Below are 57,671 nucleotides of genomic sequence, written 5' to 3' on the forward strand. Positions count from 1 at the left end.
GCCTGAGTCCGATACAATATCGACATCAGGCCTTGGTTGCCGCTTAGAAATGAGTCCAACTTTATGGGGTCACTTCATTTTGCTAACGGCTTTTTTAATGATTCAAATAATGCCCAATAATGATTAAGTTAATGACACCTGAATATTATCAATCAAACGGGTACGTCCTAAAAACGCAGCTGCTAAGATGACTACTTTAGTCTCTTCATGGCCTGGTTGTAAAAGTGTATCTGCCGAGCGAATTTCGATGTAATCAATGCTAAATCCTGCTTGCGCCAGTTGCTCACAACATTCACTGGTAATGCGCGAAAAGTCTCGTCTGCCGGATTCAATTTTTTGCTGCATCTCTTGTAGACGTTGGTACAAGGTAGGCGCTAAAACTCTCTGCTGGGCATTAAGATACTGATTACGTGAACTCATCGCTAACCCATTATCTTCGCGGGTCGTGATCACACCATGAACCGTTAAATTCATTGATAGGTCAGTGACCATGGCTTTGATAACTTGTAATTGCTGAAAGTCTTTTTCACCAAAAAAAGCCATGTTCGGCTGCACCATATTGAACAGTTTACAGACAATGGTGGCCACACCGCGAAAATGACCTGGCCTGCTGGCACCGCAAATCATATATGAAATACCTGGCACTTCGACAAACGTTTGCTGCTCAAGGCCCCGGGAATAGATATCTTTTACTTGCGGGGTAAACAAAACGTCTACACCCATTTCACTTAATATTTTGCGGTCATTTTCTAATGTGCGTGGATATGCTTCTAAATCTTCGTCAGGACCAAACTGCAGCGGATTCACAAAGATAGACACCACCACAACATCAGCCTTCAATTTAGCTTCTCTAACTAAATTAAGGTGACCTTGATGTAAATTCCCCATGGTCGGAACAAACGCAATAACCTTAGACTCAGCCTGCCAGCTGCGACGTACGTCGCGTAAACTAGCAATGTTACTAATCACTCGCATAATTAACTCACTTACTAAAACTGTGGGCATCAGACGGAAAGCTACCGTCCTTCACTTCTTCAATATATTGGCTAACTGCGGTACGCATATCACCCGTTTCCTGCAGATAATTTTTGGAGAATTTAGGCATGTAGTTAGCGCTGATACCAAACATATCGTGCATAACAAGGATTTGTCCATCCGTATCAGGCCCCGCGCCAATGCCAATAACCGGAATATCGATTGCTTGGGAAATCGCCCCAGCTAACTCTGTCGGTACACACTCGAGTACCAGCAATTGTATACCCGCAGCGGCCATTTCTTTGGCTTGTTCAAGCATTTGTTCAGCTTGGAAGTCGTCACGACCTTGGATTTTAAAGCCACCAAAAACATGAACCGATTGTGGGGTTAACCCTAGGTGTCCACACACAGGTACGCCACGCTCGTTCAAACCCTTGATACTTTCTAGCAACCAGCGTCCGCCTTCAACCTTAACCATACTCGCGCCAGCAGACATTAACTTTGCTGCATTGAGGTAAGTTTGTTGTGGAGTGGAATACGACATAAAAGGCATGTCAGCTATTACAAACGCACGGTCAACACCTTTACGCACAGCACGTGTGTGATAAGCCACATCATCAATACTTACGCCTAGTGTGTCGTCACAGCCTTGTAGGACCATCCCCAACGAATCACCAATCAGAAGTACGTCTATCCCTTGCTCATCAAACAACTTTGAGAAGCTCGCATCATAGGCGGTAAGCGCACTAATTTTTTCGCTTTGTTGCTTCATTTTCAACAACGTGGAAGTTGTGACTTTTTTCATTTTGAATCACTCCAGTACGATGAACACTAAATAGAGCTTGAGTAAATCAGGCACTATACGGATTTTTTAACGGATTTCTATCACACTCATTTATACGGTAATTTTTGCAACCCATTTAACGGGCAATTTTTAAGCACAGAGGTCAATTTTGTACCACAAGGCAGGGTTAGATCTGAAGCGATTTCATGTAAGGGATACAAAACAAATTCTCTTTGCTTCATTCCATAATGTGGAACAGTAAGTTCTTGTGAATCAATAACTTGATCTGAAAAAAGTAGGATGTCAAGATCCAAAGTTCGGGGTCCCCAACGTTCAGCTTTACGCTCTCGCCCGTGATCTAATTCAATTTTTTGTAAGCAATGAAGAAATTCTATAGGTGGTAAGTCAGTTTGCACGGCAACCACGGCATTAACATAGCTAGGCTGATCCTGCGGACCCATAGGACGGCTAACATACAAACTCGATGTTGCCGAAATATGCGTATCAATAATTGCCTCTATTGCTTGCAAAGCGTTAGATATTTGTTGTTCGGGCTCGGCTAGGTTACTGCCTAGCCCAACGAATACACGGCTCATTCTGTAGCTTTCTTCTTGCCTCGATAACGACTTCTGCGTTTAGGACCGCCACCTTCTTTTTCACGTAAAGCTTTCATCATAGTTTGACGCTCTTCAGGGTCAACATTTTGAAAATCAGTCCACCACTGAGCAAGCGTTAATAACTCCCCACCTTCTATCTGCGCGCGGATCAACAAGAAGTCGTAGGCCGCTCTAAACTTCGGGTGCTCAAGCATTTGTAATGCTCTACGTCCATAACGCTTAGGTAGGCGCTGTTGAAGCTGCCAAATCTCACGTACGGTAATAGTAAAGCGTTTAGGGATCATAATACGCTGAATTTGGCGGTGTAGCACATCGCTTAAGGCTAAATTAAAGGCATCAAAATGGTTTAAGCCGCCTTCAACCATATGTTGCTGACAACGCTCTTCAAGTGGATACCACAGTAAAGCTGCAAAAATGAAAGCGGGCGTCACTTTCATATCTGAATTGATTCGGTTGTCGGTATTCATTAGCACTTGTTCAATAAAGGCTAATTCACGGCTGTTTTGTGTTTTCAGCAAAGGCCCTAATTGGGGGAACAATTGTTCAAACAAATTAAACTCGTTTAACAACTTGTATGTTTCTAATCCTTGTCCTGATAATAATAATTTCAATACTTCTTCGAACAAACGAGCAGGCGGAATATTTGCCATCAAAGGTGCAAGTTCGTACATTGGTTTAGCTGTCTCAGGACTGATCTTCATGCCTAGCTTCACGGCAAAACGCACGGCCCGTAACATACGAACGGGATCTTCACGGTAGCGTGTAGCTGGATCGCCGATCATACTTATTTCGCGGTTTTTGACAGCTTGCATGCCTTGGGCAAAATCGTGGATACTGAAATCTGCAATATTGTAGTACATAGCATTGACGGTAAAATCTCGACGCTCAGCATCTTCTTCAATACTGCCAAAGACGTTATCGCGTAATAACTGACCATGATCGCTTTGTTTACTTAAATTTTGCTCTTCAGCGTTATCATCTTGACTAGGATGATGACCACGAAAAGTTGCCACCTCAATGATCTCACGCCCGAAAACGACGTGAGCAAGCCTGAATCTGCGCCCAATGAGTCTGCAATTCCTGAATAACTCCTTGACCTGCTCAGGCGTTGCGTTGGTTGTTACATCAAAGTCTTTAGGTTTCTTACCCAATAAGATGTCACGTACACATCCGCCAACCAAATAAGCTTGATAGCCATTGTTATGCAGACGATATAGAACCTTTAGCGCATTATCACTGATGTCACTGCGTGATACCGGATGTTCTGCACGAGGGATAATATTGGCAACAAGAGTGGTTTTAGCCGTGCTCGGCGTGCTTTTAAACGCCTCTTTGACCTTGTTGATTACGCGAGAAATAATAAGTTCAGCTCCATGATTAAGGAATACCCATAAAGGGGATTTTGACGCGTACGATCATATACTGTCTGGCGCGTCAATTCTATTGTCAAACGCATTCGCTTTATTGCCAATTAGCGCTTCGTTCCAGTTACTCTGTGCCCAGCACAATATTTCTTCTACAGTGGCATTAGTCATACCCAGCGGTACATTTAAACCAAGAATACCCAAAGCGGAACATAAATTACTCGCAGCACGTTCATTTATCAATGCCGGTGCGTGATTCTGCTTACTTAATTTTTGGCCATTCTCGCCTAATACCAAAGGAAGGTGCATATAAACTGGCGCAGGTAGCTTGAAAAGCCTATACAGCGCCAACTGAAAGGCGGTAGCAGGCAAAATGTCTGCACCCCGCACCACTTCGGTTATCCCTGAGTGAATATCGTCCACCACAACGGCAAGTTGATATGCATATAAACCGTCTTTTCGACGCAAAATGAAGTCATCGTTCATTTCGCTATTAAAAACAATTGCCCCTAGAGCAATATCAGTCATTTCCCTAATACCGACGGTATTGCGCAAAACGGTTGCGCTGCCCTGAGAAGCAAGTGTTAATTCTGAACATGGACAGGGTTGCCCCTTAGGGTTAGCTAAACGCTGCTTTCGCGTACATTGGCAATAGTAACTATGGCCATGGTTAAATAATGCGCTCAATGCTTGTTCATAGTACTGGTGGCTATCGTGCTGGTAAATAACCTTATCATCCCAGCAAAGTCCATGCTGCTCCAACGTACGTTTAATCAGCGTGTCCGCGCCCTTTTGTTCCCGGGGCGGGTCAATATTTTCAATACGCAATAACCACTTGCCACTCATTTGACGCGCCCGCAAATAGCTGCCTAGTGCGGCCACTAAAGAACCTAAATGCAAAGGTCCGGAGGGAGACGGTGCAAACCGGCCCACATAGCGCTCATTTTGATTGGTACTATTTTCAGCGAAAGGTAGTTTCATTGATTCATATGCACAAAAAAAGCTGCATTTAGCAGCTTTTTTAACAATTCAAGGAGTTACCCTTGAAGTTGCTTCTCTTTAATTTCAGCTAATGTTTTGCAATCGATACATAAATCAGCTGTGGGGCGCGCTTCTAAGCGTCTTACACCAATTTCAATCCCACAAGTATCACAAAAGCCGAAATCATCGTCTTCAATACGCTTTAGGGTTTTTTCGATTTTCTTAATCAGTTTACGTTCCCGGTCACGTGTTCGAAGTTCAATACTGAACTCCTCTTCCTGAGCAGCCCTGTCAACAGGATCGGGAAAGTTAGCCGCTTCATCTTGCATATGATGAACTGTGCGATCTACTTCTTGACGTAACTGGTCGCGCCATGCTTTTAACAACAAACGGAAATGCTCCATTTGTTTGTCATTCATGTATTCCTCGCCTGCTTTCTCCTGATAAGGAGTAAGTCCAGCTAAGGCTAATAATCCGAGTGTTTTCATGGTGTTTCCTGTTGGCATCAGCCAATTCTCCTTAACTACGAGCACAGGACGGTTTTGTGCAAGCGGATATGTATAACAGAAAGAAATACCGCTGGCAATTTTGCGCACTGACCTACTGTACTTGCTAAAAACCAATTTCCGACGGGCAATATGGCGATGTCGGCGAAAAAATCAACTTTTATTTTCAGTCGATTACACTGAGCCGTTGATTTAGCGTAATATTTTGTTCATCGATAATACACGAGTATGCCAAAATTTCGACTCCAACAGCCATTGCGTGTTTAAAGCATTCTGCGTATATAGGATCAATATGCTCCGCTACTTTGACACTATCGATACCCGTGTGCTGAACACAAAAAAGTAAAACTGCACGATTTCCTTGTTCAACCATCGCAGCTAATTCACGCAAATGTTTCTGCCCGCGCACTGTCTTGGCATCAGGAAAATATCCTTGGCCCGATTCAAGTAACGTCACTGACTTAACCTCAAGATAACAATTTTTTTGTCCTGCTGCGGTAAGTAAGAAGTCGACACGACTGTTTTCGTGACCAAAACGAACTTCAGGTTGAATGGAATCATAACCAACAAGTTCGATGACCCGTTCATGCTGCAAAGCTTCACCAACGATTTTATTGGCGTTATTAGTATTAATACCAATCCAGTGACCTTTTGCCGTTACCCCTATCTCCCAAGTATAGTTGAGTTTTCGTTTGGGATTGTTACTTGGTGATAACCATACTTGCATATTTTGTTCGGCGCAGCTGGTCATAGCTCCCGTGTTGGGACAGTGCGCTATAACTTCTTCACCATTTAATAATGTCACGTCTGTTAAGAACCGTTTGTAACGTTTTATTAATACGCCTTCAATCAAACTGTTATTAAAATGCATTTATCACCATACTGTTTATCGTCACAAAATTGCTATGATATTGGCTTACTTTCTCTTAGGAGTGTTTTATGTCTCGACTTTCTATTCAACTGTCTACTTCAGCCGCACCTGCTCATTGGGGCAAGAATGCTTTGCTGTCGTTTGACAATGAAAGCGCTACAATCCACCTGTTATCTGATGATCATCAACATCGAATCATTCGTCGCGCAGCACGCATTCTAGACGGTTTGACGCTAGATTTCGTTACTTTATGCGGCAAATGGCATATCGAACAACAATGGGCATTTGCCTGCAGTTTCACCAACACTAAAAAACAGCACCGTATTCAATGGGCTGACGACGATAATAGCAATACGCTAACCCAACGTTATCAAGCATTAGTGTTCACCCGCAATCAAACTAACGCCACACCGGAGGATTTGTCCCCCGAAAAGTTGGCCAGCAGCAGCACAGAATGGTTGACCAGCTTAAGTCCAAGCCACGTCAGTGCTAAGCAATGGACCGGTGAAGAATTAATTGAACAGCAGTGGCACGGTCTTTACAACGTGGGGCGTGGCAGTGAGCGGCCACCTGTAATGTTGGAGGTAGACTACAATCCAACGGGCGACCCTTTAGCGCCAGTGAGTGCGGCATTAGTGGGTAAAGGTATTACGTTCGATAGTGGTGGTTATAGCATCAAAAGTAGTGAAGGCATGTTACATATGAAATGTGATATGGGCGGTGCTGCTATGGTGACAGGCGGTCTTGGTTTGGCGATCATGCAAGGTTTGAACAAGCGTGTGAAACTCTATTTATGCTGTGCTGAGAATTTAATAAGCGGTCACGCATACAAACTAGGGGATATTATCACCTATAAAAATGGCACCACGGTAGAGATAGTTAATACTGATGCTGAAGGCCGTTTAGTATTAGCCGATGGTTTAATTGCAGCAACTGAAACCCAGGCACCTTTGATCATCAATGCAGCTACGTTGACTGGTGCTGCAAGCGTGGCGTTAGGTCGAGATTACAACGCATTTTTTGCCTTAGACAAAAACCTAATGCAACGCATGCTAGGTTACGCCTCCGACGAAAATGAGCCAGCTTGGCCTTTACCACTAGAAACATGGCATCAAGAAAAATGTCCTTCCAATTACGCGGATACGGCGAACAGTCGAGTACAAAAAGGTGGTGGCGCAGGTGGGGCATCGAATGCTGCTGGTTTCTTATCACGTTTTGTGGGAAATGATGGTCAAGGTTGGTTACATATGGATCTTGCGGCAGCATTTAATGACAGTGCTGACGCTTATTCTCCTGCTGGCGCGTCCGCCATGGGGATTCGCACCATCGCTAAAGCGTTGTTAGAAGAGTAAGGCTTTAGGGAATGCCCCTAAAAAATAAACCTTATTATGCATTACCTAGGTGCCATTGAAAGTGGCCCTAGGTTTTTAAATTGCATAGTGTATGTAGTGTAGAGCAAGGTATTCGTGCTTATTATAAGCCACCTAAACGCTCTGGGAGTACTTTGTATTTATTAACATCTGCAGAATTAAAAAATAGGTTTTCCTTGTTCATTTTTGTCAGTGGCAATCAGCAGGCTTTCACGCTCTAATCCCTCAACTCTAATGGCTCCTATACCTAAAAATGTAGTGACCTCGTCAACTATCATCACACTCATTTTTAGCTCCTTGTTTAATTAAAATTCCAAAAATGGCAAACACATTGTTGTTCAGTAAATAACCCTCAATCAACCATGATAAAAAATTTACCTGAATATTTTTAAAGCCATAAAATAAAAAATAGATAAATGTTTCAATCAGATGGGTTGTGCCTACCAGATGTTATACACTGACCAGCGGATTATCCTCAACATTAACCCACTATCAGAGTAACACTATGGATATTTGGTCAGCGGCCATTACATTATTTTTGATCATGGACCCCTTAGGTAACTTGCCTGTATTCATGTCAGTATTGAAATCCATTGAACCAAAGCGTCGTCGTGTCGTATTGATTCGAGAGTTATTATTTTCGCTGATCATCATGATGGGATTTTTGTTTAGTGGTCAAGCGGTACTAGATTTTCTGAGTGTTAAGCAAGAAACGGTAAGCATTGCTGGCGGCATTATTTTATTTTTGATTGCACTTAAAATGATTTTTCCGCAACCTGGTGGTGTGACTGGTTTACCTGCGGGTGAAGAGCCCTTTATTGTTCCTTTAGCTATTCCTATGATTGCTGGACCATCAATTCTCGCTGCGCTAATTTTATTAGCTAACCAAGACCATAGCCGCATGCTTGATTGGTCTCTTGCACTTCTCGCGGCTTGGTTTGTGACGGCCATTATTTTGATGTTTTCCAACTTATTCCATCGTGTGCTTGGCGAACGAGGACTCATCGCCATCGAACGGTTAATGGGTATGATCCTAATCATGATTTCAATTCAAATGCTGTTAGACGGCATTGGAAAATTTTATTCGCTTGTGTAGATTGCGAAACAATGAGGCTACAATGAAAGACAACAAACTAACTATTTTTCAACAGGTTAGAGAGCTAGAAAGCTGGCAAGCAGTGGCTTTTTCAGCCGCATTACTTGAGCGTATGCTGCCTAATTACCAACTATTTTGCGAAGCTACAGAGTTTGCCGATCCGAGTCAGTATCGTAATAGTTTGAACGTTATTTGGGAGTGGTTAGCACACCCTAAAACGAAAATTAACTTGGCAGCTCAATTAGAAAAAGTTGAATCAACCGTGCCTGACCCAAACGATTTCGACAGTATTGGCGTTTATCCGGCTATTGATACGGCCATGTCTATGTCCGCAATTATATTATTACTAATGGAAGAGGACTTACAAGGTGCTGTTGTGGTTAGTAAACTTGCACAAGGTACAGTTGAAGCGTTTATTGAAGCAACCTCAGAAATTGAACTAAGCGATGAAGAAATAAAGCAACATCCACTGATGCAATGGGAAATCGAAACCCAACGGGAGCTATTAACGCTCTTAGCAAGCAGTCCTAAAAATGCCCAAACCTGTAAAGATCTGCGTGAAATTGCCATCGGTGAAGGCATGAGCAATATCGGTATTGATATCGCTCACACAGAATAAACCTCTGGTGTTAAGTGCGCCGCCAATCCCTTTGATAAACTAAACTTCAGAGGGATTATACTTAGCCACTAATCGGCTTGATATAAATTCGCGGTAACTTGACTGCTTTGATTCTGTTTCAATAATCGCCAATTTGACGGCACTAAATATTGCGCACTTTGCGTTTCACACTCAATATAAATCAGACCATTTTCGTTTAATAAACCTTGCTGTTGGATTTGTTCTATAGCCCTTGGTAACAAATTTTTGTGAAATGGAGGGTCGAGAAAAATCAAATCAAATGAGTCGTTAAGTTGAGCCAAATAACGTAGCGAGTCACCACAGATAACTTCGGCGCTCTGCGCTGACACATTTAAGTTGGCGAGATTACTGCGTAAGTTAGCCGCAACTTTTTTGTCCAATTCAATAAACGTCACATGGTTGGCGTAGCGAGATAGCGCTTCAAACCCTAAACCACCACTTCCGGCGAATGCATCTAGGCAACGGCTATTTTGGGTATATGCCATAAGCCAATTAAATAAAGTCTCTTTATTACGGTCTGTCGTGGGACGCAGTCCTTGTACGTCCATAACCGGTAATTTACGCCCACGCCACTGGCCGCTGATGATACGAATTGCGCCATTGGCGGCTTGAGTCTTTTTTACGTCTCGCTTCATTTATCTTAGAAATGTTATCATTGCTACAAACATACGTAAGTGTACTCAATTAACTCAACGATTTTCCAAGGATTTCTAGTCAATATGTCCAAGTTTTTCGGTTGGCTCAAAAAAGACAAGCCCAAGTCAGAGCAGCAAGATCCCCCCAAGAGCGCACCAGAAGAAACCCAAGTCGAGAATCAATCGACCATAATCCAAGGTGCTCAGCATCAGGGAAATGAAGAGGGTACTGTTGTTCAAGATGTGGTTGCTACTGAGGTAGACACATCATCACCCCCCCATTCACCTGTCGAGGTGGAAATTGCACTAGATGAAGAAAATACACCTGAAGACAAAATGCGCAGCCTGGAGGTTAGCGAAACCCCATTAGAGTTTGCGCAAGATACTGTTGCATTAATACCTGAGGATAAATCCCCAGCTCCTACCAATGATGCTCCTGAGCTTCAGAACGAAGCGATTCAGCCTGAGCCTGAAAAAAGCCAAGATAAACCGGCAAAAATAGGCTTGTTTGCCAAATTAAAACAAAGTCTGTCGCGCACGAAAGAAAGCTTGGGAAGTGGTCTTGTTGGTTTGTTTCGTGGCAAAGCCATTGACGATGAATTATTTGAAGAATTGGAAACGCAATTGCTCGTTGCCGATGTCGGAATCGATACCACCAGTAAAATTATTGCCAAGCTCACCGACGGCGCTAAGCGTAATCAATTGAAAGATGGTGATGCCCTATACCAGTTGCTTAAACAACAAATGAGTAATATTTTACAAGAAGTGAGCCAACCACTGGTGCCTCAAAGTGAAGATGGCCCGTTTGTTATCTTAATGGTAGGGGTCAATGGGGTCGGTAAAACGACCACAATAGGTAAAATGGCGAAGCAATTTCAGGCACAAGGAAAAAAAGTAATGCTTGCTGCAGGTGATACTTTTAGAGCCGCAGCCGTCGAACAACTGCAAGTGTGGGGCGAACGCAACAATATTCCGGTGATAGCACAAAAGACAGGCTCAGACAGTGCTTCGGTTATTTACGATGCGCTAGAATCTGCCAAAGCCCGTAATGTCGATGTACTTATTGCGGATACCGCTGGTCGCCTTCAGAATAAAGATCATTTGATGGAAGAACTTAAAAAAGTAGTGCGCGTGATGCGCAAGATCAATCCAGCTTCCCCACATGAGATAATGCTAACGTTAGATGCTGCGACTGGCCAAAATGCAATAAGTCAAACTAAGCTATTCAACCAAGCGGTAGGCCTAACGGGTATCACCTTAACTAAGCTTGATGGTACAGCTAAAGGCGGAGTCATTTTCGCACTAGCCGATCAGTTTAAAATTCCTATTCGTTATATCGGTGTGGGAGAAGGTATTGATGACCTTCGTCCTTTTGTTAGTGATGAATTCGTCGAGGCCTTATTTTCTGAAAATAACACTGAAGCGAATACATCCAAAAGTATGGCCGTTGATAATAATCGGTTAAGCGAATAGTTATCCTATGATTAAATTTCAACAAGTCAGTAAAACCTATCCAGGTGGACAGCAAGCTCTGCGCAAGGTCGATTTTCATATCGAACCCGCAGAGATGGCATTCTTAACCGGTCACTCTGGCGCAGGGAAAAGCACCCTGTTGAAATTAATCAGCTTGATGGAACGCCCGACGGTAGGACGAGTTTTAATTAATGGTCATGATTTAAATGAAATTAGTCGTCGACAGATAGCCTATATTCGTCGTGACATCGGCATGATATTTCAAAGTCATCAATTATTAATGGATAAAAGCGTGTTCGATAATGTCGCCCTCCCCTTAATAATCGAAGGATATTCTCACAAAGAAACCAGTAAGCGAGTCCATGCTGCTCTTGAAATGGTTGGCCTGCGGGATAAAGTTAAAAACCTGCCCATTATGCTATCGGGGGGTGAACAACAACGGGTGGGTATCGCTCGAGCTGTTGTTAACAAACCGCCATTACTTTTAGCTGATGAGCCTACCGGAAATTTAGATCCTAAGTTATCGATGGAAATCATCCGCTTATTTGAAGATTTCAACCAAGCTGGGGTATCTGTATTTATCGCTACTCATGACCTTGGCTTAATCGCTCGAATGAAGTATCGCACTCTCACTTTAAAAAGTGGGCAAATGATCACTGATGGTCTATCACAAGATTTTTAATCCAGTCCTAGCCTATACAGAGTCTTATAGCGCCGGTCGCACAATGGTAAGTGAGTTTGAAAAATGAGTTTATTATTTAAGGGACGGGCTCAAGGCGCACAGCTAAGTCAAATCTCTGTCGTTCAGCGCATTCAAATGTTTTTTCTTAGTCATGTTCGTCAAGCCCTCGGTAGTTTAGGGGAAATGTGGCGAGCTGGAGCTGCCTCGCTCATGACTATAGGCGTTTTAGGCTTGAGCATTACATTGCCAAGCACTTTATATATTCTGCTAAAAAATGTGGAACAGGTCAGTTCGGGTTGGGAGCAAGCGTCAGAAATTTCATTGTTTCTAAAGACCGACGCATCCAAACAACATATTGATCAGTTACTCACGCGCATTAATTCATGGCCAGAGATAGCCAAGGTGACTTATATCCCTGCAGATGACGCTCTAGAAGAGTTTAAGACACTTTCTGGCTTTGGGGATGCCATTGCCTATCTTGATAAGAACCCTTTGCCGTCGGTGGTACTGGTGTCACCCAGCGAGAAATATTCGGGTCCGACAGCCGCGAGTCAACTGCTTGAAAAATTACGTAAAGAACGAGAAGTGGATATAGGAAAGCTTGATGTCCAATGGTTAAAGCGCCTAGACGCTATGCTCACGGTAGCCAAAGAATTAGTGACCGTTATTGCGCTGTTATTATTTCTGGCGGTGGTATTGATTATTGGCAACACAATACGGTTGAATATTTTAAGCAAGAAAGATGAAATTTTGGTTATGAAACTTGTCGGAGCAACAGACGCATTTATTCAAAGGCCATTTATGTATACAGGCTTTTGGTATGGCTTACTTGGTGGCTTACTCGCCTGGTTCGCAGTTATCTGCTTGCTATGGTGGATGAGCGCCAGTGTGACAGCGGTAAGTGAGTTGTATCAAAAGCAGTTCAATTTAACCGGCGTCGATTTCAACACCTTGCTGATAATGCTTTCTACGTCGGTGTTGTTAGGGTTAGCAGGGTCCATTATATCGGTTAAGCGTCATGTGAGCGCCATTGAACCTAAGTAACATAATTAAGTTTGCTGGGGCGAATCCCCCCCCCCCAGCGTTATTAAATTTAGTCGTACCAACCACTAAGGCTGTGTCTCAGGAAAATGGGCAGACACAGACTGACGTAAACCATTGCCCCAAACAATCGCTTGGTTAAACATACTGTGCAGGCGTTTTTGGTCAATTTTTAGTAATCCTGCTATCCGGATAACCTTCAACCAGTTCGCGCTTTCAAACGCTCTCGCTAAAACTAAATAAATAGACAAATCGTTTTGTCCACCACTTAGCGCAAACTTCACCTCATCATCAATGGGTAATTGATTCAGCAGCGTGTCCATTTGCTGATCAAGAACGGCGTCAAGCAATGAAAATAAACCAACCAAAAAACCTACCGGTGGATTGTCACCTTTTTTTGCTTCACAGGCGACTAAATCACAAAATTTGGCTCTAACAAGAGATAAATGTAATAGCTCGACGGGCTTGTCATCATTTAAATTTGCCAATGCCAACAGCGCAACAAACTTCTTTAACTCCACTTCACCCATATAAGTAATAGCATGACGTAACGAAGTAATTTTATAACGTTTATTCACCATTGGATTATTTACGAACCGCAGCAGCATGTATGATAAACCAACATCGTGCTCAATAACTGAATTGACCCGTTCAATATCGAACGTTTCACTTGAACTGGCGCCCATCAATTCGATTAAGGTTAATTTAGAGGTGGGTAAGTTTTGCTGTTTTATCGCCTCAGGTTTAGCGAAAAAGTATCCTTGAAAATAATCGAAGCCCATATCCCGATAAACCTCGAAGTCTTGTTGGGTATCAATTTGCTCTGCTACGAGTTTTACATTGGCATCCAGCAATCGAGGCATGCTTCTCGCTACACCATCGTAATCACTTTGCATCACATTGACTTTAACAATATCCACAAATGGTAAAAATTCATTCCATTTAGGATCGAGATTATGGTCGTCTAGGGCGATTGTAAAGCCAGAATTCTTAACCTGACGGCACACGTCCAACAACGTATCGTGGGGCAATAAAGCATCTGATAACTCAACCACAACGTTTGAAGGGTCTAAAACAGAGGGAAGACCTTTAACCAAGGTTTCCTTCTGAAAATTAATAAATGACTTCTTGTTACACGAAATATCATCTAAGCCCAATGTAAGATAGTGCTTAGCGATTAAGCTTTCAGTACGTTCATCTCTTACTTCGTCTGGATAACAGTTATTTTTGCCATCGCGAAATAGTAATTCATAGGCAAACACATCACGTTGACGATCTAAAATAGGCTGGCGAGCAATAAAGGCGAACATTTACATCCCTTTGAAATCATTTTATTTAAACTATTAAACCTAAAAATATAGCACTTGAGCGGTGCTTACGAACTGAAAATGGCCCGAGCTATACCATCGTTTAATTTTCAAACAAAGTGCAGACTAGCAGACTAATTTAGACTTTGTAAATGATGCCCACTGTTGTTTTTACATCTATAAAACAACATGGATCAATTTATAAGGCAAAACGTTATGAAGTACCATCATATGTAATAGGATATTAATATTGCTAAGATAGTGCTTGCGAACATTAGCTTCTGTTATTATGGTGGCATCATTCGTTGTTCGATATATTTAAAATAGATTGAACAGGCCCCAAATGTAGCGCTTTAATAACTTTTCAATTGATCTTGATCATTTAAATATTATTTTCGTATATTATCGTACCAATATATTGACCGCTACATGAAATTTTTTCGTCTTTGAGTGGTCTATTACAGCAAGCTAAACTCAAAGCAGTTCTTGGATGGCAGAGTCATTGCATAGATCCTAGGACACATTGTTACACGAGGTGATTATGACAACAGATATGCGTGCATTAACGTTAACCGTTCCACAGACCGGTAGCATCGAAACTTACGTTCAGGCCGTTAGCAGTATTAATATGCTTACCGCCGAGGAAGAACGTGGTCTAGCAGAACGTTTACAACAGGACGACGACTTATTAGCAGCAAGAAAGCTAATCATGTCGCACCTACGTTTTGTGGTGCATATTGCTAGATCTTATTCAGGTTATGGCCTTCCTCAAGCAGATTTAATCCAGGAAGGTAATATTGGCCTTATGAAAGCGGTAAGACGCTTCGACCCCACTGTAGGCGTGAGATTGGTTTCTTTCGCAGTACATTGGATCAAAGCAGAAATTCATGAGTTCGTTCTACGTAACTGGCGTATCGTGAAGGTTGCAACAACTAAGGCGCAACGTAAGCTTTTCTTCAACTTGCGTAAAAATAAAAAACGCTTAGGTTGGTTTACCCATGCAGAAGTGCAAAATGTGGCAAGCGTTTTAGGGGTAAGTGAAAAAGAAGTATTACAGATGGAAGCTCGTATGAGCAGTCATGATCAGTCTTTTGATTTATCAGCTGATGACGACGAAAGCGGCAGCTTTGCTCCGGTGCAATTCTTAGAGGATAAGAGTGCAGACGTTGAAACCGACGTGGTTAATGCTGATTGGGATGCGCTTGCTTCACAAAAATTGTATTCGGCCATCAAGACTCTTGACGAACGTAGCCAGCACATCATTCAGACCCGTTGGTTAAGTGATGACAAGACGACGCTGCAAGATTTAGCGGATAAGTACCAAGTTTCTGCGGAGCGTGTTCGTCAAATAGAAAAAAATGCTATGAAAAAATTACAGAGTGCAATGGTATAACTCGGTAATTTAGAACAAAAAAGCGCGTTTATAACGCGCTTTTTTATTGTCTGAAACTGGCTAGAAGGCAAGTTTTACTTTATTTAAGAATGGATGAAAAATCATCTCTTACGCAATATCATCCTGTATTTCTGGCTCTGCCGGTAAAATCCAATAGACACCACTAAATTCGGCTACGGCAGTGTCGCCATCTAGAATATCCACCTTAAGCTTAATCTGACATTTCTTATCTTTGGACAATCCATCAAATTTACCATTTAGGCTTTCTATATGACACAAGGCTCTAGGTTGCATGGTGATAGGCTTATGGTAATGAATGTTGCCATCACCCAATACAATTTCCCCCATTAAGTTCTTTTCTTTGAGCTGTAAAAAAATCATTCCCCAACCAGTTAAGGTTGCCAGTGAAAAAATGCTGCCAGCAAACATCGTCCCATGAAGATTAATATTTTTGTTTAACGAGGCTCGATTCTCTAAAGTTTTACCCGAATATTGGTAGAGTTTAATGCCCATTTGCTCACTAATAGGTATCGAATCATGCCAAGTATCTTGAAGCTCTTTACACCACTTGGGATGCAGCAAAATAGTATTATGCTCCAGCAGGCGCTTTACCATTTGTTGACGTTTTAGTTTACCTAATTCAGCGGATGCTTCTTTCTCGACTTCAAAACCACAGCTTTCAAAGAAGGGGGTAGACAACTCTCGACTGTTTGTCACCATACGTACGGCACCTTCTTGACGCGCCACAGCCTCCAGAGAAGACATAATCATTTTTGCTAAGCCTCTGCCTTGGGCTTCATTTGCTACGGCAATATGACGGATCTGTGCTTCTTCTGAGTTGTTCATATGAACACGACCAATGGCGATCACTTCGCCTTTATTGTTACGGATCATGCGATGTTCACTGACCTGTTCGTACTCATCTTTCTCTGAGCCTTGAGGATAGTTCCAAGGCTTACGAAGCATTTCCCAACGAAAATCGAAGTAAACGTCAAAATCGGCTTCAGTTTCAGGGGTTTCAATTTTATACATTACGATGCATTTATCCTTGTGGAAATATCGCTAACCTGCGGCCATAGTAATTCAGCCAGCACACCATTAAATATCATTACCAGCTCTTGAGCAAATTGCGATTAGACCTGCAAACTAAAAGTAACGGGACCATCATTTATCAAACTAACTTGCATATTAGCGCCAAACTCACCAGTTTGGCAGGATACTTCACTGCATTCGCCTAATTTTACAAAATAATTATAAAGTGTTTCACCCAACGCTGGGGATGCCCCTTGGGAAAAACCAGGCCGATTGCCTTTATTCGTTTGTGCCACCAAAGTGAACTGGGATACCACTAATAGCCCCCCGCTAACTTGCTTGAGATTAAGGTTCATTTTACCGTCTTGATCATTGAAAATCCGATAATTCAACACCCGTTCAAACAATTTTTTTGCTTTCGTTTCGTCGTCATCTTTTTCAACACCAAGGAGTAGCAATATACCCTTATCAATTTTTCCTACCACCTCGGTGTCGATCATCACCTTCGCTTCAGCGACCCGTTGTATCAAGCCAATCATTCATTTTCCTTGATAAAATTCGCCATGGCGTTGGCAGCCAAACACAGCGCCGCACTTATCTTTGGCTCATTCGCGCTGTGACCAGACTCTGGAACGATAGTTAACTGACTGGCAGGCCATGCCTGATTAAGTGCATAGGCCCCTTGTATTTTACATACACAATCGTATCGACCATGAATAATAGTAGCTGGTATGTGGTTGATTTTATGAATATTATCTAAAATGTAATTCGGCTCAATAAAACACTGGTGTTTAATATAATGGCATTCTAAAACCGCCAAGCTAATACCGCGATGCACATTAGGAACCAGTTCATCATCTTGCATTTTACAATGCAGACGACTAATTCTCGCTTCCCAAAGACACCACGCTTTAATTGCCGCCATTTTATGAACCTCGTCGCTACCCGTGAAAAGGTCGTAATACCCATCCACCAGCGCATCAGTGGTTAAGGCACCGTCTGCGGGCTGAGTAAATTCTTCATAGTAATCAGGGAATAGCTGCGCAGCGCCACCCTTGTTATCGAGGTACCAATCAAAATCCTCACGACGAGCCAAAAAGCTGCCTCTAAGCACTAAGCCCTTTACCGTTTCAGGATGATCGATTGCAGCTAACAGCGCTAAAGTTGCCCCCCAAGAACCGCCAAAAAGGACCCACTGCTGAACTCCCAAATACTCTCTTATCTGGTTGATGTCTCTCAGTAAATCTTGGGTGGTATTACTCTCTATACTACCAAATGGCGTTGATTGACCGCTGCCCCTTTGGTCAAAGCCAATGATCCAATACTTCTGAGGATCGAAAAAACGCCTATAATGGCTAAAAAGTCCTGCTCCCGGACCTCCATGTAAAAACAGCACAGGTATCCCTTTAGGATTGCCGCACTGCTCTATATATAACGAATGACCGTTATCCACGGGTAACATCTCGCTAGAAAAAGGCTTAATTGCAGGATAGAGCTCACTCATAAGAACCACCACTTTGACATTGTTTCTTCCACCCGATTGCAATAATTTGATAAAGTGTAACTACAATAATGAATTAATAACTTAGGGGCAACAGATGGCAGGACAAGGTTCAGGCGGAAATGTAATTGCAGCAATATGTAACCTATTCATTCCAGGATTAGGACAGTTGGTCCAAGGACGTATTTTAGCTGCATTGATTTTTTTCGTTTTAGTGTGGACAAACTACGCTTTAGCAGCCACCGGCATTTTATTTTTTATGGCGGTTTTCGGTTTTATATTTCAAGTATGGTCAATTATCGATGCGGCAAAATACCGCGGATAAAAATTTCAAAAGAGGATTTCATGAAGAAAATTATTTCTACAATATTTCTGTTCACACTATTGACCGGTTGTCAGAGTGCTTACTATGCAGCGTGGGAAAAAGTCGGTGTTGAAAAACGCGATATTATGGTTGACCGTGTTGAGGATGCTAAAGAATCGCAAGAAGATGCCCAACAACAATTTAGTGACGCATTAGAGCAATTTACCCATTTAATGAATTACGATGGTGGCGAATTACAAGATGTATATGAAGAGCTAAAAAATCAATATGAAGAAAGTAATCAAGCTGCTGCTGAGGTTACAAAGCGTATCAATAAAGTTGAAAGTGTAGCTGATGCATTGTTTGATGAATGGGAGTCTGAATTAGATAAATACACAAACCCTGGCCTGCGCCGTGAAAGCGCGAGTAAGTTGAAAGACACCCAACGTCGCTATCAAAGCTTGGTAAAAAGTATGCGTAAAGCAGAAGCCAAAATGGATCCTGTTTTATCTGCATTACAAGATAACGTATTGTATTTAAAACACAATTTGAACGCGACGGCCATCGGGGCGCTACAAAGTGAATTTAACGGTGTTAAAAATGACATTAATCAGCTAATTGCTGAAATGAATAATGCTATTAAAGAATCAAATGCGTTTATATCCAGCATGCGGGACTAACGCCGAAATATACAAAAAGTGAATACGCTGTCGACTAGGATTTATCCTCGTCGACTGGCGTAAAGCTTTCTTCAGACTCTTCATGAAAAAAGATTTCAATCACGTGGGTTAATTCAGCCCCAAGCAGCACCACTATCCACGATAAATAAACCCATACAAATAAAATCGGTATTACTGCCATAGCACCGTAAATCATTTGGTAAGACGGGAAGTGGGTAATGTAGAACGAGAATCCCTTCTTCGACAACTCAAATAATAAGGCCCCTACGAATGCTCCTACGATAGCGTGACGAGGATTTATACGCTTATTAGGTACAATCATATACAAAATGAAGAAAGCGCATACAGAAGCTATAAACGGCACGATTTTAAGCATAGCCGTAGTTGCCCCCATAGTATAAGCCTCAGCTGAATTGGCAAACGCCACTAAATAAGAGCTCATAATCACACTTAGGCCAATTAGCAAAGGCCCCAATGTCAGGATCATCCAATACACCGCGAGCGTAAATATGATGGGGCGCTCACTTTTTGCCTGCCAGATACGATTTAACGTTTTATCTATGTTTGAAATCAGCAGTAAGGCGACGACCACCAAAGACAAAATACCGATAGCGCCCATTTTCGAGGCATTGCCCACAAACTGTGCGACATAGCCTTGAATCAAATCACCAGAAGTTGGAATGAAATTACCGAAAATCAGTGCTTCTATTTCACCCCTTACCTCTGAAAATGCCGGGAATGCCGACAAAATAGTGAAAAACACCATAATAAAGGGTACGAGGGATAATAAAGAGACATAGGCCAAATGCCCTGCAGACACGGTAATCCCGTCGTCCTGACAGCCACGAATAAACATGCGCGCAAAAATGTTTGCTTTAGGCAACCAGCGCTCAAATAGACCCGACAAGATAACTTTGGGCTGCATTTTCTTCCTTTAGTAATAAGCTAAGCGTAAGTGCCCTAGTCTGCTCTAACACCTAACATATGGCAAATAGCATAACTTAATTCACAGCGATTCAATGTGTAAAAATGAAAATCTCGAATCCCTTCTTTAGCTAAGACTTTGACCATATCCATGGCGATACTCGCCCCCATCAAATTACGCGTAGTTTGATCATCTGAATCTAAGCCGTCATACATTTTATGAAGCCAACTTGGCACATGCACATTGGTAAAACCAGCAAAACGCTGCAGAGTGTTATAGTTAGTAACAGGCAAAATACCAGGCACTATATCCATGTCGATACCCGCTGCTGCTGCTCTGTCTCTAAAACGTAAAAACACCTCAGCGTCAAAAAAGAATTGGCTAATCGCCTGATTCGCTCCTGCTTCTGCTTTGCGCTTTAAATTTAGCAGATCGAACTGGCTGTTTGGTGCTTCCGGATGTTTTTCTGGATAAGCTGCAACAGCAATATCAAAATCAGCCACATCGCGGAGCAAGGCCACTAAATCGGATGCATAGGAAACATGTTCGGTATATCCTTCTGGCAAATCGCCGCGTAAGGCTACAATTTTACGAATGCCGCTAGCCCAATAATCTTTGGCGATTTGTTTCAATTCTTCACGACTCGCATCAACGCAGGTTAAATGCGGAGCTGCTGCAATGCCGGTTTCACTTTGAATGCGCTTAACAATTTCATGGGTTCGATCACGTTCACCGCTATTCGCACCGTAAGTGACCGACATATATTTGGGTTTTAGTGGAGCTAATCGTTCAACCGATTTCCACAACGTTTGTTCCATCGCTTCAGTTTTCGGCGGAAAAAATTCAAATGATACATTGATCCCTTTCACTTCTGACAGTGATTGGTTGAGGGCATCGATACCTTGTGCATAAGAGACCATGGAAAGCTCCGTAATTATCTGGACGTTTAGACGTCTAAACTAAACTTTGTACGTAAAGCCGTCAAGATGTTTAGCAGTCTATCGTTGACCTTTATCGGTTAATGGTTAGAATTTCCCCTTATAAGAAAGAAAAAAGCGAGTAAACGATGGCTAAAACGACTAAATGGAACGGGAAATACATTCATCCCTACGCTGAACATGGAAAAAAGAGTGAGCAAGTGAAGAAAGTCACTGTCTCGATCCCCCTTAAAGTGCTTAAAGTATTAACGGATGAACGTACCCGCAGACAAGTAAATAATCTTCGTCACGCGACGAATTCAGAATTATTGTGTGAAGCGTTTTTACATGCTTTCACTGGGCAGCCTTTGCCAAACGATAATGACCTGCAAAAAGACAACGACAATCGTATTCCTAGCGATGCCTTGCGTATCATGCAAGAAATGGGAATAGATATTGATTCAGAAGAATAGCCCTATTAACAGGGCTATTGTATTACGTGTAACACAAACAAGCATCGCGTATTAAGCGTAGTCGTATTGCCCACCACGTGTTAACCCCTGTTGATAAGCAGGACGGGCATGAATACGTTTTACATAGGCAGCAATATTTGGATATTCTCCAGAAATATTGCGAGATGCCATCGCTTCTAATGGGAAACTCATTTGAATATCAGCACCTGATAACGCTTCACCAGCAAACCATTCATTATCAGCTAAGTGCTGCTCAACGTATTTAAGGTTAGCGACTAAGTTTAAACCAAAGTAACCATCCATTACCTTATCAGCAATTTTATTAGCCACCATTTTGACAAAGAATGGTTTAGCATTTTGACGCACTTTATCAAACACCAACTTTGCTACCATGGGCGGCATCAGTGTTCCTTCGGCAAAATGTAACCAATAAGTATATTGGCGATAAGCTTCAGTATCTGCTTGGGGGATCAATGATTTATCACTGTATTTACGCGCTAAATAATCAATGATTGCTCCGGATTCAGCAACCGTTACCTCGCCATCTGTGATCACTGGAGATTTCCCCAGTTGGTGAATTTTTTTCAACGACTCAGGGGCCAAATTTGTTTGTCCATCGCGTTGATAGCGCTGTATTTCATAATCGACCCCCAACTCTTCTAACATCCATAGAATGCGCTGAGAACGAGAATTATTTAGATGGTGAAGTATGATCATGAAAAAGCCTTAATTTAACGAGTTATATAATTAAGTAAACTACGTGCAAAACATCAAACTGGCTCATCAAATTTATGAATATGTGATCATATAGAGCTATCTTAGCCAATACCTTAAAAGAAAAGGGCTGGAGATATTGCATCATCCAGCCCTTTAATAATTCACTTTAAAAACAAAAGCTTGTACTATTTACCAGATGGGTTCAAGCTAGAAAAATAAGCCGCTAAGTTTTCAACATCGGTGTCACTTAAACCTGCAACCATGGGCGCCATTATCATATTTTTACGTTCGCCTGAGCGAAATGCTTTAAGCTGAATCAATAAATATTGCTCTTTTTGTCCCGCTAGATTTGGATACATAGGGATTTGCGATATTCCATTAGCGCCATGACATGCTACACACGTGGCCGCTTTAGATTTACCAGCTGCAATGTCGCCAGCGAAAACGTTAGTTGATAAGATGGCGGTCATTGACAGACTCACCACTACACATGTTTTTGAGATTAGATTCATAATTGGTCCTTAAAATAACGTCAGTTTTACAATAACCCATTTTACGCGTAATAAAATAGAGGCAGAAGATGAATTTAGATCATTTATATGCAACGCAATTAGGTGATCTAGGTGCATATACTCAACCTCTAGAAGTTGCTAACCCTGAACTTATCGAGGTCAACCACACTTTACGCGAAGCGCTGCAACTCCCCGCTTCTTGGTTTACGCAATCTACCATAACGTCGATGCTATTTGATAACACAAGTTCATTTACTAAGCATTCTTTTGCACAAAAGTATGGTGGTCATCAATTTGGCGGATGGAATCCGGACTTAGGTGATGGTCGAGGTTTGCTGCTTGGTGAAACAGTGGACAAAAACGGGCAGCGTTGGGATTTACACCTAAAAGGTGCCGGACCAACCCCTTACTCTCGCTTTGCTGATGGCCGCGCGGTACTACGCTCAACTTTACGTGAATACCTAGCCAGCGAGGCCTTGCATCATCTAGGGATCCCTACGTCTAGGGCATTATGCCTGATCACGAGTGATGAACTTGTGTACCGAGAAAAACAAGAGCGAGCAGCGATGATGATCCGCGTCAGTCAAAGTCATATTCGCTTTGGTCATTTCGAATATTTTTACCACAGTGGTCAAACAGATAAGCTTGAACGTTTATTTAATTACAGCTTGGAGCATCACTTCTTATCCTGTGCGAAACAACAAAACCCTCATTTCGCTATGCTCGAGCGCATTGTGCAGGATACCGCCACAATGATCGCAAAATGGCAAGCGTTCGGCTTTAATCACGGAGTGATGAATACGGACAACATGTCAATGCACGGTATTACCTTCGATTTTGGTCCTTATGCCTTCATGGACGATTTCGATCCAACATTTGTGTGTAATCATTCTGATCACCACGGTCGATATGCTTTTGAGCAGCAACCCGGTATCGGTTTGTGGAACTTAAATGCCCTTGCGCATGCATTTACTCCTTATTTGAGTATCGAGCAAATTAAAGAGGCCTTGGGAAAATACGAAGAACAACTGTTAAGTGAATTTTCTTATCTTTTGCGTCACAGACTCGGCTTATATGCCGCAAGTCCGTCTACAGCTGATTTAATTAATCGCTGGTTAGATTTAATATCTCAAGATAAACGAGACTACCACATAAGTTTCCGCCTGCTATGTGAAGTAAATGAACATCAAGCCAACCCACAACTAGTGAATCACTTCATTCAACGAGAAGCGGCACAGCGCTGGCTAAACCAATATCAGCAAGCTTTGCTCGAGCAAAACGTCCCTGTCGAGGACCGCCAAAACAAAATGCGTGGTGTGAATCCGCAATATGTTTTACGTAATTATCAGGCCCAGCTTGCTATTGATGCCGCAGAAGAAGGCGACTTTTCTCGTTTTAAAATGTTTTTGCAGGTGCTCAAACAGCCATTTGCATCCAAGCCTGAATATGCTGATTTCGCAAAAGCACCACCTGACTGGGGCAAGCATATGGAAATTTCATGCAGCAGTTAATCAAAGTAACAAAGGATAAACCCTTTGTTGAAAAACAATATCCGATGTTAGGCTACGCTTCACGATACATATCAAGGTTGTACTCTATCGATACAACTTATACAGCGATGGTTTCTTAGATAGTGAAAATACGCCACTTAAAACACGTAAACTTGGTGCTCTGCCTGTTACTGCTTGTCTGTATGCAGTTAACTAGGGGGGTGCATGCACAGGCTGTTTTAACTTCTGGTGTCGTCAAAATCGCTAGTGCTTCATCTACCACCGACTTATTGAGTAAAAGCCAATGGTTAGTCGCCGATAATCGTGTGCAGTTATCTGACATACAAGAGCTACAAACTTGGCGAGCGGCCTTTTCGCCACAACCCCTTAGCGCAAATCAAAGCCTCTGGGGAAAAATAACATTGCAAAGCGACAATACCCATCAACCCTATTTTATCAGTATCGATAATCCCCGTATTGATGCGCTTGATATCTATGTCCTTGATGAACGCGAACGCATTATTAACTCTTACCGATTAGGCACATCACGACCAATAGAAAACCGTGCCTACGGTCACAGGCTATTTGTTGTTCCTATCGATATGCCCTACGCTCAACCTCGAAATATATACATAAAAGTGCACGACGAAGGCCCCTTAGTATTCTCTTTCCAGCTATTTTCTGAATCCGCATTACTGATAAAAGAACAGCGTTATAGCACAATTTTTGCTTTATTTAGCGGTGCGCTTGCCATGATGGTGCTGTATTTTTTGGTCACGTACACCTTATTACGTAGCCCAGTACGATTCTGGTTTTCGGTTGCAAGTGCAGGATATCTACTGTTGTTTTTAAACAGCCAAGGCGTGATTAGTCATGTTTCTGGATTTAATGCCTATATTGATAAAATAAGCACGATGCTAGGTGCGTTGTTATTATTTTCTTTAGCTAAAATAACATTTACTATTTTTCGCCCTTTGCCTACTTACTATCGTTATTTTCTATATTCAATGGGTTGGTTAAGTGCTGCCTCTGCGTTTATTGTTGATAGTTATCAACAAATCCTTATCGTATCTGGGGCATCTATTCTAGCGCTTGTTGCCATTGGTGTGTTGGCCATATTCTACCGCTACAAAGATCACACAATTAGTAATCGGGTTTTTGCCTTAGGCCTGAGCCTCATCGCACTCACTACCGTTGTGCAACTAGGTTTGTATCTAAATTGGAGTGCGTTTCCCGAACAACTTTCTTTAGCCCTAAGCACTCTTATCGTATTGGGCATTGTGCTAATTGCCGTCGCCATAGCTGCACACGAAAAGGTCGTTGCCTTTCGTCATCATAACGAACAACAAGACGATATTCGCGCTTTGCAACAATTCGTGGATATGTTTGAAGACGCGCCTGAAGGACGTTTCATTTCAAGTTTAGACGGTCGGCTTTTACGTGGAAATAATGCTTTGGCAAAAACATTTGGTTATGAAGACTCCGGCCAGATGCAAAATTTGCTTAACTCAATGTCGCAACTTTATGCTGAACCAGGCGAACGTGAATTACTCTTAGGTGAGTTACATAAAAACCAATATACAGTAGGTAAAGAATTACGCGGAAAAACGCGTCAGGATCAAGATATATGGTTAGCGGTTTCAGCCCACCTTAATCAGAATTTCGATAATGATGAGAAAGTCATTTGCGGCGCTGTTTTAGATATTAGCAGACAGAAATCAGCAGACTTAAGCCTGATATATATGGCCAGTCACGATACGCTAACAGGATTTTATCAACGTCAAGAATTCGAAAAACGGCTACATATGGCGATAAATGTAGCCACGCAGAAACAAGATGAGCTTACTTTACTACACGTCAATATTGATCAGTTTAAAACCATTAATGATACTCATGGCCACAAAGCAGGCGATGCCATACTCAAGCAGTTTTCTGAATTACTGTTAAAGATTGTCACCGGCAACGGAATTATTGGACGACTTGGAGGCGACGAATTTGGTATATTACTCACTGGTAGCAACGCACAAAACAGCTTTATGCTGGCTAATAAGTTACTGATTAGTATACAAGAATTCCATTTTTCTTGGGAAGAGAGACGTTTAAATTTATGTATCAGCATTGGACAAGTACCTTGGAATAACACCGTTTCAAGTTCTGAGCAATTGTTAACCATGGCAGATTCTGCCTGTTATATGGCCAAAAAACTCGGTCGAAATCGTCTGCACACATATTCAACTACAGACAAGCATATAGCAAAATATGAGTCACAGCTCACGTGGTTACCACGTATCCAGCATGCTCTTAGTCACAATGGTTTCGAATTATATTGCCAAACCTATATGCCAATGACCACTATAGCTAAGGGTCATCATTATGAAATACTGCTGCGCTTGGTAGATGAACATGATCAACGTATTCTACCAAACGAATTTTTACCCGCCGCCGAACGTTACAATCTAAGCCCAAAAATTGATCGTTGGGTCATCAATAACTATTTTACATGGCTAAGTAACAATCCCCAGCATATGAAAGATTTGCATCGAGGTAATATTAATCTCAGCGGTCATTCATTAGGAGATCAAGACCTTAAGCTCTTTATTCTCAGCGCATTCGAAAAATACCAAATCCCATATAATAAAATTTGCTTTGAAATTACTGAAAGCATGGCAATTTTAAAACTCGATGAAACAGTAGAATTCATTAATACTTTTAAGGATTTAGGCTGCACATTTGCGCTTGATGATTTTGGAAGTGGCTTTTCCTCTTACAACTATTTAAAAAACTTGCCAGTTGATCAGGTGAAAATTGATGGGGATTTTGTCAAGAATATTCTAATCGATCCAGTAGATATGGCGATGGTCAACTCAATAAAAGATATTGCCAATGCGATGCAAATAGAAACGATAGCGGAATACGTTGAATCAAAAGAAATCATGGTTGAACTGGGTAAGATTGGTGTCGACTTTGTCCAAGGGTTCGGGGTGAATAAGCCTGCATCATTAAGTACTATGGCAGATGAGATAAATACTATTAAACAGAAATAGAGCAACAAACCACACTTGTATTTGAATAATCCGTACCCATATTTTCATCCAATGTGACACGCTCTTTGAATAAACTTTACAAGTCAGCAAGTAAATATATGAAACAACATCAGAAGTATGAATTTGTCAGCTCAGCCTCTTTACCCACTCATTGGGGACAATTCACCATCCATGGTTTCGTTGAAACCGCTATCCAACAAGAACATGTCGCTCTGACCTACGGCCAATGGAAAGCCGGTGACGTGGTACCTATTCGGATCCATTCTGAATGCTTAACCGGTGATGCGCTCTTTAGCACTCGCTGTGACTGCGGTGCGCAGCTTAAAAAGGCCATGCAAAATATAGTTGAACACGGTAGTGGTGTATTGCTCTATTTGCGGCAAGAGGGCCGTGGTATTGGCTTGCTCAATAAAATTCGAGCCTATCAATTGCAAGATCAAGGTTTAGATACTGTAGAGGCGAATGAACACCTAGGTTTTGATGCTGACTTGCGCGAGTACGATATCTGTAAAATAATGTTGGATACACTCAATGTGCAACGGGTTAATTTGATGACTAATAATCCCAAGAAGCGTATTGCGCTAGAGGGAATGGGTGTAGAAGTGGTAAGTCGCACCCCTATTGATCATGGTGTTACCGACGACAACCGCAACTACATTCGTACCAAAACAGAGAAACTTGGTCACGAGTTTGACCCACACTTACTTAAATAACATTTCCCAGACGGCCGTTCATGTAGCGGCCAAATCTGGATAGTGAATCACGCATTGCGCCACACTTAGAATTCTCCTGCCGATTAGTATTTAACCTCGATTCAGTTTTGGTTAAGCCTTAGTCATCAACACTAAGCATACCGACTGACCTTTATTATTAATAATAAAGGCACGACCAATTGAGGTATCACTATGGCTAAGACCGCCAAGTACATCATTATTTATATTGCTATGATAAGCCTATTTACCGCTATCACAGCTCAATTTGCTAACGCTGAAACCCAAGAAAAACCGACCATTGAGTTGCATCAAGCCAAACTCGACCAGATGTTAGCCCCTATTGCTTTGTATCCCGATTCTCTATTGTCACACATATTAATTGCAGCAACCTATCCACTAGAGGTCGTTCAGGCTGCTCGCTGGCGTCAAGAGCATCGTAATTTATCAGAACAGCAAGCCCTGGATCTAGCCGAAGAACAAGACTGGGACCCGAGCGTGATCGCCCTTACACCTTTTACTGAACTACTTGAGCGAATGAGCAAAGACTTAGATTGGCTGCAAAACTTAGGAGATGCCTTTCTAACAAACGAAGCCCAAGTGCTTGATAGCGTGCAAACTTTGCGTAGCCGAGCATATGTAAAAGGCAATTTACAAGACAACCAATACCAAAATATTGAACAAGAAAAAGATAAAATCGTTATTCACAGCGTAGAACGCGAAACCGTATACGTACCCTATTACGATACTCGTGTGGTATACGGTGATTGGTGGTGGACGGTAAATCAGCCTATCTATTGGCGTTCGCCTCGCCATTATGCTTATCAATCTGGTTTTTATTGGAGTCCGCGGTTCCATATCAGCAGTGGTTTCTTTTTTGGTGGATTCCGTTGGAGTAATAGTTATGTTGTGATTAATCACGACTATCGTTATCGCAGATCCAATCATAGATATAACTACAGCAAGGTGCGTGAATATCCGCGCTGGCAGCATAATAGTCACCACAGACGCTCAGTAAAGTACCGTTCAGGTCATACCAATAATCATCAGCGTACAATTACTAGCCGAAATTATGAATCTCAGCAAAACCTGAATCATCGCAAACAGGTAATATCACGATTAAAGAACCAGCAAAGTGATAACAGCGCTCCTGGATACAAAAGTAAGACGTACGGGAACAATAAACATGACGTGTACACAAAACACAAAACGTCTTCCCATAGTAAGACTATCACTGCTGGTAAAGAGCAAAAGAGAGACAATCGTATACATAAAGCCCAGCGTTCTGAACAAAAAATTCGCAAAAATGAGCGGGCTGAGATTAAAACGGAAAAAGTGAGAAGAGCAACATCGGACAGTGTGCGCAATAAACAGGTGCAATCAAATAGAAAAGTAGAACGGATGTCGTCATCTAAACAACAACAACGATCTCAATCGAGCGCGCGGCGTAATACTAATTCGCATTCCACATCACATTCAAATAGGTCTAAATCGAAAAGAGTTGAGCCTTAGCGCTTTACACACTAGTAGAACTGCTAGCTAACCTGCGAAAAGGGAAGCTAAAATAGCCTGCTGGGCAGGCTATTTGCCTATGCTGAATGAGGTATCGTAATACCTTTTAAGCATTATTTTTGGTCTTTAAGTAAGCGCTAACTTGTGATGCTTCACGTTGCTCAGAGAATTGAATTAAATCAACACCGTTACACTTCATACCTTCAGAAGATACAAGTTTACGAAGAACATCGTTTGAGCTTGATGCAACATAACCCACTTTACCGCGTAAGCTGCGTTTAAGCATGCCAAGATCGTCATTTACTACTGCTTTACAGAAGCTTGAATATTCACTATCACCGGCGAAGCGAACTTTGCTGCTAGATTCCATGCCAGCACTTGCATTAAAAGCTGACAATGCGATTAGAGATATAAGTACTTTTTTCATGGTGTGCTCCAAAATAGATTTGCTAATTAGGTGTACTACAGGTTCTGCCTGCCACTGAAATATCCATGAATTTGATGATCATGTCTGTGGTTTTATTGTTCTAAAGTAGTAAAAATGATGTAAAACAAGGAGTTACATTAAAGTAACATTTTCAACCAATTGATTTATAAGTGTATTTTTTATTTATATATATCCATAATCAATGTGAATATTCCTATTCATTCCAAAAACATCTGTTTAAAACTGAAAGTGAAAACAAGTAAAAAACAGATTTAGCTTAAAAAACGCTCAAAAATTAACATTTCGGTTCTTTTTAAACGTTATTATGTTGTTAAATTACCAATTATGTATTTTTTATTACAACTTTTGACAGACCATTTTTCCTTTATGTTGGCCATTATGAATAAAAATATTTTAGAAATTAGCAGGCAAACGGGAAAAATTCACAAGACCCGCCTGATGGTTATCATTATACTCCGCGAATATTGAGCAACTTTAATTTGTGACGGTAAATATTATGCGACTACTCCCTGAATGGGCGCCTCAAGAAGCCATTATTCTTGCTTGGCCAGACCAAAAAACTGATTGGCAACCTTGGCTGCAAGATGTGAGGCAGGTCTATTTAACGATCATTGCCACCCTTAACCAAGCCGGTACAGGGGTGATACTGCTTATTCGCGATGAAGAGCTTCCAACCTTTACGTCTTTAAGCCAAGGCTTTAACCAGCCTATAGATAGAGTGTTATTAGTGCGCGCCGATTACAACGACACATGGGTGCGAGACTACGCTTTTTTAACCTGCCACAGTTCGGGTGGCATGCAACCAGTGGAGTTCAACTTTAATGGCTGGGGCAATAAGTTCGATGCCAGAAAAGACAACCAAATTAACCAGAACGTGCTAGCAGACTTATGCCGTTTACCGTTGCAAAGTTTTGATATTGTGGCTGAAGGTGGCGCAATGGAGATTAATGACGCAGGCGTGTTGTTGTCTACTGAGTTTTGCTTATCGAACCCTGAACGTAATGGCGACATGACTATGTCTCAGTATCGCGGTGTGTTCAAGGTCGCCTTGGGCGCAAAAAGTGTCAACATTTTCCAGCAAGGTCATTTAGAAGGTGATGATACTGACGGTCACATTGATACCCTAGTGCGCTTTACGCCTGATGATGGCTTAGTGGTGCAATCAGCCTTTAATGTTCCAGATGACGCTCATCATAAAGGCTTAGCAGCGCTTGTGGCAGAGTGCCGAGCGGCATTACCTGATCACAAGATTTTTGAATTACCACTGCCACATGTGCTAAATGCTCAAGACGAACGTTTGCCAGCGTCTTATGCCAACTACTTGATAAATAATAAACAGATCTTATGTCCTATATATCAGCAGCCAGAAGATAGCCTCGCCATGGAAGTCATGGCCAAAGCTTACCCTGCGCACACTATCGTGCCAATCAACTGCTTACCCTTGGTCCAGCAGTTCGGTAGCCTGCACTGTATTAGTATGCAAGTTCCGGTGAGCACATTGACATTCGACATTAGCAAAAAATTAGCAACAGGAGTCAGTGAGTTATGAGCCGTACACCCAAAACCGCTAAAACCCTAAAAGTAGGGGTTGTTCAACAAGCGGTTGCCAATAATGACAAGCAATTAAGTTGGCAACGCAGCGCTGAGCAAGTCACCAAACTAGCAGAACAAGGCTGCGAGTTAGTAATGCTGCAAGAATTGCACAGCACCTTGTACTTCTGCCAGCAAGAAAATACTGACTTTTTTGACTTAGCTGAGCCTATTCCTGGCCCAGCCACGGATTACTTTGCCGAGCTAGCTGCTAAGTTAGACATCGTATTAATCACGTCTTTGTTTGAAAAACGTGGTTCAGGTTTGTATCACAACACCGCCGTGGTGTTTGATCGCCAATTAGGCATGGTAGGAAAGTATCGCAAGATGCATATCCCTGATGACCCCGGCTTCTACGAGAAGTTTTATTTCACTCCTGGTGATATGGGCTTTGAGCCTATCCAAACCAGCGTAGGTAAGCTTGGCGTTCTGGTGTGTTGGGATCAATGGTATCCAGAAGCCGCACGCTTAATGGCCATGCGCGGTGCAGACATGCTGTTTTATCCGACTGCGATAGGTTGGGACCCTGCCGATACCGATGATGAGCAACAGCGTCAATTTGGAGCCTGGCAGACCATTCAGCGCTCTCACGCAGTGGCAAACTCAGTGCCAGTCATTGTGGCAAATCGCACAGGGTTTGAAGCCTCGCCCGTTGAAGGCGACAACGGCATTCAATTTTGGGGGCAAAGCTTTATAGCAGGACCGCAAGGTGAAATATTGGCTCAGGCCGACGCCGATAGCGAACAAAACCTTATGGTAGAATTGGATTTAGAGCGCACTGAGCAAGTTAAACGTATTTGGCCGTATTTTCGTGATCGCCGCATCGACGCATACGAAGATCTGACCAAACGTTGGCGCGACTAGCAGTCTTACATTCCGCTTTAATAACGGATAAACAATAAGCCCCAACGACTCAGTCATTGGGGCTTATTTATGAGGTGATGCCAGAAAACGTTAAATCACTGAGGCCAAAGACTCGCTTGGTAAGCTTGGCTGATTGTTCAGATGGTCTTGCTGCCAAATTTGCTGCATCTTTTGCGTGTCGATATTCCCTCCAGACAAAATCACTACCACCCGCTGTGGGCTACTGCAGTTTGCGAGGTAATTCACCACCCCGTGCATACTCATAGCACTTGTGGGTTCAATATGTAGTTTCAATAAATGCTGTAGCCATTGAGTCCAGTAGGCAATTTGAGTTTCATCTACCTCATAAAAGCCGTCTAATTTCTGAATAAGCGGGTACGTATACTCGCCGACAGCGGGCGTTGCCGCGCCATCAGCCAATGTTTTCGCAGGTTCTACCAAACGTTGAATACTGCCCAAACGCAAGGATTGCGCAGCATCATTACCCGCCAATGGCTCGCAAGCAATCACCTTAGTGTTGGGGCTTAACGCTCTAGCTGCTAACAGACTGCCCGAGGCTAAACCGCCACCACCACAGGGCATAAATATTCCGTTCACCTCAGGGGTTTGTTCAAGAATTTCTGCCGTTACCGTGCCCTGCCCCGCAATCACATCTGGGTGATTGAAAGGCGGGATCCACAATGCACCTGGCTCTTTTGCTGCTTGGGCCACAGCGTCATCCGCTTCTTCACGTAAAGGAAATAAACGCAGCTCAGCACCGTAAGAGTGCGTGGCAGCGGCTTTAATCTTCGAAATATTTTGCGCGCTATAGATGGTAGTGGGAATATTAAACAACGATGCAGCGTAGGCCACGGCCTGTGCATGATTGCCAGAACTGCTCGCGACCACGCGCTTAATCTGCATTCCTTGTTCTTTAGCGCGCAATAGCGTGTTTAACGCGCCACGTAATTTAAACGCACCTGTACGCTGTAAACATTCTGTTTTAAAGAAAACCTCATGCCCCAACCATTTATTCAGCAACGAAGAGGTAATTACATCTGACGTTCGAATATAGTTTGAAATACGTAGTCTAGCCGCGTTGATATCGGCAAAAGTCACACTGTGCATCGAAGTAAAGCTCCTTAATCATTCCACAAATAATGTCGCCAACAGTTATGCGAATAATTACTCTAGCACGGGCAAAGACGTGTTATCAGTTCTCTTTTTGCTTAAAATCAGTTCTACTAAGTCAAATTTAAAAGGAGAGTGTTATGGGATTACTTGATGCCATTATGGGCAACGCGTCAGAAATTGATGTCAGTGAAGTGAGCGAAGAACTTGCCCCTATCATTGGCGCAACCGAAGAAATTCAGCAAGTGTTTAAAGTCGTTCGCGACATGTATGTATTTACTAATAAGCGCTTACTACTTATCGATAAACAAGGCTTAACCGGCAGAAAAGTGGATTACCACTCAATACCCTATCGAGCCATCACCCAGTTTAAAATCGAAACGGCTGGGCATTTCGATTTAGATGCAGAGCTTAAAATTTGGGTATCAGGGATAGATCAGCCCATCGAAAAAGAACTTAAAAAGGATACCGTAGTCGGTATTCAGCAAACACTTGCTACTCACATGTTTGCTTGATTTATAAATCAACGTGTTCATTAAAAAAGGCGACTAATCAGTCGCCTTTTGGCAATTCACGTTTCACTTAACTACTTCATATCGAAGTGACGATTAAAGAAATTAGTAATCGTATGGTACAAATGAATACCTGTTTGCTTACCACGAATACTGTGCTTTTTACCTGGATAATCCATGCTCTCAAATGGAATGGCTAAGTCTTGTAGGTGTTTATATAACTTAGTGCTATTCGTAAACAATACGTTGTCATCAGCCATGCCATGATAAATCATTAAATCACCTGTCAGATTTTTAGCATAAGGAAAAACAGACGATCCTATGTAAGCATCTTCATCTTGCTGAGGATTACCCATATAGCGTTCTGTGTAGTGCGTGTCATACAACGACCAATCAGTGACAGGCGCACCTGCAACACCTGCTTGAAAATATTCACCTGCTTTAAACATACTCATCAACGACATATAACCGCCATAGCTATGACCATAAATACCAATGCGTTGTGCATCTACATAGGGTAGTTTGCGCAAAAATTTCACACCCGCAATTTGGTCTTCAACTTCAGTGCTGCCCATTTTTTTGTACAATGGGTCTTCGAATCCCTTACCCCGATAGTTAGAGCCTCGATTATCTACAGAAAACACCACATAACCTAGCTTGGCCCAATATTGCATCAGCAAGCCACGATTTCCGCCCCAGCTATTTGTTACAACTTGGGCATGAGGGCCACCGTATACGTAAACAATAACAGGGTGTTTGCCTTGAATTTTTTTCGGTTTGTACAATCGATAGTAAAGCTCAACGCCATCTTCAGTCATAAAACTATCGAGTGTCGGCTCTATCCAATCCTGTTGTAAATCGGCTAACGGGTGTCCCGCTTTGATCGAATTTTCACTTAACCAAGCCAAATGCTTACCATCTGCTTGATGCAAGCTTACCTGCCAAGGTGTATTCGTGGTAGAGAACTTATCTACATAGACTGACGCATCGTCGCTAAAACTAGGTGCATGCGTGCCGCTGTTTTGACTAATCTTAAGAATGTCACCACCAGCAATCGATACAGAATATATATGTTTCTCTAGGGGGGTATCAGCACGGCCGGTAAAATACACGAGGCCCTTTTTTTCATCAATGGCTTCAATTTCATCTACCACCCAATCGCCTTGAGTCAGTTGTCGAACCAAAGCGCCATCATTTTTATAGAGGTAAAGATGCTTAAAGCCACTTTTTTCCGATGCCCAAATAAAATGTTTCTGGTCGTTCAAGAAATGCAAATCGTCATTCAAATTAACCCAAGTATTGCTTGCTTCGGTTAACAATACGTTTTGCTTGTTACTTTGGGTGTCGTAGGCTCGCAGTTCTAAATGCTGCTGATTGCGGCTTTCCCATTGGTAAGTCAGCGTATGATTGTCTTTCATCCAATTAACACGGGCCAGATAAATATCTTGCTCTTCACCTAAATCAACCCATTGGGTGTCACCACTGGCAATGTCTTTAATCGCCAATTTAACCTTAACATTCGGTGTTCCCGCGCTGGGATAGCGCTGATTAATCATTTTAATAGAATCCGCGTAAATCTCGCTGCGGGTAATTTCCTCAACTGGGGACTCATCTACCTGGGTAAACGCAATTTTGCTTTCATCCGCAGACCACCAATAACCCGTCATACGGCCCATTTCTTCTTGGGCTACAAATTCAGCCATGGCGTTCTTAATCGTCCCTTCGCCATCAAAGGTAAGCTGGGTTTCAGTTAGGGTACTGATATCTTTGATATATAGATTTTGCTCGCGTACATAAGAAATGAAATTAGCTTTAGGTGAGAAGCGAATATCCGTCTCGAAAGCGTCGGTATCCAATATTTTTTGTGCTTTTTCATCACCTAATCGGAAGTAGTAAGCGTCACCGGCCAGCGGGAACAACAATGCAGTGCCATCATCTGACCAAAAATAATTGACTATACCTGAGCCACTTAAGCGCATACGCTCGCGACGGGCTTTTTCTTCATCGGATAAAGATTCAGGACCGCTGTGTAAATCATCGGAGTTGAACAACATCTGGGTTTTCCCTGTAGATATGTTGTACTCCCATAAATCGTAGCGTTCATAATCAGTGCTTTTCCCTTGTAAAAAGGTCACGCGCTTGCCGTCAGGTGAGACTTTAACGCTGTTGGGTGAACTGCCTTCTAAAGCTGGAGATTCAAAAATGCGTTCTATCGTAAGATTTTCAGTTGCCATTACCGGTACCGCCAGTGAACATAACAAGATCCAAATGAAGTTTTTCATTAATATTAGTATCCTTTAACCATAAGCTGCGCATTGTAAAGACTTGATCAGAATAGGTAAAATATGAAAAGCATAAATAGTGCCTTGGTATTGGGCGCAACAGGCTTAGTAGGTAAAGCTTTAGTGACACAGCTACTCTGTGACCCAAGGTACAATAAAGTCATATGTCTCGTCCGAAAGCCTCTTAAAAATAGTGATTATGTGGATCCACAGCATAAATTAGAGCCCATTGTTATCGACTTTAACACGTTACAAGATTACCGGGGATACTTCACAGCCGAACACATTTATGTATGTTTAGGCACTACTATCAAACAAGCGAAAACCAAGACAGCTTTTAGAAAAGTAGATTTTGAATACGTGCATATTGCCGCCCAATTAGCCAGAGCACAACAATCCAAAAGCTTTGTGTGGATATCAGCTGTCGGCGCTAACGCTAAAAGTAAAAGCTTTTACTTACGGGTAAAAGGCGAACTTGAAAATGCCATTTTAGCTATGCCTAACTTAAGAAACCCCAGTGCAGTACGCCCATCATTACTGCTCGGTGAGCGTCCACAGACTCGCCATGGGGAGAAAGTAGGTGCTTGGTTTGGTCAACTTGTAGCACCTTTATTATTTGGTCGGCTTGCCAAGTACAAACCCGTTTCAGCCGAAACGGTAGCCTCGCATATGATTAACTTACAGGTATTTGAATAAATGAAGCGCAAAGGATTTCAATTTAAGCAGTTTTTTATTGAACATCAAGACTGCGCTATGAAAGTCGGTACTGACAGCATCTTGCTCGGCAGTTGGGTCTCTTTGCCACATAAAGTAGCGATGTCAAATCCAACAAGAATATTGGACATTGGTACGGGCAGCGGTTTGTTGGCAATAATGCTCGCACAAAAAAGTAGTGGTAACGCACATATTACCGCGATTGATATAGATAACGATGCTATAAACCAAGCCAAGTACAACTTTGCAGCTAGCCCTTGGGCGAACCGAATACGCGCAGAATTGTGTTCAGTACAAACCTTCACTCAAACTGAAAACATGGGTAAATTTGACCTTATTATCAGTAACCCCCCCTATTTCAATAGCCCATTACCTGTAGATACCAATGAAGAAAAAAAACGTATTAGAGCAAGACAAACGGTTGACTTAACTCATCAAACTCTCTTGGATTGCGTAGCGCAATTACTTAGCAATACAGGTAAGTTTTATTGCGTACTACCTACAGATTGTTGCGCATCACTGATCACCTATGCGAGTACGTTAAAGTTGCATCTTTGTTCCCAGCTAATGGTTTACTCCAAGCCCGACTCACTCCCGTTACGCTGCTTATTAGCCTTTAGTGCGCAAAACGCACCACTTTTAAGCGAAAACCTTACTATTTATACCCAGCATCAGCAGTATTCAGAACACTACAAAGCAATATGCAAAGATTATTATCTGAATTTTTAAGCTCAAAGTCGGGAAGCAAACCTAAACTGCTAGAAAATTCACTAAAAATTGCCTAAGGTGTTAACAGAGTAAACGTAATGTGCTTACTCAACATTGGGAGGTTTTTATGCGTGCTGTACAGCTACCAAACTCTGTTTCATCTTTGACTGACCGCTTACATGTGCTGGAATTTCATTGGCATGGTGTGGGCATACAGATACCCAAATTCGCATTATATGCCTGCGTGCCCAATCCGATATTTAGCTGTTTTGTGCAACGCCATCATCGGCAAATTGCCATCATGAAGTTTGGCCGTTACACCCTACCCATTCTTGATCCACTGGAAAAGGATTTAGACGATCAAGCTGATTACGTGGCGATTGTCAGCGTCGCAAGAGGAAATCGTTTTGGCTTATACGGATTTCCGACAGATTGCGAAGGCCTAGCGTTTACTCTGCCGATGGATCATGAAAATGTACCTCGTATCGTGCAGTATTTCATATAATGAGTATCGGTAGACCTAACGCGAACGACGAATAATACACATATCAAAATAGTGATATCAACTAGCTCTATGCGTCTCTTTTTAGACCTTTCTCTATACTGCGTATCAAGCGCTGATTGAGTCGTTGAGAATGTTTGGGCAGTAAATTAATATCCTGTTCTGCTAAGCTAATATCAATTGCTTCTATGTGTTGGCCACGCTTTTGGTCCTGCTCTTTCAATCCCCACCGAGCATGCTCTTGAACAAGCTCAGTGCCTTGTGTGGCAAGTGTGTTAAGTGCCACATAAGTCGATTGCGAATATGGGGCATTACCTAAAGCAACCGCGATATTACGCTGCCACCGCTCGTGACCTATACGTCGAATGGCTGAACCTTCTGTTTTTTGTAAAAACGTTGCTTCATCCCAATAGGACAACTCAGCTAAGGTTTTATCTTGCAACACCTGACGAGGATGAAAATCACTTTCGTTCGTTAGTTGGGCATAACGATTCCATGGACAAATCAGTTGGCAATCGTCACAGCCGTAAATACGATTACCTAATAAACGCCGAAATTCCTCAGGGATCGCATCTTTTAACTCTATGGTTAAGTATGAAATACAACGTTTGGCATCTACAACGTAGGGTGCAACTATCGCCTGTGTAGGACAAATAGTGATGCATGCATTACAGCTACCGCATTGTTCAACTGCGGGCTCATCAACTGGTAATGGGATATCAATAAATAACTCGCCCAAGAAAAACCATGAACCGCCCTGCTGATTGAGCGTTAATGAATGTTTTCCGGTCCAGCCAATCCCCGCTTTTTGTGCCAAGGCGTGCTCCAGCACAGGAGCTGAGTCTACAAAGGGCCGAAAGTTGACAGTGGTGCATTGTGAACGAATTTTTTCACCTAATTTTTTTAAACGATTACGTAATAATTTATGATAATCACGCCCAAGCGCATAACGACTGATATACGCTACGTCTTTATCTTTTAGGGTTTGAGCAAACTTCGCGTCGGGTGGCAAGTAATCCATACGCACGCTAATGACTCTAAGGGTACCTGGTAGCAACTCAACTGGTCGAGCGCGTTTCATTCCATGCTCCGCCATGAAATTCATTTGCCCGTGATAGCCACTATCTAACCACGCTTGAAGTTTCTCTTCATGGGCAGATAAGTCAACATCCGCAATCCCAACCTGTTGAAAGCCTAGCGCTTCGCCCCAAGCCTTGATATTTTGGGCTAACTGATGGAGATCATATTGTGCAAAAGACATTATCAACCTTGACGAATAATTGGGCGCCGAGCAGTTTATCACAGAAAGTTTTTCTCGCGCAGCAGGTACGCGAGCACGAAGCTGCCGCCGCACAACCGTGTGGATTTAGCATGTATATGTTGATGCAGCGCGCTGGGCGGGGTGTTTTCGGACATTTAAAAGCAACCTATCCCTATGCCCACAATATTTTAGTGTTAGTTGGGGTGGGTAATAATGCGGGCGATGGTTATGTGGTGGCCACTCTAGCGAAATCATTTGGCTGGCAAGTAACCGTCGCAGCACTTAATCCGTATAAAGTGCTGTCTGGGGATGCCAATACAGCCCAACAGGCTTGGATAACAGCGGGAGGGACGATAAGCCCTTGGCAAGATATTGATTTTAAAAGCTTTGATGTTATCGTCGATGCGATACTTGGTACAGGATTAAAAGGACAGGTTCGAAACGATGCCAGTGAACTCATCTGCGCATTAAATCAAACTGACTTACCTATACTCAGCATAGATGTGCCCTCGGGATTAGATTCAGATACCGGCGTGCCATTAGGTACATGTGTACACGCTAACTGCACAGTGACACTCGTTGCTAAAAAGCAAGGCATGCACACCGGACAAGGTAAAGTGTATACGGGTAAACTCATATACGATGATTTAGATATTGCGCTGAGTTTTAACAAAATTGCCCAACCAAGCGCTTATTTAGTCAGTTATGAGCAACTGCCAAAATTAGAAAAACGACAAGCGAATGCTCATAAAGGCCATTTTGGTAGACTGCTTACAATCGGAGCTAATACCGGTATGCCAGGCTCGTTGCGTCTAACGAGCGAAGCGGCCTTGCGTACGGGGGCAGCACTGGTGCGAGCCTATTGCCATGCAGATAGCCGGTTGAGTATATCAATGGGACGACCCGAACTGATGTTGGCCTGCGATGAACTTAGCACCCAGTTAACATGGTCAACGTGTTTAGCTATTGGCCCCGGACTAGGAACTGACCCGTGGGCGTTAGCGCTTTTCAATGAGACGATGGCGCACCTTCAATCCGCACAAAAAACCTGTGTAATAGATGCTGATGGGCTTAACTTACTCGCACAGTCACAGTATGACTTTAATTCCGTGTTATCACCACAGCATTGCGTGATAACCCCCCATCCGGGTGAAGCCTCTCGCCTGCTTGGCTGTAGTGTGTCAGATGTAGAACAAGATCGCCTTAAAGCAGCCCAATCGCTCGCTAAACGATATAATACGGTCTGCGTTTTAAAAGGCGCTGGCAGTATCATTAGTAATGGCGAGCAAAGCTGGATCAGCAGCGACGGGAACCCCGGTATGGCAACTGCAGGTATGGGTGATACGCTAACTGGAATTATTGCAGCACTACTAGCACAGGGCATGAACGCCACCGAAGCAGCTTTATATGGTGTATGTTTACATGGAGCCGCAGCGGATATCATTGCCCAACAATATGGTCAACGTGGTATGCTTGCTAGCGATTTATTTGAACCTTTACGAGTATTAGTTAATCCCACATGAAGCATTCATTTTATTTGGCGGACGAACAGGCCACCACTGAACTAGCGGCAAAACTCGCAATCCTTTGCAGTACCGCTACGGTTATTTATCTTGAAGGGGATTTGGGAGCCGGCAAAACATCGTTCTGTCGCGGGTTTATTCATGGTCTGGGTTACGTTGGACGAGTGAAAAGTCCAACTTATACGCTTGTTGAACCTTACGAAATTAACGGCTGGCGCATATTTCACTTTGACCTTTATCGTCTGTCAGACCCAGAAGAACTAGAATATATTGGTATTCGGGATTATTTCGACGATGACTGTATCTGTTTGATCGAATGGCCAGATAAAGGTTACGGCCTATTGGCAGCGGCAGATTTACACATTAGTATTGAATTTATTGATGATAGTCGTTCGATAACTGTGCAAGCAAATAACGAATACGGACAAAAACTACTGAGCGATTTGGCCCAAAAATGACGTACCTTTGGCAAAAAATATTAGCAGGGAGCCTCAGCATAATGCTGCTATTCGTCGTTCCTGTTAGTTACGCCAAAAATGCCATTGACAGCGTTCGAATTTGGCCGTCACCAGGAAGTACGCGGATTGTGTTTGATTTGGAAGATACCCCAGATTATAGCTACTTCACCTTGAGCAATCCTGAACGCCTAGTAATTGATTTAGCCAATACCGAAAAAAACTTTGATTTTGCCAAACTTGCCAGTAAAAGCCCGCTAGTTAAAAAACTGCGTTATTCAACCGCCAAAGTCAAAGGTAGTATTCGTGTGGTCATTGAACTAAACCGAAAGCTTGAGACTGCCCTTTTCGCTTTACCGCCGACAGAGCCTTATCGCAACCGTTTAGTCATTGACTTAGATGATAAAAATGCACCACAAAACGCACCTACGGTCGTTAAAGATAATAACTCTCAGCGGTCTCGCGATATCGTTATCGTGCTTGATGCAGGCCATGGTGGAGAAGACCCAGGTTCAATAGGACGTGGGGGCACGTTTGAAAAAAATATCACTTTAAATGTAGCCCAGCGCTTGGCAAAACTGATTGATGCAGAACCCGGTATGACAGCCGTTATGACCCGCTCAGGTGATTATTACATCTCTCCTAATAAGCGTCCCGATATTGCTCGCAAACACAAGGCAGATTTACTTATATCTATCCATGCTGACGCCTTCACCACTCCTCAACCTAGGGGTGCATCGGTTTGGGTACTGTCCATGCGCAGAGCAAATTCTGAGTTAGGCCGCTGGATGGAAAAATCAGAACGACATTCTGAATTACTTGGTGGGGCAGCTGAAGTCATACAAGACACAGCAAGCGAGCGTTATTTAACCCAAGCTCTTTTAGATATGTCGATGGATCACTCACTCACTACCAGTTATGACCTAAGTCGCAAAGTGATCACCAAACTGCGTGGCATTACCAAGATGCACAAAAAAATACCTCAGGCAGCAAGTCTGGCTGTATTAACTGCCCCAGATATTCCGTCTATATTGGTCGAAACCGGATTTATTTCTAATCCGACCGAAGAGAAAAATTTAAATTGGTCTGCCTTCCGTCAGCAACTGGCACAGTCTATTTTTGGCGCCGTTAAAACGCATTTCACTGAGTCTCCGCCAGACGATTCATTATGGGCCAAACAAAAACGCCATAATCGTACCCACAGAGTAAGCAGCGGTGAATCTCTATCATTGCTAGCTAAAAGATACAATGTCAATGTAGGGGCTATCAAGGCAGCCAATAACTTGAATTCGGACGTCGTGCGCATAGGCCAAGTCTTGACTATTCCCCGCACCTAGTTCGTCTTACAATAGAGTTATTTTTAGCAACTCGTTTTATATAAGGTCTTTTTTTGTCAGCCATCAGCGCAACTATTCGCATTCTCCCTGCACAACTTGCTAACCAAATTGCGGCCGGTGAAGTGGTCGAACGACCCGCATCCGTGGTCAAGGAACTGGTGGAAAACAGCTTGGATTCAGGTGCCAGTCAGATCGATATTGAAATCGACAAAGGCGGTCATAAGCGCATTTGTATTCGTGACAACGGTGGTGGAATTGAAAAAGACCAACTCGCGTTAGCGCTTAGTCGTCATGCTACTAGCAAAATAAGCTCTTTGGACGATTTAGAACATATCCACAGCTTGGGTTTTCGTGGCGAAGCCCTAGCGAGTATTAGCTCAGTTGCACGCTTAACCCTAACGTCGAAACCCAAGCTGCAACAACAAGCTTGGCAGGCTCACGCCGAAGGCCGAGATATGCAAGTGCAGCTCAATCCTGTCGCGCATCCCGATGGTAGCAGTGTTGAAGTAATCGATTTATTTTTTAATACCCCCGCGCGGCGTAAGTTTTTACGTGCTGAAAAAACTGAATTTAATCATATAGATGAGGTAATAAGACGTATATCACTGAGTCGTTTTGATGTGAGCTTTAGCCTGAAACATAATGGTAAGCTTCTGCGTAAATACCCCGCATTAACTGTGCAAACTGATCACCTAAAACGCTTAGCCGCCATTTGTAATAAAGATTTTGCTCATAGTGCCATCGCCTTAGACTCCCACTATCAAGAGATGCAATTGACAGGGTGGATAGCACCACCTGAGATGGCTGATCGACAATCAGATGTGCAGTACTTTTATGTAAATGACCGCATGATGCGCGACAAGTTAATTAACCATGCTATTCGTCAAGCATTTGAAGGGGCAATTAATCCAGAGACATCCCCTAACTATGTGTTGTATTTGCATATTCCCCATCATGAGGTTGACGTAAATGTTCACCCCGCTAAGCATGAGGTTCGTTTTCATCAAGCTCGTTTAGTTCACGACTTTATCTTTCGTGCAATTTCCGACGGCATAAATCAATATTTTAGCAGTGGCGCAGTACAAGACGGCCCAAGCGAATTAGCGGAAGTGCCCCCCCAACATAACTACATCACTCCTTTGCAGGGCTCCTCAACTGGCCCATCAGAAAATGCATCGATAGAAGCGCAAGACCAATCCAGTCATCAATTCGTCCGTGAACCACTCACGTCTAATCATGTACAGGTTAATGAGATAAATGAATTCAACCGTTCATCAGCCAGTGATTCCCAAGGGCGAACTATAAAGACCCAAGATGAACAGAGTTATCTACCTTCTGGCACAATGGCACATCATGGGGGAACTCAGCGAGCAAGCAATAGAAGCTTCGCACCAGGTAAAAGCACCAAGTCATCCAATAACTTGTCAGCACAAGCATTGATAGGTTATCAGCAACTCATGAGCAGCAGTGTTGATCTTGACACAGCCTCACCGAATTCCTTAGATCATATTTCACTCTGTGTTCCCCTGGACGATAAAAGTGTGTTGATATTTTATAATGAGAGACACTATTTCGTAGGGATTAATACCTTACTCGAGGCACATATAGCTCTGTCATTTGATGAAAAAAACGCGATTACTCAGCCCTTGTTAATGCCTGTTTCTATCACTGCTGACAAATCTATACTGGCACGCGCTCAATCAATATATGAGCCTCTTTTGAATAATAGAGTCGATATTGGCTGGAGCCAGAAGCGCATTATTTTACGAAAAGTCCCGAGTGGGATGCGTCATTTACCGTGGGCTAACATTTTGCCCGCACTATTTGACGAGTCATTTAGTGACGAACAGCAATTAAGAGAACATTTATTTCGCTGTATCGCATTGTATTCACCCAAACTTACCCCACTTCAAGTTCAGCAAGTATGGAGCGAGCTATGCGTTGTGCCCCAAGCACTAGACTCGTTAATAAATGTAGCCGTAACATTACCACTGGCTAAACTGATAAGTGCCCATGTCGAACAAAAACACTGATAAGCAGAATCTTCCACCAGCAATTTTATTAATGGGCCCAACGGCTTCAGGTAAAACAGCGCTGGCCATAGAGCTCTGTCAGGCCTTGCCATGCGACATAATCAGTGTCGATTCGGCGTTAATCTATCGAGATATGAATATTGGCACAGCGAAACCTAGTGCACAGGAATTAGCGCAAGCCCCTCATCGTTTGATCGATATTCTAGATCCAGTGCAGAGTTATTCAGTCGCGGAGTTTAGAAGTGACGCACTTGGTGCAATGCAAGAGATTACTCAGCGTGGACGTATTCCGTTATTAGTGGGCGGTACAATGATGTACTACAAGGCATTAACGGAAGGTTTATCCACTTTGCCACAAGCAGATCCACTGGTCAGAGCAGAAATAGAAAAAAAAGCCAACGAATTTGGTTGGCAAGCGCTACACCAGACTCTGCAAGAGATAGACCCAGTTTCAGCCAAGCGTATACACCCCAATGATCCACAACGATTGAGTCGCGCGTTAGAAATTTATCAGATTAGCGGTAAATCTATGACTGAGCTGAGTTTAAATAAACAACCTTCGGCCCCATATCATTTTTCGCAATTCGCAATAGCGCCGCAAGACCGGCACGTTATACACGATAGGATAGCGCAGCGCTTTGACATCATGCTGCAATCGGGCTTTGAAAACGAAGTGGCAGCGCTAAAAGCGCGGGAAGATTTACACCTCGATTTGCCATCGATGCGCTGTGTAGGGTATCGACAAATGTGGCAATACTTAGATGGTGAAAATAATTACCAAGAAATGCGAGAAAAAGGCCTTGCGGCCACCAGACAACTAGCAAAACGTCAGCTGACATGGTTACGCAGTTGGCAAAACTTACATTGGTTGGACACCTTTTCAAAAGACAATTTGACTAATGTTATGAAACTCAGCAGAATTCGTACGTGAGCCGTGATCTATACAGCCTTTTTAATTTCTGTATACTGAGCGAAAAGACGAATTTGATAATAAAAAGAAAGGATAAATGATGGCTAAAGGGCAGTCTTTACAAGACCCATTTTTAAATGCGCTACGCAAAGAGCGTATTCCTGTATCAATTTATCTTGTTAACGGGATTAAATTGCAAGGTCAAGTCGAGTCATTTGACCAATTTGTCATTTTGCTTAAAAACACCGTCAGCCAAATGGTTTACAAGCACGCAATTTCTACCGTCGTTCCTTCGAGAGCGTTACCGGTTGCGGCGACTAATCCCCATGCGGATAGTGACGAGAATCAATAGTTAGTGAAGTTTTCAGGAGAACGGCTTGTTTGATCGTTATGAAGCAGGCGAACAGGCTGTATTAGTACATATTAATTTTTCTGATGACAACAGCAAAGAAGATCTTCACGAACTTCAATTGTTGGTAACATCTGCGGGAGTAAACGCGGTTGATGTCGTAACTGGCAGCCGTAGTGTCCCCCATACCCGTTATTTTGTCGGCAGTGGCAAGGCAGAGGAAATAGCGAACACCGTCAGAGCAACCGAAGCTGACGTCGTTATTTTTAATCACAGCTTATCGCCTTCACAAGAACGTAACCTAGAGCAATTATGTAAGTGCCGGGTACTTGATCGCACGGGGTTAATATTAGATATTTTCGCTCAGCGCGCGCGTACTCACGAAGGTAAGTTACAGGTTGAACTCGCCCAACTTAAACATATGTCAACTCGCCTTATTCGCGGTTGGACCCACCTTGAACGACAAAAAGGCGGGATTGGTTTACGTGGTCCAGGTGAAACACAATTAGAAACTGATCGACGTTTACTTCGTGCTCGTATTAAGAGCATTCAAGCACGTTTACGTAAAGTTCAGAAGCAGCGAGAACAGGGTCGTAGAGCACGAGTACGCGCTGAAATCCCTACCCTTGCTTTAGTCGGGTATACCAATGCAGGAAAGTCGACGTTATTTAATACGATTACCGAATCTGATGTATATGCTGCGGATCAACTGTTTGCTACCTTGGATCCGACGCTCAGACGCATTGAATTACGTGATGTAGGCCCAGCGATTTTAGCTGATACGGTTGGTTTTATTCGTCACCTGCCCCACGATTTAGTGGCAGCATTTAAGGCAACGTTACAAGAAACCCAACAGGCAGATTTATTACTCCATGTGGTTGACTATTCTGATGATCAATTTCGTGAGAATATCGATCAGGTTAACGAGGTGTTAGGCGAGATAGACTCGAGCGAAATACCGCAATTAATGATTTGTAACAAGATCGACCGTATGGATGGTGTTGAGCCACGGATTGATAGAGACGAAGATGGCGTACCAACCAGAGTATGGATGTCAGCCCAACAAGGCCTAGGGACTGAATTATTGTTCGAAGCGCTAAGTGGTTGCTTAGCAAACAACATGGTTCGCCATCAGTTACGTATTCCTCCGCAAGAAGGTAAACTACGAGGTGATTTATTTAATTTAAACTGCATCTCTGCAGAATCTTACGCCGAAAATGGTGACTGGTTAGTAGAGATACATATGCCATTAGCAGATTGGCAGCGCTTAGCTAAGCACGCAGATGCAGATTTAACGACTTACATTGTAGATGAGCTAGAAGCCTAACAATGCTGAATTTTTTAACAGAATAAATATGATTAACTATTTGGAGAGTAATGATGGCTTGGAATGAGCCCGGCGGTAACAATAACGATCCGTGGAAAAACCGCGGTGGTCGCGACCAAGGTCCACCAGATTTAGACGAAGTGTTTAAGAATATCTTAAATAAGTTCGGCAAATTTGGAGGCGGAAAAGGCGGTTCTTCTGACGGCAAAGGCTTTGGTCTAGGTTTAGGTCTTGTAGTGGGGCTTTTAGTTATTGTTTGGTTTATCAGTGGCTTTTATACCATTCGTGAAGCCGAGCGTGGTGTCGTTTTGCGTTTTGGTGAGTTTAGTCACTTCGTTGAGCCTGGCTTGCGTTGGAAACCGACCTTCGTAGATTCTGTGCTACCCGTCGATGTACAAACTGTTCGTTCATTGCCATCTTCTGGCTCTATGCTTACACAAGATGAAAATGTTGTGCGCGTAGAAATGGAAGTGCAGTATCGAATTCTAGAGCCCTATAAGTACAATTTCTCGGTAACGAGCCCAGAAACAAGCTTAAGTCAGGCTTTTGATAGCGCAATCCGTTACGTAGTGGGCCATTCTAAAATGGATGACGTTCTAACCAGCGGCCGAGAAGTTGCTCGTCAGAATGTAAGCGAAGAATTACAAGCTATTATTGAACCTTATGATATGGGTATCTCTATTGTTGATATGAACTTTAAAGATGCACGTCCTCCGGAAGAAGTTAAAGCGGCCTTCGATGATGCGATTGCAGCACAAGAAGACGAACAACGCTTTATCAATGAAGCCGAAGCGTATTCACGTGAAATTGAGCCTCGTGCCCGTGGTCAAGTAAATCGTATGGCCGAAGAAGCCCAAGCTTATAAAGAACAATCAATCTTAAAAGCGCAAGGTGAAATCGCCCGATTCGAAGAATTACTGCCTCAGTATCAAGCAGCACCTAAAGTTACCCGCAGCCGTATTTATCTTGAGACACTTGAATCTGTGTATTCCAATACCAGTAAAATCATGGTCGATACAAAAGGCAGTGGCAACATGCTGTATTTACCATTGGACAAAATATTGGAAAAACAAAATGCCAGTAACGCACCTTCAACAAATCGAAGTACCTTAGAAGGTTTGCGTAATCAGGATCCCGTATCAAGCAATGTTACGCAAGATAGCAATATCCGCAGTGACCGTTCACGTAGTGGGAGAAACTAAGCGATGAAAAATTTCATATTAGTTATCATCATCGCCCTTGGCGCGTTAGTTTTCAGTTCACTTTTCGTTGTAGACGAAGGTGAAAAAGCCATTGTTATTCAGTTTGGTAAAGTCCAACGTGACAGCGACAATGGTGTCACCGTTGTTTTCGAACCTGGCCTTCACTTTAAGCTACCTTTGATTGACCGCGTCATTAAATTGGATTCGCGTATTCAGACCTTGGATGAAGTAGCCGACCGTTTTGTTACCTCAGAGAAGAAAGACTTAATCGTTGATTTGTATGTAAAATGGAAAATCAAAGATTTTGCTAAATACTACTTAGCAACAGGTGGATACAAAGATAATGCCGAGATCTTACTGCAACAAAAAGTGAACAACGGAATACGCTCTGAATTTGGTACTCGTACCATTTCACAGATTGTATCTGGCGAACGCTCGGAGTTGATGGACGAAGCAATGGCACAAGCAGGCGACAGCTCAGATGAGCTTGGCATTGAGATTGTTGATGTGCGCGTTAAGCAAATTAATTTGCCAGAAGAAGTCCGTAACTATATTTTCCAACGTATGCGCACTGAACGTGACGCAGTTGCTCGTGAGCATCGCTCTGAAGGTAAAGAAAAGGCGGAATTTATCAAAGCAAATATGGACGCGAAAGTGACCGTAATGCTAGCCGATGCTGAACGTAACGCCCGTAAACTACGTGGTGAAGGGGATGCAAAAGCCGCTGAGATTTATGCTAAAACCTATACCAAAGACGCTGAATTTTACAACTTCCTACGCAGTATGGATGCTTATAAAAATAGCTTCAGCAGCAAGCAAGACGTTATCGTACTTGAGCCTGACAGTGACTTCTTCAAGTACATGAAGAATGAGACGGGTAAAAACTAGGCTAGCACTGGTTTTAAAAACTGTTTAAAAAGCGCCAATTTGGCGCTTTTTTTATGTTTGTTAATTTTGGGCTTTGCCCGTCCTTAATGCAGCTGAGATGTTTCGAAGGTAGAGCGAAAATGGATACTAGAGACGAGGGCTTTTTTTTTGGGGACTTCAAACACGCTTCTGGCATTACCCCAAATATTAGCTGTTTTATTTAATCAATATCCACGTTTTTTCCAAAATTGAATTTCGCCGTCGCCATGCTCTAACAGGACACTGAAGGTTTTTTCGGCTAGTACCTTTCCATCGAGTTCGATAACCATTCGCCAGTCTCCTAGTTTGTTTTCTAGGGGGGGCCAGATGGTGTCGCCTAGGTAGAAGTCCCAGTCGTTGTTATCTACATATACCTCGCCTTCAAACGGGGACATGATTTGCCCTTTATCGTCGGGAATATCGGGGTGGTAAATGCAATATGTGAGCTTTTTACCCTTGGCCTTTTTACAATTAATGATAAAACCAAATTCTATATCCAGCTCCGCTGGAATGTCGGTGGTGAAGGTTTTAATCTTGGGCAAAGCTTTGTCGTGTTCATCCCAGTGCTGGTATATGCCGTAACTCGTTATATCAAAGAACGAGCGTAATTTAGACATTACCCTGTCCTTGATATAACCATTGTTCTGCGCCAAAGGAATTACCGAGTGACAATAGCTTGCGCCCCTTGCACCAATGTTTCTTTGTCTATTTTATCGGGCACCTGCGTGCCTTTGCGTGCTAAAGGTCTTGCTTCAATGCTGTTCTTCCAGCGTACCAAGTTATCTAGACCTGAAATATCGATACCTGACCATTCATACGTGCGCACCCAGCACCAGTTTGCCATATCGGCGATGCTGTAATCCCCGGCGAGAAATTCATGTTTAGCGAGTTGATTGTCTAATACTTCGAATAATCGCCGGCCTTCTTTTTGGTATCGGTCAATAGCGGGTTGTATCTTCTCGGGAAAGTAACGATAAAATACATTGGCTTGGCCCATCATTGGCCCTACACCGCCCATTTGAAACATAAGCCACTGAATGACTTGAGAGCGCCCTTTGGCGTCACTGGGAATAAACTGACCAGTCTTTTCGGCTAAATACAACATGATTGCGCCAGATTCAAATATAGCAAAGTTGTCTTCGTCTTTGTCCACCAGCACGGGAATTCTGCCATTGGGATTGCGGGCTAAAAACGCTGGGGTTTTCTGCTCCTGCTCCATTAAGTTGATGCTGTGCACGTCGTAAGGTAATTGCATTTCTTCAAGGGCGACGGAGGCTTTCCAGCCGTTTGGAGTAGAGGAGGTATACAAATCAAACATATAATATCCTTTTACGCTTTAGCGGCTGGGCGTGCACTTATGGCATCGTACCAGCGTTGTAAATGAGTTTGCTCTGGTGCAATACGCACCTTAACTACTCGACCGAAATCGATCGCACATACGGCGGTAATATCCGCAATACTAAATTTATCACCCGCAATAAACTCATTATCTGCTAGTCGACTGTTTAAGATTTCGAGAAATTTGCTTGCGTCTTGGCCAGCTACTTTTCCGTATTCTAACACGGGTGTCATACGGTCTTTGAAGTAACCTGTAGAGTGTTGAAAGCACATACCAATTTGCATAAACAAGCCAAACTCGCACTGACGCTGCCACATATCAATTTGTGCTTTTTCAAGGGGGGTAGTCCCCATCAGAGGAGTTTCAGGATACAACTCTTCGAAGTAACGGCAGATAGACACGGATTCATAGATACACGTTCCATCATCCAGCTCTAATACAGGTACCTTTGCCATGGGGTTACGAGCGCGCATAGCAGGGCTGAGGTTTTCACCACCTTGTATATCAACCTGCACGTAATCCATCGGAATGTTTTTTTCAGCTAAGAAAAACCGCACTCTACGTGGAGTAGGTGCGGTATTTGTTTCATATATTTTCATTTCACGGCTCCAGTGTCATTTGCTGCACTAGGCAATGAACACATTTAATCAGTTATGCTGTAACCAGTAACGCTGCTTCAGCATCTGGTACTGCTCTGTAGTTTTGTATTGTTTCAGCGCATTGTTTATTAAAGGAACTAATTCCTTATGTTTATTATGCACATAGTGATACAAGGGTACAGTGATAATTGTTCTATAAGTGCTTTCGCTCAACCGCGGACTGTTATCAATGATTTCACTAGCACCGAGCACCAATAAACCCGATTCACTTTGGTTAAAGGCGGTGAATAAAGCTTCTATCGAATCATATCGCGTTAAATTTACGTGGTTTTCGTTCGCCCAATCTTTCACCACAAGCGACTCGTTCGTTACAAATATATCGCTTCCTTGAGGAAGACTGCTCGAGCACATGTCTAGCTTTTTGCACACTAAGTAAAAAGATATATTTGCTATTGGTTCAGGGATCTGTACCAGTGAAGTTGTGTGTTTTTTGTAGGCATCTACGCGCATTAGTTCACCGTCACTGCCAAAGCGATAGGAATTGAGCGATGCGTTTAAGGTAGCAAATCGAGTAACCGATATGTGATAGCCAAGCTTCTGATAGATATCTTGCATTAAATTGGAGGCAAAAAATGTTTCTTTTAAACCCGTTACCGAAGAAAAATACAGTTGTGGTAGCTGCTGAGTATCCATATGGGGGGACATTTCATAGCTAATTTTGGCTCCATTGATGATACCTTTAACCAAGGGTTCGCTATTATCTTCATAAATACTTTTTGCAAAGCTTCTAGCTGCATTTAATGCGACTTTTGCTTCTGCGTCCCTATCGAAGAACTGTACCAATGTTTCTGAGGCTGCCAGAGATTCAGCAGATATCTTCATTCTTTCACTCGGTATATATTGAGAAACGCTATCAGTAGTCACGGGTAACGAATCTAAATCAACAGCCATCGACGTGTTGTTTTTTAACAGAAATCTAAGTAAGTCAGTCAGTTGTGATTTATTTTGAGCTGAACGAGGAACGACCCATAACTCTAAAGGGGCAACCTCACTAAAATTATCTTTCCTTGCTTTAGGAAAAGGAAAAAAGCCAATGTTTACTGATTGTTTGCTGTCAATTACACCCTCTGCAAATTGCCCCATAAGAGTCATGGCCGCTTGTTTACTCTCAACCACCTTAATGACTTGCTGCCAGGTCCAGCTACGCTCAGGGGCGAAAAACCATTCCTTTCCGAGCAATTGACTAAATTGACTAACTAAATTTGCTGCATCTTTTGGGGCGACCGGACTTCGGTTTATGAGCTGCTGACGAAAGGCTTCCCCTCCGACATCTATTGATAAGTAATCTAACCACGCGAGTAATGGCCAACTTTCTTGAACGGCTTGAACCAAAGGAACAGCCCCCTGCCCTTTTATTTTTTGGCACAAGGCAACAAACTCACTCCACGTCTTTGGCGGATGCACATTGAGTTCTTTGAAAACAGATTTGTTATAATAGAAGCCCCAACCATATTGGGCTAAAGGTAGGGCATAGGTGCCAGTCTTATTTGTTACGCTACTTAAAACTGCAGGTTGAAGCGCCTTTTGAAACTCAGCTCTGGGCAATAATGAATCAATGGGTTGAATAACGTCTTGAGCAATAAGCGATCGCAAACGTTGACCACCCTGCCAATAAAGAAGATCGTATTCACCTGTTTCTAACCAACTAGGCAATAAACGTTTAAAGTCTTTATCGTTGTAGAACGCCAGTTTAATACGAAATTTGCTGGATTGTTTTTCAAAGTCATTAAATACCTGACGATAAACGTCAATTTGACGTTCGCTTGTGGTCAGCACAGCAACGGATAGAGTCTGCGCGGCCGATACATTTGCAGAAATGCCTATGCTGCAGTATAAACCCCAAACAAATAAAACGATCTTCATCATAAGAAAGGTATCCCTGCCCTGCAAGATATAAACACTGCAATCAGAACCACAGCTTTATACTGCAAAGTTATTCCTCAACCAAAATAGGTATTCGAACCTAATTCTAGGTACTTCGATGTGACTTTAACATTAGACCAAAGGTGATTTATTCACCCCTGAGGCTTAAAGTTAATTAACTTTAGTCTGACTCATCGTGTTTAGCGGTTGCTTGCCACGTTTGCAGGTGTTCTTCCGCCTGTATTTTTAATGTTTTGTGGTGAGTCTTTACCCACCAACTTTCCAATAGCCTAATATTTTTACGGTTGGCTTTGTAAAAAATATCACTTATATCGCCAACAAAAGGGATCAAGCCAATCAGAAAATCAAAAATAGCGTTACGGATCATCGCTATTAGCAGTGACTTAGGGGCGCCCATCTGGCCTGCTAAATGAACGATATGTGCTGAAAGTGCCATACCGACCATATCACCTAATCCAGGGATTAGGCCGATTATTCCGTCTAAACCAAAGCGAATTTTGGTAAAAGGTATCGCTATAGCAGAATCAAGAATATGCGCCATTTTCTGTGCTTTTCGTAACGCTTTAGGGGCTTTTAAATCAGTAGTGGCCATTATTTATTGCTTCCTAACTCAGTGGCTAATTCAGCACTTAATTTTACATCTCGTTGAGGCAACTCCCATCCGGCAAGATTTTTTTCTATCAACTGACTCAGAGCATTAATATGCTGTGGATGGGCATTTAACGCTTCAATATATTCATAGCGCTCACCACCCGCTTGCAGAAAATAATCTCTATTTTCGATGCCAATTTCTTCGATAGTCTCAAGACAATCCGCTGAAAAACCAGGGCAAATCATTTGTACCGATTTGACGCCTTGCTCAGGCAACGCCTTAAGAGTGTGATCAGTATAAGGTTGCAACCATTCTTCTCGGCCGAAGCGAGATTGAAATGTCACCATGTATTGTTCTTTAGCCAAGCCTAATTTTTCGGCTATTAAGCGCGAAGTTTTATAACACTCACAGTGATAAGGATCACCAGAGGTTAAATAACGCTTTGGTATTCCGTGGTAGGTAAAAATAAGCCTATCAGCACGACCATTAGAGGCCCAGTGAGACTCAATACTTTTAACAACGGCGTCAATATAGGGGGCAAAGTCGTGATAATGACTGATAAAACGCACATCCGGTATCCAGCGGGTTTTACGAAGAACGTCTCCTAAAGCGTCAAACGTGGAGCCATTTGTGGCACCGCTATACTGAGGATAAAGTGGCAATACCAATAATTGTCGAACGCCTTGTTCGAGCATATTTTGCGTGACCGATTTTATCGACGGTGAGCCGTAACGCATAGCAAAGTCCACGATAACTTTGTCACCGTATTTTTCTTTCATGCTTAGGGTCAGCGCCGTAGCTTGGTCTTGAGTATGAAACATCAACGGTGAACCACGTTCTGTCCACACGGTGCTGTATGCATGAGCAGAGCGCTTAGGTCGAATATTTAAAATCACTAGGTTCAGTATCATCCACCAAATAAGTCTAGGTATCTCTACTACCCGTGGGTCGGATAAAAACTCACGCAGGTAACGTTTTAATGCTCCCTTTTCAGGGGCCTCAGGAGTACCGAGGTTAGTGATCAGTACACCAATTTTATCTTCTTGCTTGTGGGTAAATGTTTCATTAGAGAGATACTTCATATGTTTACTCAATTTCGATTAATCAATAAATCTGTGCAACGAGTACGTCGTAAAATAACTATCGGACTTGTTGCATCTTTAATATATCCGTTACTCTGGGTAATATAGCCGCAACTGCGGGCAATACAGTCGTTATCCCGGATAGTAAGTGGCAGCCCCAGGCCCTACAGGCATGCCGAATATAAATACCCAAAGATAAAATAGCACGGTCCACCCCACCATAAAAACCAAACTATATGGCAGCATAGTGGCAATGAGCGTTCCCATACCGAGATTTTTCTTATACTGAGCAGCAATGGCTAATATCAGCCCAAAGTAACTCATCATAGGTGAAATAACATTGGTCACCGAATCACCAATTCGATATGCAGCCTGAATCACTTCCGGTGAAAAACCGACCAACATCAGCATAGGTACAAAAATGGGTGCCGTAACAGCCCACTGAGCTGACGCACTGCCAAGAGAAAGGTTTACCATACCGCACATTAAGATGAAGAATATAAAAACGCCTGGGCCATCAAGCCCAATGGTCTGAATTAGCTCAGCGCCCTTTACTGCCAATACTGTACCTAAATTCGTCCAATTAAAAAATGCCACAAATTGAGCAGCAAAAAACACCAGCGTAATATATAAGCCCATCGCTCCCATACTTTTTGACATCGCATTAATCACATCTTTATCATTGTTCATGGTGCCGGCCACTTTCCCATATACGAAGCCAGGCACAGCGAACGTGACAAAGATGAATGCCACGATACCCTTTAGAAAAGGTGAACCTGCAATGGCACCTGTTTCTGGATTACGCAAAATCCCGTTTTCTGGCACTATGGTTAACGCCAAAAGAGCACATAACAATGCGAAGCTTACCCCTGCCCAGCGCAAGGCTTTTTTCTGTTGAGCGCTAGGCGCAGTCATCTCTTGCTTATCGAGTTCAATAGACGCTTCACTCGGGTCATATACGCCTAAGCGAGGCTCAACAATTTTTTCAGTAACAAATGCCCCTAATCCGGCAATGAGAAACGTACTGATAAACATAAAGTACCAGTTCACTTCTGGGCCAACAATATAATCTTGATCGATCATATGTGCTGCCGCTTCGGTAATTCCAGATAACAGAGGGTCAACCGTTCCTAATAATAGGTTGGCACTGTATCCACCTGATACACCCGCAAACGCCGCCGCTAAACCCGCTAGCGGATGGCGACCCAAAGAATGAAATATCATTGCTGCCAGCGGTATTAATACCACGTAACCTAGCTCAGAAGCCGTATTAGATAAAATACCTGCTAATACGATTACTACTGTCACCATGCGCTTCGACGCATTCATTACCATGGCGCGCATTGCGGTTGATAATAAACCTGAATGCTCGGCAACAGAGACACCCAGCAATGCTACCAATACGGTGCCAAGGGGCGCAAAACCAGTAAAGTTAGTGACCAAGTGGGTGACAATTCTTTGCAACCCTTGTGCATTTAACAGTGATACAACTTCTATCATGCCATCGGGCGCACGCCCTTTTGCATCAATGGGTCTTGGGTCAATTACGCTAACATCAAAATACCCTAAGATACCGCTGAGAACGACAATCGACATGGCTAATATTGCAAACAAGGTAATCGGATGAGGGAGTAAATTCCCCAACCATTCGACTGTTGCTAAAAATCGTGAAAACCAGCCTGACTGGTTTTCACGGTTCTCTTTATTTTTCTGTACGTTAGCGTCTTGCAAACCAACTCCTTAATTATTCTTACCCATTTTCACGGTTACCTACCCATAGTACCTAATTCATTAGGTAAGCGTTAGAGTTCACTATTTACCGGTGTTAAATTAGTCACAACGCCTATTTTTTGATAAAAAAGTGTTTGTATATCAGGCAGAACACTTTATTGTTAAAGAAAAAAATTAGGCTTTATATTGTTGCTGCCAAAAGGAAATTCAGATGACAGATAAGCAATCCCCAGATAAAAAAGACACGCAATCACCGACTACTGAATTAGCGCAGCTTCGACAAATTATTTTTGGTGATGCGCAAAATAATCTTGAGCAAAAAATAGACCAGCTCGGACACAGCTTGCAAACTCAACTCAAGCATCTCGAACAGCAAACTTCTCGTCAGTTTTCGCAACTCCAAGGAGCACTGGAAAGTCATGTGCATCAGTTAGAAGACAAGCTCCTAAACGCAGACAAAGACCAAGATGCCAAAGCAAACGAATTATTCACGTTAAATAAGAACTTATCATCTGAGCTCGAAATGGCAGAAGCGGCGAACAAGCAAGAAACCGATGAGTTACATAAGCGTATTGATCACGATCTAAACGCCTTATCAGCGAAGTTCTCTGAGCAGTTAAAACAAGCGCTTGCGCAGTTAACGCAAGTATCAAATGATTTAAATTCCTCCAAAACCGATCGCAAGACTCTGGCTAAGTTGCTTGCGACTGTTGCCTCCAATTTGGAAACTGGCGATGACGAGTAACCTCTATCATGTCGTCTCAAGGAAGTAACAACGAGCATGAACAAGAACTGCAAC

58 protein-coding genes and 1 pseudogene (1 of these 59 running past the window's edge) are annotated in these 57,671 nt (G+C 42.8%); 31 read left to right on the top strand and 28 right to left on the bottom strand.

Annotated elements, in window-relative coordinates:
• Positions 1 to 123: 123 nt before the first annotated feature.
• The 7 genes from panC to sfsA all read right to left on the bottom strand — a co-directional run bounded on the left by panC (position 124) and on the right by sfsA (position 6,098).
• Positions 124 to 975, bottom strand: coding sequence for a pantoate--beta-alanine ligase (gene panC / locus GQS54_RS18260; protein ID WP_166425366.1), 852 nt, complete (start codon positions 973 to 975; stop codon positions 124 to 126).
• A 7-nt stretch (positions 976 to 982) separates the two neighbouring features.
• The gene (gene panB, locus GQS54_RS18265; RefSeq protein ID WP_166425367.1) at positions 983 to 1,780 is read right to left on the bottom strand and encodes a 3-methyl-2-oxobutanoate hydroxymethyltransferase; all 798 of its coding nucleotides are present in this window, start codon (positions 1,778 to 1,780) and stop codon (positions 983 to 985) included.
• Positions 1,781 to 1,866: 86 nt separating this feature from the next.
• Positions 1,867 to 2,355, bottom strand: a complete 489-nt coding sequence (gene folK / locus GQS54_RS18270) for a 2-amino-4-hydroxy-6-hydroxymethyldihydropteridine diphosphokinase (protein ID WP_166425368.1) — start codon at positions 2,353 to 2,355, stop codon at positions 1,867 to 1,869.
• Complete coding sequence (gene pcnB, locus GQS54_RS18275) at positions 2,352 to 3,653, bottom strand: polynucleotide adenylyltransferase PcnB (RefSeq protein ID WP_166425423.1); 1,302 nt, start codon at positions 3,651 to 3,653, stop codon at positions 2,352 to 2,354. Before pcnB ends, folK begins: the two co-directional genes overlap by 4 nt.
• A gap of 138 nt (positions 3,654 to 3,791) precedes the next feature.
• Entirely contained in the window at positions 3,792 to 4,721 is a 930-nt protein-coding gene (gluQRS, locus tag GQS54_RS18280; RefSeq protein WP_166425369.1) for a tRNA glutamyl-Q(34) synthetase GluQRS, read from the bottom strand.
• Between the two features lie 56 nt (positions 4,722 to 4,777).
• Positions 4,778 to 5,227 (bottom strand): RNA polymerase-binding protein DksA, encoded by a 450-nt coding sequence (gene dksA / locus GQS54_RS18285; RefSeq protein WP_166425370.1) that lies wholly within the window; start codon positions 5,225 to 5,227, stop codon positions 4,778 to 4,780.
• 166 nt (positions 5,228 to 5,393) lie between these two features.
• Positions 5,394 to 6,098: a DNA/RNA nuclease SfsA gene (gene sfsA / locus GQS54_RS18290; RefSeq protein ID WP_166425371.1), complete on the bottom strand. Its 705-nt coding sequence runs from the start codon at positions 6,096 to 6,098 to the stop codon at positions 5,394 to 5,396.
• Between the two features lie 68 nt (positions 6,099 to 6,166).
• Here sfsA and pepB point away from each other — a divergent pair, with 68 nt between their 5' ends.
• Positions 6,167 to 7,450: an aminopeptidase PepB gene (gene pepB / locus GQS54_RS18295; protein WP_166425372.1), complete on the top strand. Its 1,284-nt coding sequence runs from the start codon at positions 6,167 to 6,169 to the stop codon at positions 7,448 to 7,450.
• Between the two features lie 121 nt (positions 7,451 to 7,571).
• Here pepB and GQS54_RS18300 read toward each other — a convergent pair.
• Positions 7,572 to 7,755: pseudogene (locus GQS54_RS18300) on the bottom strand (helix-turn-helix domain-containing protein).
• A 218-nt stretch (positions 7,756 to 7,973) separates the two neighbouring features.
• Here GQS54_RS18300 and GQS54_RS18305 point away from each other — a divergent pair.
• Both GQS54_RS18305 and GQS54_RS18310 read left to right on the top strand, forming a co-directional pair.
• A complete protein-coding gene (locus tag GQS54_RS18305) occupies positions 7,974 to 8,564 on the top strand; it encodes a YhgN family NAAT transporter (protein WP_166425373.1) in 591 nt (196 codons plus the stop codon).
• Positions 8,565 to 8,586: 22 nt separating this feature from the next.
• A complete protein-coding gene (locus tag GQS54_RS18310) occupies positions 8,587 to 9,183 on the top strand; it encodes a YjaG family protein (protein ID WP_166425374.1) in 597 nt (198 codons plus the stop codon).
• A 68-nt stretch (positions 9,184 to 9,251) separates the two neighbouring features.
• On the opposite strand, the gene rsmD is transcribed toward GQS54_RS18310, so the two are convergent.
• Entirely contained in the window at positions 9,252 to 9,839 is a 588-nt protein-coding gene (gene rsmD / locus GQS54_RS18315; protein WP_166425375.1) for a 16S rRNA (guanine(966)-N(2))-methyltransferase RsmD, read from the bottom strand.
• Positions 9,840 to 9,923: 84 nt separating this feature from the next.
• On the opposite strand from rsmD, the gene ftsY reads away from it, so the two are divergent.
• The 3 genes from ftsY (at position 9,924) to ftsX (ending at position 13,038) form a co-directional block, all read left to right on the top strand.
• On the top strand, positions 9,924 to 11,312 hold the full coding sequence (gene ftsY, locus GQS54_RS18320; RefSeq protein WP_166425376.1) for a signal recognition particle-docking protein FtsY: 1,389 nt from the start codon (positions 9,924 to 9,926) through the stop codon (positions 11,310 to 11,312).
• Positions 11,313 to 11,319: 7 nt separating this feature from the next.
• The gene (ftsE, locus tag GQS54_RS18325; protein WP_166425377.1) at positions 11,320 to 11,994 is read left to right on the top strand and encodes a cell division ATP-binding protein FtsE; all 675 of its coding nucleotides are present in this window, start codon (positions 11,320 to 11,322) and stop codon (positions 11,992 to 11,994) included.
• A gap of 63 nt (positions 11,995 to 12,057) precedes the next feature.
• Positions 12,058 to 13,038 (top strand): permease-like cell division protein FtsX, encoded by a 981-nt coding sequence (gene ftsX, locus GQS54_RS18330; RefSeq protein WP_166425378.1) that lies wholly within the window; start codon positions 12,058 to 12,060, stop codon positions 13,036 to 13,038.
• Positions 13,039 to 13,103: 65 nt separating this feature from the next.
• On the opposite strand, the gene GQS54_RS18335 is transcribed toward ftsX, so the two are convergent.
• On the bottom strand, positions 13,104 to 14,345 hold the full coding sequence (locus GQS54_RS18335; protein ID WP_166425379.1) for an EAL domain-containing protein: 1,242 nt from the start codon (positions 14,343 to 14,345) through the stop codon (positions 13,104 to 13,106).
• A gap of 538 nt (positions 14,346 to 14,883) precedes the next feature.
• Between GQS54_RS18335 and rpoH the strand changes: the two genes are divergently transcribed.
• Entirely contained in the window at positions 14,884 to 15,735 is an 852-nt protein-coding gene (gene rpoH, locus GQS54_RS18340; protein ID WP_158771682.1) for an RNA polymerase sigma factor RpoH, read from the top strand.
• A gap of 108 nt (positions 15,736 to 15,843) precedes the next feature.
• On the opposite strand, the gene GQS54_RS18345 is transcribed toward rpoH, so the two are convergent.
• The 3 genes from GQS54_RS18345 to pip form a co-directional block, all read right to left on the bottom strand.
• Positions 15,844 to 16,767, bottom strand: coding sequence for a bifunctional GNAT family N-acetyltransferase/hotdog fold thioesterase (locus GQS54_RS18345; protein ID WP_166425380.1), 924 nt, complete (start codon positions 16,765 to 16,767; stop codon positions 15,844 to 15,846).
• A gap of 101 nt (positions 16,768 to 16,868) precedes the next feature.
• Positions 16,869 to 17,306, bottom strand: a complete 438-nt coding sequence (gene dtd / locus GQS54_RS18350) for a D-aminoacyl-tRNA deacylase (protein ID WP_166425381.1) — start codon at positions 17,304 to 17,306, stop codon at positions 16,869 to 16,871.
• Positions 17,303 to 18,271, bottom strand: a complete 969-nt coding sequence (gene pip, locus GQS54_RS18355) for a prolyl aminopeptidase (protein ID WP_166425382.1) — start codon at positions 18,269 to 18,271, stop codon at positions 17,303 to 17,305. The genes dtd and pip overlap by 4 nt, the downstream gene beginning before the upstream one ends.
• A gap of 94 nt (positions 18,272 to 18,365) precedes the next feature.
• Between pip and GQS54_RS18360 the strand changes: the two genes are divergently transcribed.
• A complete protein-coding gene (locus GQS54_RS18360) occupies positions 18,366 to 18,593 on the top strand; it encodes a hypothetical protein (RefSeq protein WP_158771690.1) in 228 nt (75 codons plus the stop codon).
• A gap of 20 nt (positions 18,594 to 18,613) precedes the next feature.
• Entirely contained in the window at positions 18,614 to 19,252 is a 639-nt protein-coding gene (locus GQS54_RS18365) for a DUF2959 domain-containing protein (RefSeq protein ID WP_166425383.1), read from the top strand.
• A 34-nt stretch (positions 19,253 to 19,286) separates the two neighbouring features.
• Here the strand turns inward: GQS54_RS18365 and GQS54_RS18370 are convergent, their stop codons facing one another.
• Both GQS54_RS18370 and metF read right to left on the bottom strand, forming a co-directional pair.
• Entirely contained in the window at positions 19,287 to 20,177 is an 891-nt protein-coding gene (locus GQS54_RS18370; RefSeq protein WP_166425384.1) for a virulence factor BrkB family protein, read from the bottom strand.
• A gap of 35 nt (positions 20,178 to 20,212) precedes the next feature.
• Positions 20,213 to 21,097 carry a methylenetetrahydrofolate reductase gene (metF, locus tag GQS54_RS18375; RefSeq protein WP_166425385.1) on the bottom strand — a complete coding sequence of 295 codons (885 nt, stop codon included), beginning with the start codon at positions 21,095 to 21,097 and terminating at the stop codon, positions 20,213 to 20,215.
• Between the two features lie 146 nt (positions 21,098 to 21,243).
• Between metF and metJ the strand changes: the two genes are divergently transcribed.
• Positions 21,244 to 21,567, top strand: a complete 324-nt coding sequence (gene metJ / locus GQS54_RS18380; protein WP_006992936.1) for a met regulon transcriptional regulator MetJ — start codon at positions 21,244 to 21,246, stop codon at positions 21,565 to 21,567.
• Positions 21,568 to 21,618: 51 nt separating this feature from the next.
• On the opposite strand, the gene GQS54_RS18385 is transcribed toward metJ, so the two are convergent.
• Together GQS54_RS18385 and GQS54_RS18390 are read right to left on the bottom strand one after the other, a co-directional pair.
• The gene (locus tag GQS54_RS18385) at positions 21,619 to 22,284 is read right to left on the bottom strand and encodes a glutathione S-transferase (RefSeq protein ID WP_166425386.1); all 666 of its coding nucleotides are present in this window, start codon (positions 22,282 to 22,284) and stop codon (positions 21,619 to 21,621) included.
• 185 nt (positions 22,285 to 22,469) lie between these two features.
• On the bottom strand, positions 22,470 to 22,796 hold the full coding sequence (locus GQS54_RS18390) for a cytochrome c (RefSeq protein WP_166425387.1): 327 nt from the start codon (positions 22,794 to 22,796) through the stop codon (positions 22,470 to 22,472).
• Between the two features lie 68 nt (positions 22,797 to 22,864).
• On the opposite strand from GQS54_RS18390, the gene GQS54_RS18395 reads away from it, so the two are divergent.
• The 4 genes from GQS54_RS18395 to GQS54_RS18410 all read left to right on the top strand — a co-directional run bounded on the left by GQS54_RS18395 (position 22,865) and on the right by GQS54_RS18410 (position 29,552).
• Positions 22,865 to 24,307, top strand: coding sequence for a protein adenylyltransferase SelO (locus GQS54_RS18395; RefSeq protein ID WP_166425388.1), 1,443 nt, complete (start codon positions 22,865 to 22,867; stop codon positions 24,305 to 24,307).
• A 182-nt stretch (positions 24,308 to 24,489) separates the two neighbouring features.
• Positions 24,490 to 27,330, top strand: a complete 2,841-nt coding sequence (locus GQS54_RS18400; protein ID WP_166425389.1) for an EAL domain-containing protein — start codon at positions 24,490 to 24,492, stop codon at positions 27,328 to 27,330.
• 98 nt (positions 27,331 to 27,428) lie between these two features.
• Positions 27,429 to 28,043: a GTP cyclohydrolase II gene (ribA, locus tag GQS54_RS18405; protein ID WP_166425390.1), complete on the top strand. Its 615-nt coding sequence runs from the start codon at positions 27,429 to 27,431 to the stop codon at positions 28,041 to 28,043.
• A gap of 192 nt (positions 28,044 to 28,235) precedes the next feature.
• Positions 28,236 to 29,552, top strand: coding sequence for a DUF3300 domain-containing protein (locus tag GQS54_RS18410; RefSeq protein ID WP_166425391.1), 1,317 nt, complete (start codon positions 28,236 to 28,238; stop codon positions 29,550 to 29,552).
• Between the two features lie 106 nt (positions 29,553 to 29,658).
• Here GQS54_RS18410 and GQS54_RS18415 read toward each other — a convergent pair whose 3' ends face one another.
• Positions 29,659 to 29,979 (bottom strand): DUF3718 domain-containing protein, encoded by a 321-nt coding sequence (locus tag GQS54_RS18415; RefSeq protein WP_166425392.1) that lies wholly within the window; start codon positions 29,977 to 29,979, stop codon positions 29,659 to 29,661.
• A gap of 517 nt (positions 29,980 to 30,496) precedes the next feature.
• Between GQS54_RS18415 and GQS54_RS18420 the strand changes: the two genes are divergently transcribed.
• Positions 30,497 to 31,549, top strand: coding sequence for an agmatine deiminase family protein (locus tag GQS54_RS18420; protein ID WP_166425393.1), 1,053 nt, complete (start codon positions 30,497 to 30,499; stop codon positions 31,547 to 31,549).
• Complete coding sequence (locus GQS54_RS18425; protein ID WP_166425394.1) at positions 31,546 to 32,454, top strand: carbon-nitrogen hydrolase; 909 nt, start codon at positions 31,546 to 31,548, stop codon at positions 32,452 to 32,454. Before GQS54_RS18420 ends, GQS54_RS18425 begins: the two co-directional genes overlap by 4 nt.
• Before the next feature lie 90 nt (positions 32,455 to 32,544).
• Here GQS54_RS18425 and GQS54_RS18430 read toward each other — a convergent pair whose 3' ends face one another.
• Entirely contained in the window at positions 32,545 to 33,561 is a 1,017-nt protein-coding gene (locus GQS54_RS18430; RefSeq protein WP_166425395.1) for a serine/threonine dehydratase, read from the bottom strand.
• Between the two features lie 143 nt (positions 33,562 to 33,704).
• On the opposite strand from GQS54_RS18430, the gene GQS54_RS18435 reads away from it, so the two are divergent.
• Positions 33,705 to 34,079 (top strand): PH domain-containing protein, encoded by a 375-nt coding sequence (locus GQS54_RS18435; RefSeq protein ID WP_166425396.1) that lies wholly within the window; start codon positions 33,705 to 33,707, stop codon positions 34,077 to 34,079.
• Between the two features lie 71 nt (positions 34,080 to 34,150).
• Here the strand turns inward: GQS54_RS18435 and GQS54_RS18440 are convergent, their stop codons facing one another.
• On the bottom strand, positions 34,151 to 36,358 hold the full coding sequence (locus GQS54_RS18440) for a S9 family peptidase (protein WP_166425397.1): 2,208 nt from the start codon (positions 36,356 to 36,358) through the stop codon (positions 34,151 to 34,153).
• Between the two features lie 63 nt (positions 36,359 to 36,421).
• Between GQS54_RS18440 and GQS54_RS18445 the strand changes: the two genes are divergently transcribed.
• The 3 genes from GQS54_RS18445 to GQS54_RS18455 all read left to right on the top strand — a co-directional run bounded on the left by GQS54_RS18445 (position 36,422) and on the right by GQS54_RS18455 (position 38,285).
• Positions 36,422 to 37,054 (top strand): NAD(P)H-binding protein, encoded by a 633-nt coding sequence (locus GQS54_RS18445; protein ID WP_166425398.1) that lies wholly within the window; start codon positions 36,422 to 36,424, stop codon positions 37,052 to 37,054.
• Positions 37,055 to 37,801, top strand: a complete 747-nt coding sequence (locus tag GQS54_RS18450; protein ID WP_166425399.1) for a methyltransferase — start codon at positions 37,055 to 37,057, stop codon at positions 37,799 to 37,801.
• 106 nt (positions 37,802 to 37,907) lie between these two features.
• A complete protein-coding gene (locus tag GQS54_RS18455) occupies positions 37,908 to 38,285 on the top strand; it encodes a hypothetical protein (RefSeq protein ID WP_166425400.1) in 378 nt (125 codons plus the stop codon).
• A 67-nt stretch (positions 38,286 to 38,352) separates the two neighbouring features.
• On the opposite strand, the gene queG is transcribed toward GQS54_RS18455, so the two are convergent.
• Entirely contained in the window at positions 38,353 to 39,543 is a 1,191-nt protein-coding gene (gene queG, locus GQS54_RS18460; protein WP_166425401.1) for a tRNA epoxyqueuosine(34) reductase QueG, read from the bottom strand.
• Between queG and GQS54_RS18465 the strand changes: the two genes are divergently transcribed.
• The 9 genes from GQS54_RS18465 to hflC all read left to right on the top strand — a co-directional run bounded on the left by GQS54_RS18465 (position 39,531) and on the right by hflC (position 49,567).
• Positions 39,531 to 41,066: an NAD(P)H-hydrate dehydratase gene (locus tag GQS54_RS18465; RefSeq protein ID WP_166425402.1), complete on the top strand. Its 1,536-nt coding sequence runs from the start codon at positions 39,531 to 39,533 to the stop codon at positions 41,064 to 41,066. The genes queG and GQS54_RS18465 overlap by 13 nt on opposite strands.
• Entirely contained in the window at positions 41,063 to 41,524 is a 462-nt protein-coding gene (tsaE, locus tag GQS54_RS18470) for a tRNA (adenosine(37)-N6)-threonylcarbamoyltransferase complex ATPase subunit type 1 TsaE (protein WP_166425403.1), read from the top strand. Before GQS54_RS18465 ends, tsaE begins: the two co-directional genes overlap by 4 nt.
• A 41-nt stretch (positions 41,525 to 41,565) precedes the next feature.
• Entirely contained in the window at positions 41,566 to 42,858 is a 1,293-nt protein-coding gene (locus GQS54_RS18475) for an N-acetylmuramoyl-L-alanine amidase (RefSeq protein ID WP_205967826.1), read from the top strand.
• A gap of 53 nt (positions 42,859 to 42,911) precedes the next feature.
• Positions 42,912 to 44,891, top strand: a complete 1,980-nt coding sequence (mutL, locus tag GQS54_RS18480) for a DNA mismatch repair endonuclease MutL (RefSeq protein ID WP_166425405.1) — start codon at positions 42,912 to 42,914, stop codon at positions 44,889 to 44,891.
• Positions 44,872 to 45,822, top strand: a complete 951-nt coding sequence (gene miaA, locus GQS54_RS18485; RefSeq protein WP_166425406.1) for a tRNA (adenosine(37)-N6)-dimethylallyltransferase MiaA — start codon at positions 44,872 to 44,874, stop codon at positions 45,820 to 45,822. The genes mutL and miaA overlap by 20 nt, the downstream gene beginning before the upstream one ends.
• 79 nt (positions 45,823 to 45,901) lie before the next feature.
• Positions 45,902 to 46,153 (top strand): RNA chaperone Hfq, encoded by a 252-nt coding sequence (gene hfq, locus GQS54_RS18490; protein ID WP_166425407.1) that lies wholly within the window; start codon positions 45,902 to 45,904, stop codon positions 46,151 to 46,153.
• Positions 46,154 to 46,178: 25 nt separating this feature from the next.
• Entirely contained in the window at positions 46,179 to 47,477 is a 1,299-nt protein-coding gene (gene hflX, locus GQS54_RS18495) for a ribosome rescue GTPase HflX (RefSeq protein WP_166425408.1), read from the top strand.
• Between the two features lie 53 nt (positions 47,478 to 47,530).
• Positions 47,531 to 48,679, top strand: a complete 1,149-nt coding sequence (gene hflK / locus GQS54_RS18500; protein WP_166425424.1) for an FtsH protease activity modulator HflK — start codon at positions 47,531 to 47,533, stop codon at positions 48,677 to 48,679.
• Positions 48,680 to 48,682: 3 nt separating this feature from the next.
• Positions 48,683 to 49,567, top strand: a complete 885-nt coding sequence (gene hflC, locus GQS54_RS18505) for a protease modulator HflC (RefSeq protein WP_166425409.1) — start codon at positions 48,683 to 48,685, stop codon at positions 49,565 to 49,567.
• Between the two features lie 203 nt (positions 49,568 to 49,770).
• Here hflC and GQS54_RS18510 read toward each other — a convergent pair whose 3' ends face one another.
• From GQS54_RS18510 to GQS54_RS18540, 7 genes are all read right to left on the bottom strand, one after another.
• The gene (locus tag GQS54_RS18510) at positions 49,771 to 50,202 is read right to left on the bottom strand and encodes a DUF3859 domain-containing protein (RefSeq protein ID WP_166425410.1); all 432 of its coding nucleotides are present in this window, start codon (positions 50,200 to 50,202) and stop codon (positions 49,771 to 49,773) included.
• A gap of 41 nt (positions 50,203 to 50,243) precedes the next feature.
• Positions 50,244 to 50,903, bottom strand: a complete 660-nt coding sequence (locus GQS54_RS18515) for a glutathione S-transferase N-terminal domain-containing protein (protein WP_166425411.1) — start codon at positions 50,901 to 50,903, stop codon at positions 50,244 to 50,246.
• An 11-nt stretch (positions 50,904 to 50,914) separates the two neighbouring features.
• Positions 50,915 to 51,523: a glutathione S-transferase family protein gene (locus GQS54_RS18520; protein ID WP_166425412.1), complete on the bottom strand. Its 609-nt coding sequence runs from the start codon at positions 51,521 to 51,523 to the stop codon at positions 50,915 to 50,917.
• 48 nt (positions 51,524 to 51,571) lie between these two features.
• Complete coding sequence (locus GQS54_RS18525; RefSeq protein WP_166425413.1) at positions 51,572 to 53,449, bottom strand: ABC transporter substrate-binding protein; 1,878 nt, start codon at positions 53,447 to 53,449, stop codon at positions 51,572 to 51,574.
• Positions 53,450 to 53,627: 178 nt separating this feature from the next.
• Positions 53,628 to 54,059 (bottom strand): DUF4112 domain-containing protein, encoded by a 432-nt coding sequence (locus GQS54_RS18530; protein ID WP_205967827.1) that lies wholly within the window; start codon positions 54,057 to 54,059, stop codon positions 53,628 to 53,630.
• On the bottom strand, positions 54,059 to 55,141 hold the full coding sequence (hemH, locus tag GQS54_RS18535) for a ferrochelatase (protein ID WP_166425414.1): 1,083 nt from the start codon (positions 55,139 to 55,141) through the stop codon (positions 54,059 to 54,061). Before hemH ends, GQS54_RS18530 begins: the two co-directional genes overlap by 1 nt.
• 132 nt (positions 55,142 to 55,273) lie before the next feature.
• A complete protein-coding gene (locus GQS54_RS18540; RefSeq protein WP_166425415.1) occupies positions 55,274 to 56,872 on the bottom strand; it encodes an AbgT family transporter in 1,599 nt (532 codons plus the stop codon).
• A 211-nt stretch (positions 56,873 to 57,083) separates the two neighbouring features.
• On the opposite strand from GQS54_RS18540, the gene GQS54_RS18545 reads away from it, so the two are divergent.
• Positions 57,084 to 57,617 carry a hypothetical protein gene (locus GQS54_RS18545; RefSeq protein WP_166425416.1) on the top strand — a complete coding sequence of 178 codons (534 nt, stop codon included), beginning with the start codon at positions 57,084 to 57,086 and terminating at the stop codon, positions 57,615 to 57,617.
• An 8-nt stretch (positions 57,618 to 57,625) separates the two neighbouring features.
• Positions 57,626 to 57,671, top strand: partial view of an OmpA family protein gene (locus GQS54_RS18550; protein WP_166425417.1) — the start only. 1,733 nt of this gene lie beyond the right edge of the window; 46 of the gene's 1,779 nt are visible here — the first part of the coding sequence; its start codon is at positions 57,626 to 57,628; its stop codon lies beyond the right edge, outside the window.

The sequence above is a fragment of the Paraglaciecola sp. 20A4 genome (assembly GCF_011378905.1).
GTDB lineage: Bacteria > Pseudomonadota > Gammaproteobacteria > Enterobacterales > Alteromonadaceae > Paraglaciecola.

Excerpts from the sequence above, each read along its gene's own strand:
- panC (WP_166425366.1), bottom strand. The coding sequence starts at position 975 with ATGCGAGTGATTAGTAACATTGCTAGTTTACGCGACGTACGTCGCAGC.
- panB (WP_166425367.1), bottom strand. The coding sequence starts at position 1,780 with ATGAAAAAAGTCACAACTTCCACGTTGTTGAAAATGAAGCAACAAAGC.
- folK (WP_166425368.1), bottom strand. The coding sequence starts at position 2,355 with ATGAGCCGTGTATTCGTTGGGCTAGGCAGTAACCTAGCCGAGCCCGAA.
- gluQRS (WP_166425369.1), bottom strand. The coding sequence starts at position 4,721 with ATGAAACTACCTTTCGCTGAAAATAGTACCAATCAAAATGAGCGCTAT.
- dksA (WP_166425370.1), bottom strand. The coding sequence starts at position 5,227 with ATGCCAACAGGAAACACCATGAAAACACTCGGATTATTAGCCTTAGCT.
- sfsA (WP_166425371.1), bottom strand. The coding sequence starts at position 6,098 with ATGCATTTTAATAACAGTTTGATTGAAGGCGTATTAATAAAACGTTAC.
- pepB (WP_166425372.1), top strand. The coding sequence starts at position 6,167 with ATGTCTCGACTTTCTATTCAACTGTCTACTTCAGCCGCACCTGCTCAT.
- GQS54_RS18305 (WP_166425373.1), top strand. The coding sequence starts at position 7,974 with ATGGATATTTGGTCAGCGGCCATTACATTATTTTTGATCATGGACCCC.
- GQS54_RS18310 (WP_166425374.1), top strand. The coding sequence starts at position 8,587 with ATGAAAGACAACAAACTAACTATTTTTCAACAGGTTAGAGAGCTAGAA.
- rsmD (WP_166425375.1), bottom strand. The coding sequence starts at position 9,839 with ATGAAGCGAGACGTAAAAAAGACTCAAGCCGCCAATGGCGCAATTCGT.
- ftsY (WP_166425376.1), top strand. The coding sequence starts at position 9,924 with ATGTCCAAGTTTTTCGGTTGGCTCAAAAAAGACAAGCCCAAGTCAGAG.
- ftsE (WP_166425377.1), top strand. The coding sequence starts at position 11,320 with ATGATTAAATTTCAACAAGTCAGTAAAACCTATCCAGGTGGACAGCAA.
- ftsX (WP_166425378.1), top strand. The coding sequence starts at position 12,058 with ATGAGTTTATTATTTAAGGGACGGGCTCAAGGCGCACAGCTAAGTCAA.
- GQS54_RS18335 (WP_166425379.1), bottom strand. The coding sequence starts at position 14,345 with ATGTTCGCCTTTATTGCTCGCCAGCCTATTTTAGATCGTCAACGTGAT.
- rpoH (WP_158771682.1), top strand. The coding sequence starts at position 14,884 with ATGACAACAGATATGCGTGCATTAACGTTAACCGTTCCACAGACCGGT.
- GQS54_RS18345 (WP_166425380.1), bottom strand. The coding sequence starts at position 16,767 with ATGTATAAAATTGAAACCCCTGAAACTGAAGCCGATTTTGACGTTTAC.
- dtd (WP_166425381.1), bottom strand. The coding sequence starts at position 17,306 with ATGATTGGCTTGATACAACGGGTCGCTGAAGCGAAGGTGATGATCGAC.
- pip (WP_166425382.1), bottom strand. The coding sequence starts at position 18,271 with ATGAGTGAGCTCTATCCTGCAATTAAGCCTTTTTCTAGCGAGATGTTA.
- GQS54_RS18360 (WP_158771690.1), top strand. The coding sequence starts at position 18,366 with ATGGCAGGACAAGGTTCAGGCGGAAATGTAATTGCAGCAATATGTAAC.
- GQS54_RS18365 (WP_166425383.1), top strand. The coding sequence starts at position 18,614 with ATGAAGAAAATTATTTCTACAATATTTCTGTTCACACTATTGACCGGT.
- GQS54_RS18370 (WP_166425384.1), bottom strand. The coding sequence starts at position 20,177 with ATGCAGCCCAAAGTTATCTTGTCGGGTCTATTTGAGCGCTGGTTGCCT.
- metF (WP_166425385.1), bottom strand. The coding sequence starts at position 21,097 with ATGGTCTCTTATGCACAAGGTATCGATGCCCTCAACCAATCACTGTCA.
- metJ (WP_006992936.1), top strand. The coding sequence starts at position 21,244 with ATGGCTAAAACGACTAAATGGAACGGGAAATACATTCATCCCTACGCT.
- GQS54_RS18385 (WP_166425386.1), bottom strand. The coding sequence starts at position 22,284 with ATGATCATACTTCACCATCTAAATAATTCTCGTTCTCAGCGCATTCTA.
- GQS54_RS18390 (WP_166425387.1), bottom strand. The coding sequence starts at position 22,796 with ATGAATCTAATCTCAAAAACATGTGTAGTGGTGAGTCTGTCAATGACC.
- GQS54_RS18395 (WP_166425388.1), top strand. The coding sequence starts at position 22,865 with ATGAATTTAGATCATTTATATGCAACGCAATTAGGTGATCTAGGTGCA.
- GQS54_RS18400 (WP_166425389.1), top strand. The coding sequence starts at position 24,490 with ATGCAGTTAACTAGGGGGGTGCATGCACAGGCTGTTTTAACTTCTGGT.
- ribA (WP_166425390.1), top strand. The coding sequence starts at position 27,429 with ATGAAACAACATCAGAAGTATGAATTTGTCAGCTCAGCCTCTTTACCC.
- GQS54_RS18410 (WP_166425391.1), top strand. The coding sequence starts at position 28,236 with ATGGCTAAGACCGCCAAGTACATCATTATTTATATTGCTATGATAAGC.
- GQS54_RS18415 (WP_166425392.1), bottom strand. The coding sequence starts at position 29,979 with ATGAAAAAAGTACTTATATCTCTAATCGCATTGTCAGCTTTTAATGCA.
- GQS54_RS18420 (WP_166425393.1), top strand. The coding sequence starts at position 30,497 with ATGCGACTACTCCCTGAATGGGCGCCTCAAGAAGCCATTATTCTTGCT.
- GQS54_RS18425 (WP_166425394.1), top strand. The coding sequence starts at position 31,546 with ATGAGCCGTACACCCAAAACCGCTAAAACCCTAAAAGTAGGGGTTGTT.
- GQS54_RS18430 (WP_166425395.1), bottom strand. The coding sequence starts at position 33,561 with ATGCACAGTGTGACTTTTGCCGATATCAACGCGGCTAGACTACGTATT.
- GQS54_RS18435 (WP_166425396.1), top strand. The coding sequence starts at position 33,705 with ATGGGATTACTTGATGCCATTATGGGCAACGCGTCAGAAATTGATGTC.
- GQS54_RS18440 (WP_166425397.1), bottom strand. The coding sequence starts at position 36,358 with ATGAAAAACTTCATTTGGATCTTGTTATGTTCACTGGCGGTACCGGTA.
- GQS54_RS18445 (WP_166425398.1), top strand. The coding sequence starts at position 36,422 with ATGAAAAGCATAAATAGTGCCTTGGTATTGGGCGCAACAGGCTTAGTA.
- GQS54_RS18450 (WP_166425399.1), top strand. The coding sequence starts at position 37,055 with ATGAAGCGCAAAGGATTTCAATTTAAGCAGTTTTTTATTGAACATCAA.
- GQS54_RS18455 (WP_166425400.1), top strand. The coding sequence starts at position 37,908 with ATGCGTGCTGTACAGCTACCAAACTCTGTTTCATCTTTGACTGACCGC.
- queG (WP_166425401.1), bottom strand. The coding sequence starts at position 39,543 with ATGTCTTTTGCACAATATGATCTCCATCAGTTAGCCCAAAATATCAAG.
- tsaE (WP_166425403.1), top strand. The coding sequence starts at position 41,063 with ATGAAGCATTCATTTTATTTGGCGGACGAACAGGCCACCACTGAACTA.
- GQS54_RS18475 (WP_205967826.1), top strand. The coding sequence starts at position 41,566 with ATGCTGCTATTCGTCGTTCCTGTTAGTTACGCCAAAAATGCCATTGAC.
- miaA (WP_166425406.1), top strand. The coding sequence starts at position 44,872 with ATGTCGAACAAAAACACTGATAAGCAGAATCTTCCACCAGCAATTTTA.
- hfq (WP_166425407.1), top strand. The coding sequence starts at position 45,902 with ATGGCTAAAGGGCAGTCTTTACAAGACCCATTTTTAAATGCGCTACGC.
- hflK (WP_166425424.1), top strand. The coding sequence starts at position 47,531 with ATGGCTTGGAATGAGCCCGGCGGTAACAATAACGATCCGTGGAAAAAC.
- hflC (WP_166425409.1), top strand. The coding sequence starts at position 48,683 with ATGAAAAATTTCATATTAGTTATCATCATCGCCCTTGGCGCGTTAGTT.
- GQS54_RS18510 (WP_166425410.1), bottom strand. The coding sequence starts at position 50,202 with ATGTCTAAATTACGCTCGTTCTTTGATATAACGAGTTACGGCATATAC.
- GQS54_RS18515 (WP_166425411.1), bottom strand. The coding sequence starts at position 50,903 with ATGTTTGATTTGTATACCTCCTCTACTCCAAACGGCTGGAAAGCCTCC.
- GQS54_RS18520 (WP_166425412.1), bottom strand. The coding sequence starts at position 51,523 with ATGAAAATATATGAAACAAATACCGCACCTACTCCACGTAGAGTGCGG.
- GQS54_RS18525 (WP_166425413.1), bottom strand. The coding sequence starts at position 53,449 with ATGATGAAGATCGTTTTATTTGTTTGGGGTTTATACTGCAGCATAGGC.
- GQS54_RS18530 (WP_205967827.1), bottom strand. The coding sequence starts at position 54,059 with ATGGCCACTACTGATTTAAAAGCCCCTAAAGCGTTACGAAAAGCACAG.
- hemH (WP_166425414.1), bottom strand. The coding sequence starts at position 55,141 with ATGAAGTATCTCTCTAATGAAACATTTACCCACAAGCAAGAAGATAAA.
- GQS54_RS18545 (WP_166425416.1), top strand. The coding sequence starts at position 57,084 with ATGACAGATAAGCAATCCCCAGATAAAAAAGACACGCAATCACCGACT.